54 protein-coding genes (2 of these 54 only partly in view) are annotated in these 56782 nt (G+C 74.7%); 39 read left to right on the forward strand and 15 right to left on the reverse strand.

What is annotated here, in order from left to right:
- A protein-coding gene (locus ABTW87_RS16845; RefSeq protein ID WP_350651731.1) for an AAA family ATPase crosses the window boundary here: on the reverse strand, positions 1–1398 show its 5' portion. 897 nt of this gene lie to the left of the window's left edge; only the first 1398 of its 2295 coding nucleotides appear in the window; the start codon lies at positions 1396–1398; the stop codon falls past the left edge of the window.
- 307 nt (positions 1399–1705) lie between these two features.
- Between ABTW87_RS16845 and ABTW87_RS16850 the strand changes: the two genes are divergently transcribed.
- From ABTW87_RS16850 to ABTW87_RS16865, 4 genes are all read left to right on the forward strand, one after another.
- Entirely contained in the window at positions 1706–4609 is a 2904-nt protein-coding gene (locus ABTW87_RS16850; protein ID WP_350651732.1) for a helix-turn-helix transcriptional regulator, read from the forward strand.
- A gap of 142 nt (positions 4610–4751) precedes the next feature.
- A complete protein-coding gene (locus ABTW87_RS16855) occupies positions 4752–5522 on the forward strand; it encodes a DUF5995 family protein (protein ID WP_350651733.1) in 771 nt (256 codons plus the stop codon).
- A 457-nt stretch (positions 5523–5979) separates the two neighbouring features.
- Positions 5980–8067, forward strand: coding sequence for an APC family permease (locus tag ABTW87_RS16860; RefSeq protein ID WP_350651734.1), 2088 nt, complete (start codon positions 5980–5982; stop codon positions 8065–8067).
- 170 nt (positions 8068–8237) lie between these two features.
- Positions 8238–9788 (forward strand): right-handed parallel beta-helix repeat-containing protein, encoded by a 1551-nt coding sequence (locus ABTW87_RS16865; protein WP_350651735.1) that lies wholly within the window; start codon positions 8238–8240, stop codon positions 9786–9788.
- A gap of 121 nt (positions 9789–9909) precedes the next feature.
- On the opposite strand, the gene ABTW87_RS16870 is transcribed toward ABTW87_RS16865, so the two are convergent.
- Both ABTW87_RS16870 and ABTW87_RS16875 read right to left on the reverse strand, forming a co-directional pair.
- Complete coding sequence (locus ABTW87_RS16870; protein ID WP_350651736.1) at positions 9910–10869, reverse strand: TIGR03557 family F420-dependent LLM class oxidoreductase; 960 nt, start codon at positions 10867–10869, stop codon at positions 9910–9912.
- 160 nt (positions 10870–11029) lie between these two features.
- Positions 11030–11236 (reverse strand): hypothetical protein, encoded by a 207-nt coding sequence (locus ABTW87_RS16875; RefSeq protein ID WP_350651737.1) that lies wholly within the window; start codon positions 11234–11236, stop codon positions 11030–11032.
- A 178-nt stretch (positions 11237–11414) separates the two neighbouring features.
- On the opposite strand from ABTW87_RS16875, the gene ABTW87_RS16880 reads away from it, so the two are divergent.
- Positions 11415–12242 (forward strand): hypothetical protein, encoded by an 828-nt coding sequence (locus ABTW87_RS16880; protein WP_350651738.1) that lies wholly within the window; start codon positions 11415–11417, stop codon positions 12240–12242.
- 13 nt (positions 12243–12255) lie between these two features.
- Here ABTW87_RS16880 and ABTW87_RS16885 read toward each other — a convergent pair whose 3' ends face one another.
- From ABTW87_RS16885 to ABTW87_RS16905, 5 genes are all read right to left on the reverse strand, one after another.
- Positions 12256–13461: a low temperature requirement protein A gene (locus ABTW87_RS16885; RefSeq protein ID WP_350651739.1), complete on the reverse strand. Its 1206-nt coding sequence runs from the start codon at positions 13459–13461 to the stop codon at positions 12256–12258.
- 130 nt (positions 13462–13591) lie between these two features.
- Positions 13592–14362 carry a helix-hairpin-helix domain-containing protein gene (locus tag ABTW87_RS16890; RefSeq protein ID WP_350651740.1) on the reverse strand — a complete coding sequence of 257 codons (771 nt, stop codon included), beginning with the start codon at positions 14360–14362 and terminating at the stop codon, positions 13592–13594.
- A gap of 245 nt (positions 14363–14607) precedes the next feature.
- A complete protein-coding gene (locus ABTW87_RS16895) occupies positions 14608–15957 on the reverse strand; it encodes an FAD-dependent oxidoreductase (protein WP_350651741.1) in 1350 nt (449 codons plus the stop codon).
- A gap of 14 nt (positions 15958–15971) precedes the next feature.
- Complete coding sequence (locus ABTW87_RS16900; protein WP_350651742.1) at positions 15972–16319, reverse strand: TcmI family type II polyketide cyclase; 348 nt, start codon at positions 16317–16319, stop codon at positions 15972–15974.
- Between the two features lie 110 nt (positions 16320–16429).
- The gene (locus ABTW87_RS16905) at positions 16430–17233 is read right to left on the reverse strand and encodes an AfsR/SARP family transcriptional regulator (protein WP_350651743.1); all 804 of its coding nucleotides are present in this window, start codon (positions 17231–17233) and stop codon (positions 16430–16432) included.
- Between the two features lie 406 nt (positions 17234–17639).
- On the opposite strand from ABTW87_RS16905, the gene ABTW87_RS16910 reads away from it, so the two are divergent.
- The 10 genes from ABTW87_RS16910 to ABTW87_RS16955 all read left to right on the forward strand — a co-directional run bounded on the left by ABTW87_RS16910 (position 17640) and on the right by ABTW87_RS16955 (position 27483).
- Positions 17640–17972, forward strand: coding sequence for a TcmI family type II polyketide cyclase (locus ABTW87_RS16910; RefSeq protein WP_350651744.1), 333 nt, complete (start codon positions 17640–17642; stop codon positions 17970–17972).
- On the forward strand, positions 17969–19663 hold the full coding sequence (locus ABTW87_RS16915) for an acetyl-CoA carboxylase carboxyltransferase subunit alpha (protein ID WP_350651745.1): 1695 nt from the start codon (positions 17969–17971) through the stop codon (positions 19661–19663). The genes ABTW87_RS16910 and ABTW87_RS16915 overlap by 4 nt, the downstream gene beginning before the upstream one ends.
- 80 nt (positions 19664–19743) lie before the next feature.
- On the forward strand, positions 19744–20319 hold the full coding sequence (gene accB / locus ABTW87_RS16920; protein WP_350651797.1) for an acetyl-CoA carboxylase biotin carboxyl carrier protein: 576 nt from the start codon (positions 19744–19746) through the stop codon (positions 20317–20319).
- Positions 20320–20330: 11 nt separating this feature from the next.
- Positions 20331–21707 carry an acetyl-CoA carboxylase biotin carboxylase subunit gene (locus ABTW87_RS16925; RefSeq protein ID WP_350651746.1) on the forward strand — a complete coding sequence of 459 codons (1377 nt, stop codon included), beginning with the start codon at positions 20331–20333 and terminating at the stop codon, positions 21705–21707.
- Positions 21704–22411, forward strand: a complete 708-nt coding sequence (locus tag ABTW87_RS16930; RefSeq protein WP_350651747.1) for an SRPBCC family protein — start codon at positions 21704–21706, stop codon at positions 22409–22411. Before ABTW87_RS16925 ends, ABTW87_RS16930 begins: the two co-directional genes overlap by 4 nt.
- A complete protein-coding gene (locus tag ABTW87_RS16935; protein ID WP_350651748.1) occupies positions 22404–22808 on the forward strand; it encodes a cupin domain-containing protein in 405 nt (134 codons plus the stop codon). Before ABTW87_RS16930 ends, ABTW87_RS16935 begins: the two co-directional genes overlap by 8 nt.
- On the forward strand, positions 22805–24076 hold the full coding sequence (locus tag ABTW87_RS16940) for a beta-ketoacyl-[acyl-carrier-protein] synthase family protein (protein ID WP_350651749.1): 1272 nt from the start codon (positions 22805–22807) through the stop codon (positions 24074–24076). Before ABTW87_RS16935 ends, ABTW87_RS16940 begins: the two co-directional genes overlap by 4 nt.
- Complete coding sequence (locus ABTW87_RS16945; RefSeq protein WP_350651750.1) at positions 24073–25320, forward strand: beta-ketoacyl synthase N-terminal-like domain-containing protein; 1248 nt, start codon at positions 24073–24075, stop codon at positions 25318–25320. Before ABTW87_RS16940 ends, ABTW87_RS16945 begins: the two co-directional genes overlap by 4 nt.
- A complete protein-coding gene (locus tag ABTW87_RS16950) occupies positions 25317–25649 on the forward strand; it encodes an antibiotic biosynthesis monooxygenase family protein (protein ID WP_350651751.1) in 333 nt (110 codons plus the stop codon). Before ABTW87_RS16945 ends, ABTW87_RS16950 begins: the two co-directional genes overlap by 4 nt.
- A 433-nt stretch (positions 25650–26082) precedes the next feature.
- Positions 26083–27483: a class I adenylate-forming enzyme family protein gene (locus tag ABTW87_RS16955; RefSeq protein ID WP_350651752.1), complete on the forward strand. Its 1401-nt coding sequence runs from the start codon at positions 26083–26085 to the stop codon at positions 27481–27483.
- Here ABTW87_RS16955 and ABTW87_RS16960 read toward each other — a convergent pair.
- The gene (locus ABTW87_RS16960; protein ID WP_350651753.1) at positions 27411–28130 is read right to left on the reverse strand and encodes a 4'-phosphopantetheinyl transferase family protein; all 720 of its coding nucleotides are present in this window, start codon (positions 28128–28130) and stop codon (positions 27411–27413) included. The genes ABTW87_RS16955 and ABTW87_RS16960 overlap by 73 nt on opposite strands.
- A gap of 15 nt (positions 28131–28145) precedes the next feature.
- Here ABTW87_RS16960 and ABTW87_RS16965 point away from each other — a divergent pair, with 15 nt between their 5' ends.
- The 12 genes from ABTW87_RS16965 (at position 28146) to ABTW87_RS17020 (ending at position 39301) form a co-directional block, all read left to right on the forward strand.
- Entirely contained in the window at positions 28146–28412 is a 267-nt protein-coding gene (locus ABTW87_RS16965) for an acyl carrier protein (RefSeq protein WP_350651754.1), read from the forward strand.
- Positions 28412–28657: an acyl carrier protein gene (locus ABTW87_RS16970; RefSeq protein WP_350651755.1), complete on the forward strand. Its 246-nt coding sequence runs from the start codon at positions 28412–28414 to the stop codon at positions 28655–28657. Before ABTW87_RS16965 ends, ABTW87_RS16970 begins: the two co-directional genes overlap by 1 nt.
- A complete protein-coding gene (locus ABTW87_RS16975; RefSeq protein ID WP_350651756.1) occupies positions 28650–29729 on the forward strand; it encodes a beta-ketoacyl-[acyl-carrier-protein] synthase family protein in 1080 nt (359 codons plus the stop codon). The genes ABTW87_RS16970 and ABTW87_RS16975 overlap by 8 nt, the downstream gene beginning before the upstream one ends.
- Positions 29726–30250 carry a beta-ketoacyl synthase chain length factor gene (locus ABTW87_RS16980; protein ID WP_350651757.1) on the forward strand — a complete coding sequence of 175 codons (525 nt, stop codon included), beginning with the start codon at positions 29726–29728 and terminating at the stop codon, positions 30248–30250. Before ABTW87_RS16975 ends, ABTW87_RS16980 begins: the two co-directional genes overlap by 4 nt.
- Positions 30247–31863, forward strand: a complete 1617-nt coding sequence (locus ABTW87_RS16985) for a class I adenylate-forming enzyme family protein (RefSeq protein WP_350651758.1) — start codon at positions 30247–30249, stop codon at positions 31861–31863. Before ABTW87_RS16980 ends, ABTW87_RS16985 begins: the two co-directional genes overlap by 4 nt.
- Positions 31860–33098: a beta-ketoacyl-[acyl-carrier-protein] synthase family protein gene (locus ABTW87_RS16990; RefSeq protein WP_350651759.1), complete on the forward strand. Its 1239-nt coding sequence runs from the start codon at positions 31860–31862 to the stop codon at positions 33096–33098. Before ABTW87_RS16985 ends, ABTW87_RS16990 begins: the two co-directional genes overlap by 4 nt.
- A 67-nt stretch (positions 33099–33165) precedes the next feature.
- Complete coding sequence (gene hppD, locus ABTW87_RS16995) at positions 33166–34278, forward strand: 4-hydroxyphenylpyruvate dioxygenase (RefSeq protein WP_350651760.1); 1113 nt, start codon at positions 33166–33168, stop codon at positions 34276–34278.
- A complete protein-coding gene (locus tag ABTW87_RS17000) occupies positions 34275–35204 on the forward strand; it encodes a phytanoyl-CoA dioxygenase family protein (protein ID WP_350651761.1) in 930 nt (309 codons plus the stop codon). Before hppD ends, ABTW87_RS17000 begins: the two co-directional genes overlap by 4 nt.
- A 6-nt stretch (positions 35205–35210) precedes the next feature.
- Positions 35211–36002: a DUF3050 domain-containing protein gene (locus tag ABTW87_RS17005; RefSeq protein ID WP_350651762.1), complete on the forward strand. Its 792-nt coding sequence runs from the start codon at positions 35211–35213 to the stop codon at positions 36000–36002.
- Complete coding sequence (locus ABTW87_RS17010) at positions 35999–36970, forward strand: thiamine pyrophosphate-dependent dehydrogenase E1 component subunit alpha (RefSeq protein WP_350651763.1); 972 nt, start codon at positions 35999–36001, stop codon at positions 36968–36970. The genes ABTW87_RS17005 and ABTW87_RS17010 overlap by 4 nt, the downstream gene beginning before the upstream one ends.
- Positions 36971–37936, forward strand: coding sequence for an alpha-ketoacid dehydrogenase subunit beta (locus ABTW87_RS17015; RefSeq protein ID WP_350651764.1), 966 nt, complete (start codon positions 36971–36973; stop codon positions 37934–37936). It begins immediately after the preceding gene.
- A gap of 6 nt (positions 37937–37942) precedes the next feature.
- Positions 37943–39301, forward strand: coding sequence for an ATP-grasp domain-containing protein (locus tag ABTW87_RS17020; RefSeq protein WP_350651765.1), 1359 nt, complete (start codon positions 37943–37945; stop codon positions 39299–39301).
- 82 nt (positions 39302–39383) lie between these two features.
- Here ABTW87_RS17020 and ABTW87_RS17025 read toward each other — a convergent pair whose 3' ends face one another.
- Positions 39384–40082, reverse strand: a complete 699-nt coding sequence (locus ABTW87_RS17025) for an SGNH/GDSL hydrolase family protein (protein ID WP_350651766.1) — start codon at positions 40080–40082, stop codon at positions 39384–39386.
- A gap of 94 nt (positions 40083–40176) precedes the next feature.
- On the opposite strand from ABTW87_RS17025, the gene ABTW87_RS17030 reads away from it, so the two are divergent.
- Complete coding sequence (locus ABTW87_RS17030; RefSeq protein ID WP_350651767.1) at positions 40177–40668, forward strand: SLOG cluster 4 domain-containing protein; 492 nt, start codon at positions 40177–40179, stop codon at positions 40666–40668.
- Positions 40669–40677: 9 nt separating this feature from the next.
- Positions 40678–41616: a CE1 family esterase gene (locus ABTW87_RS17035; RefSeq protein WP_350651768.1), complete on the forward strand. Its 939-nt coding sequence runs from the start codon at positions 40678–40680 to the stop codon at positions 41614–41616.
- A 47-nt stretch (positions 41617–41663) separates the two neighbouring features.
- Here the strand turns inward: ABTW87_RS17035 and ABTW87_RS17040 are convergent, their stop codons facing one another.
- Positions 41664–42305 carry an HAD family hydrolase gene (locus ABTW87_RS17040; protein ID WP_350651769.1) on the reverse strand — a complete coding sequence of 214 codons (642 nt, stop codon included), beginning with the start codon at positions 42303–42305 and terminating at the stop codon, positions 41664–41666.
- A gap of 155 nt (positions 42306–42460) precedes the next feature.
- Here ABTW87_RS17040 and ABTW87_RS17045 point away from each other — a divergent pair, with 155 nt between their 5' ends.
- Positions 42461–42994 (forward strand): hypothetical protein, encoded by a 534-nt coding sequence (locus ABTW87_RS17045; RefSeq protein WP_350651770.1) that lies wholly within the window; start codon positions 42461–42463, stop codon positions 42992–42994.
- Here the strand turns inward: ABTW87_RS17045 and ABTW87_RS17050 are convergent.
- The 3 genes from ABTW87_RS17050 to ABTW87_RS17060 all read right to left on the reverse strand — a co-directional run bounded on the left by ABTW87_RS17050 (position 42924) and on the right by ABTW87_RS17060 (position 46181).
- Positions 42924–43319 carry an MmcQ/YjbR family DNA-binding protein gene (locus ABTW87_RS17050; RefSeq protein ID WP_350651771.1) on the reverse strand — a complete coding sequence of 132 codons (396 nt, stop codon included), beginning with the start codon at positions 43317–43319 and terminating at the stop codon, positions 42924–42926. The two genes, ABTW87_RS17045 and ABTW87_RS17050, sit on opposite strands and share 71 nt — an antisense overlap.
- A gap of 91 nt (positions 43320–43410) precedes the next feature.
- Positions 43411–44625, reverse strand: a complete 1215-nt coding sequence (locus tag ABTW87_RS17055; protein WP_350651772.1) for an MFS transporter — start codon at positions 44623–44625, stop codon at positions 43411–43413.
- Complete coding sequence (locus ABTW87_RS17060) at positions 44622–46181, reverse strand: class I adenylate-forming enzyme family protein (protein ID WP_350651773.1); 1560 nt, start codon at positions 46179–46181, stop codon at positions 44622–44624. The genes ABTW87_RS17055 and ABTW87_RS17060 overlap by 4 nt, the downstream gene beginning before the upstream one ends.
- Before the next feature lie 361 nt (positions 46182–46542).
- Between ABTW87_RS17060 and ABTW87_RS17065 the strand changes: the two genes are divergently transcribed.
- From ABTW87_RS17065 to ABTW87_RS17100, 8 genes are all read left to right on the forward strand, one after another.
- Positions 46543–47838, forward strand: coding sequence for an SGNH/GDSL hydrolase family protein (locus ABTW87_RS17065; protein WP_350651774.1), 1296 nt, complete (start codon positions 46543–46545; stop codon positions 47836–47838).
- Between the two features lie 64 nt (positions 47839–47902).
- Positions 47903–49129 (forward strand): cytochrome P450, encoded by a 1227-nt coding sequence (locus ABTW87_RS17070; protein ID WP_350651775.1) that lies wholly within the window; start codon positions 47903–47905, stop codon positions 49127–49129.
- The gene (gene lipP1 / locus ABTW87_RS17075) at positions 49126–50085 is read left to right on the forward strand and encodes a LipP1 family hormone-sensitive lipase (protein ID WP_350651776.1); all 960 of its coding nucleotides are present in this window, start codon (positions 49126–49128) and stop codon (positions 50083–50085) included. The genes ABTW87_RS17070 and lipP1 overlap by 4 nt, the downstream gene beginning before the upstream one ends.
- A complete protein-coding gene (locus ABTW87_RS17080; RefSeq protein ID WP_350651777.1) occupies positions 50082–51206 on the forward strand; it encodes an alpha-hydroxy acid oxidase in 1125 nt (374 codons plus the stop codon). Before lipP1 ends, ABTW87_RS17080 begins: the two co-directional genes overlap by 4 nt.
- Positions 51155–52534, forward strand: a complete 1380-nt coding sequence (locus tag ABTW87_RS17085) for an aminotransferase-like domain-containing protein (protein WP_350651798.1) — start codon at positions 51155–51157, stop codon at positions 52532–52534. The genes ABTW87_RS17080 and ABTW87_RS17085 overlap by 52 nt, the downstream gene beginning before the upstream one ends.
- 75 nt (positions 52535–52609) lie before the next feature.
- Positions 52610–52879, forward strand: coding sequence for a hypothetical protein (locus ABTW87_RS17090; protein ID WP_350651778.1), 270 nt, complete (start codon positions 52610–52612; stop codon positions 52877–52879).
- 213 nt (positions 52880–53092) lie between these two features.
- Positions 53093–54031, forward strand: a complete 939-nt coding sequence (locus tag ABTW87_RS17095; protein ID WP_350651799.1) for a TerC family protein — start codon at positions 53093–53095, stop codon at positions 54029–54031.
- 68 nt (positions 54032–54099) lie between these two features.
- The gene (locus ABTW87_RS17100) at positions 54100–55344 is read left to right on the forward strand and encodes a D-alanyl-D-alanine carboxypeptidase family protein (RefSeq protein WP_350651779.1); all 1245 of its coding nucleotides are present in this window, start codon (positions 54100–54102) and stop codon (positions 55342–55344) included.
- A gap of 64 nt (positions 55345–55408) precedes the next feature.
- Here ABTW87_RS17100 and ABTW87_RS17105 read toward each other — a convergent pair whose 3' ends face one another.
- The gene (locus ABTW87_RS17105; protein ID WP_350651780.1) at positions 55409–56431 is read right to left on the reverse strand and encodes a LacI family DNA-binding transcriptional regulator; all 1023 of its coding nucleotides are present in this window, start codon (positions 56429–56431) and stop codon (positions 55409–55411) included.
- Between the two features lie 216 nt (positions 56432–56647).
- On the opposite strand from ABTW87_RS17105, the gene ABTW87_RS17110 reads away from it, so the two are divergent.
- Positions 56648–56782: the beginning of an ABC transporter substrate-binding protein gene (locus ABTW87_RS17110; RefSeq protein WP_350651781.1), read on the forward strand. 1167 nt of this gene lie beyond the right edge of the window; only the first 135 of its 1302 coding nucleotides appear in the window; it begins with the start codon at positions 56648–56650; its stop codon lies off the right edge, out of view.

Below are 56782 nucleotides of genomic sequence, written 5' to 3' on the forward strand. Positions count from 1 at the left end.
GACCGGGTCGGGCACCGGCAGCCGTCCGGTTCCCGGTACCCCGGTGGCGAGTGCCGCCACGTACGCGGCGGCCCGGCCGGGGCTGCCGGCCACCAGCGGAAGCAGGGTGGCGGCGAGCGGGGCGGGCCGACCGGACCGGTTCAGCAGGTGCCGCAGCAGCCGTCCGGACTCCACGGTGGACAGCTCCCGCAGCGGAACGCGGCACCGCCGGTCGCCGTCGACCGGCCGGGCGTCCACCCACTCCGGACCGTGCAGCGCCACCACTGCCAGCGGGAGGGAGCGGATCCGGGCGGCGGCGAGGAGCCGGCGCAGGAACTGGCCCAGCTCCGGGGCGCCCCGGTCGAGGTCGTCGACCGCCACCACCACCGGCTGCCGCTCGGCGAGGCCGAGCAGGCACTCCTGCCAGACCGCCGCACCCCGGCGCGCGTCGGGGCCGGCGTCCGGCCCGGCGAGCAGACCCTCAAGCGCGTACACCGCCTCGGTCCGGCGGGACGCCGGCACCAGGCCGGACAGGGCCGCGGTCAGCCGCGCCCGGACCGCCGGGGCCGTGTCCCGGTCCGCGAGGCCGGCGAAGGCGCGTACCTGGTCCGCCACCGGCTCCAGCGCCCGCACCGGATGCGGCGGGCAGGCCGCCACGCACCAGCGGACCGGTACGCCGTCGACCGCCGGCACCGCACGGACCAGCTCGTGCAGCAGCCGGCTGCGACCGCTGCCCGCCGGGCCGGTCACCGACACCCAGCGGGGCCGGCGGTCCCGGAACGCCCGCACGAGCTGGTCCCGGACGACGGCGAGTTCCCGCCGCCGCCCGATCAGCGGTCCGGCGTGCCGGGCGGGTGCGCGGCGGGCGACGCCGGTGGCGTGCCAGACGTCCAGGGGCAGCGCCTTGCCGGCGACCGCGACCGGAGGCACCGGACGCTGGTCGATCAGCCCGTCGGTCGTCCGGTGGGTGGCGGCGCAGAGGGCCACCCCGCCCGGCGGGGCGTACTCCTGCAGGCGCGCGGCGAGGGTGATGACCGCGCCGCTCGCCGCGCCGTGCGCGCCGTCACGCGTGGCACCGAGGTCCACCACCGCCTCGCCGGTCGCCACCCCGACCCGGACGCGCAGCGCCGGCCCGCCGAGCAGCGTCCGCCGGTCCAGCGAGTGCTGGATCTCCAGGCCGGCCCGCACCGCCCGGTACGCGTCGAAGCCGTCGGACCGGGTGGCGCCGAAGAGCGCCATCACCGCGTCACCGATGTACTTCTCCACCACGCCGTGCCAGCGGCCCAGCACCTCCGCCACGGTGTCGAAGTAGGCCCGCTGCATCGCCCGTACGTCTTCCGGGTCCAACCGGTCGACAAGTCGAGTGGAACCGACGATGTCGGCGAACAGCACGCTGACCGTACGTCTCTCCTCGGGCACCGGCCACCGGCCCGGCGGAGCAGCGTCGCGGCGCGTGGGACGCGCCGTGCTGCACGACGGGCCGACGACGTGCCCCGGACCAGCGGCGATGGTGTACATGGGCTCGCACCTGCCCTTTCCTCCCCCGTTTGTGGCTTCGACTCGCTCTCGCGACGACCGGAGACTGTCATCCCTGGCCGGACCGGGGATCTGCCGAACGACGTATGTCCGCCGACCGCAACCTTTCGTCGCAATGTCGACGTGATGAGTACGAGGGAGCCGAAAGGCCTGTAGAACGGTCCGGGGACCTGTGACTAGGCTGCGTGCCATGGCCAGCGATGTGGACGGTGCACCGCTCGTCGGCCGGGCCGACCTGGTCAGGGCGGTGCGGTCCGCGCTGCTCGGGACCGTCGCCCAGGGCAACACCGCGGCGGTCTTCCTGACCGGCGAGAGCGGCGTGGGCAAGAGCCGGCTGCTGCGCGAGGTCGGCGCCGGGCTGCGGGACGCGGGTGCCCTCGTGCTCACCGGCGCCTGCCTGGACATCGGCGACGCCTCCCCGCTGCATCCGCTGTTGCAGGCGCTGCGCCGTTTCGACGCGGAGCTGACCGCCGCGCACGCCCGCACGTCGTCCGCGGTCCGGGGCCTGCTCGGCATGTTCGCCGAGGAGACCGCCGGCCCCGACGGCGCGGGGGCGCTGCTGGAGCGGGTCTCCCGCGGGCTGCACCTGATCGCCGAGGGCCGGCCGCTGGTGCTCGTCCTCGACGACCTGCAGTGGGTCGACCGCAGCACCCGGCAGCTCCTGCTCTATCTGCTCGCCGGCCTGGGTGACCTGCAACTGTCGGTCCTGGCCGCCGTCCGTGCCGAGTCCCTGCAGGGCGCGCACCCGCTGCGCCGGGTCCTCACCGAGCTGCGCCGCCTGCGGACCGTGCAGGTGCTCGAACTGGCCCCGCTGGACCGCGCCGCAACCGAGCAGCTGGCGGCGGCGGTGGTCGGCCGGCCGCTGTCGCCGGACGCGGGCGACCAGGTGTGGCAGCGCAGCGGCGGCAACCCGTTCGTCGTGGAGGAGTTGGCCCGCGACCTGCGTGACGGCCGGGACGGGCTCTCCGACACGTTGCGGGAGATCTTCCTGTCCCGGGTGGACGCGCTGCCCCAGCACGCGCACACGGTGGTCCACGCGGTCGCCGCCGGCGTGGAGCCGGTGGAGCACTGGCTGCTCGCCAAGGTGGTGCGGCTTCCGGAGGACGAGCTGATCGAGGCCGTCCGGGCGGCGGTCGCGCACCGGCTGCTGGTCGGCGCGGACGAGGGCTACCGGCTGCGGCACCGGCTGGTCGCCGAGGTGTTGGAGCACGAGCTGCTGCCGGCCGAGCGGGCCGCCCTGCACCGGCGCTACGCGGAGGCGCTGACCGCCGCGCCCGCCGAGCTGCACCAGGCCCGGCTGGCGCACCACTGGCGGTTGGCGGGCGAGCCGGCCCGCGCCTTGCCGGCCGCGGTGGCCGCCGCGGAGGAGGCCGAGCGGCTGCACGGGTACGCCGAGGCGCACCGGCACTGGTCGGCCGCCCTGCAACTGGCGGAGGAGCCCGGCGTCGGGCCGGACGTCGACCGGGTCACGCTGCTCAAGCGGGCCGCCGAGGCGGCGCACCACTGCGGTGAGCACGCCCGGGCCCTGACCCTGCTGGAGGAGCTGGCCGGCTCCGAGGCGGGCCGGTCGGTGTGCGCGCTGCACATCCGCCGGGCCCGCTACCTGGCCGCCGCCGGGCGCTCCGCCCTCGCCGAGGCGGAGTACCAGCACGCGCTGGACGCCGCCGACTGCACGCCCCGGGAGCGGGCCACCGCCGCGGCCCACCTCGCCGAGCTGCTGCTGCACCTCGGCCGGTACGCCGACGCCGGCCGGCAGGCCCGGGAGGCGCTGGAGCTGTCGGCCGCCGTGGAGGGCTCGATCTCGGAGGTGGTGCTGGCCAGCGCGGCGCTTGGCTTCTCCGCGGCCTACCTGGAGGACCCGGACGCCGGCCTGGCCGTGATGCGCCGCGCGCTGGAGACCGCCGAGCGGGCCGGCCGCCCGGAGGACGTGGCCTGCGCGTACCTGCACCTGGCCGAGCTGCTCACCGGTCCGCTGAACATCCTCGAGGAGGGCGTCGTGGTCGCCCGCCGCGGCGCCGAGCGCGTCGCCGAGCTGGGGCTCGGCCGCACGTACGAGACGCGGCTGCTCGCCATCGCCATCAACGGGCTGTTCCGGGTCGGCCAGTGGGCCGAGGCGGAGAAGGTGGTGGCGGCCGCGCTGCGGCACCGGCCGTCCGGCGCGGACGCCGTCGAGCTGCTGCTGGCGCGCTGCCGGCTCTCCGTCGGCTACGGCGACATCGAGGCCGCCGACCGGGACCTCGACGCGGTGGCCACGCTCTGCGCCGGCGGTGGGGCGCGGCACGTGATCCCGCTGCTCACCCTGCGCGCCGGGCTGGCGATGTGGCAGGGCCGGCACGACGTGGCCCGCCAGACCGTGCAGCGCGGCCTCACCGAGAGCCGCTCCGACGATCTGGTCATCCTCGCCGCGCTGATCTGGCACGGCCTGCGCGCGGAGGCCGAGGCGCGGGGCAGCCGCGCCATCCCGGTCGACGAGACGGCGGTGCGGCGGCTGCGGGAGGCCGCCGACCGGGTGGCCCGCAAGACCGCCTCGGCGGCCCGTCCGGTGGGCAGTGTGGTCGATGCGTTCCTGGCGCTGTGCGCCGGTGAGGTGAGCCGGCTCGACGGCAACGACCCGGAGGTGTGGGCCAGGTCGGTGGTCGAGTGGGACCGGCGCAACCACCCGTACCCGGCGGCGTACTCCCGGCTGCGGCAGGCGGAGGCGCTGCTCGCCCGGCGCAGCCGCAGCGCGGCGGCGGCCAAGTTGCTGCGGCAGGCGTACCAGGTTGCGCAGGGGCTCGGCGCGGTGCCGCTCACCTCGGAGATCAGGACCGTGGCCGGCCGGGCGCGGGTGTCGCTGGAGGACCGGGACGCCGCCTCGGGCCCGGCGGCGGCGACCGCCACCCCGGCGGGCGGTGACGAGTTGGCGGTGCTCACGGCGCGCGAGCGGGAGGTGCTCGCGGCCGTGGCCGAGGGGCTGACCAACAAGGAGATCGGGCAGCGGCTGTTCATCAGCGAGCGGACGATCGGCGTGCACGTGTCGCACATCTTCGACAAGCTGCACGTCCGCACCCGGGTCCAGGCGAGCGCGATCTTCCTGCGGAACCGTCCGGCCTGACGGCCGCCTGGGGCGCGACGGTCCGGTACGTCCGTCGCGCACCTACGTATACGTCGTTCGACTGATCCGGCCGACGGTCGTCGGCTGGAAGGCTGTGCTGCGTCACCGGTGCGGTGACGCGTGGGGAGCAGGTGGAGGAGAGATGACCGATCCGGTTTGGGGGCCCGTGCACCGGGACATCGTCGACCTGCTCGCCGACCATCCGGCGGACGTGCCCGCGGTGGTCGACCACCTCACCAAGCTGCAGGACATGCTGGTCCGGCTGCCGCCGCTGATGGACAGCTGCCCGCTGGCCGACTTCAACAAGCTCTACCTGGTCATCACCGAGAGCGTGTTGAACGGGCTCTACGACGACTGGTTCGCCGACCCGGTCTTCCTGTCCCGGCTGGACGTCGAGTTCGCCGCCCGCTACTTCGACGCGCTGCGGCTGTGGACCGACACCAGCCCGAGCTGCCCGAAGGCCTGGTCGTGCCTGTTCGAGCGGATGCGCGGCCCGGACGCCCGGCCGCTGCCGTCGGCCGCCGCCGGTGTCAACGCGCACATCAACTACGACCTGCCGTTCGCGCTGGTGACGACGCTCGACAGCCTGGAGTCGGAACCGGTCGACGGCACGGACCAGCACCGCGACTACCTCAAGATCAACGACATCTTCGCGGACAAGATCCCCGGTCTGCGGCGCGGCTACCTCGACCGGTGGCAACTGCTCATCGACATGCTCAACGGCGACATCGACGACTGGTACCAGGGGGAACTGGTCGAGTACACCCGCGACGTCGCCTGGCGCAACGCGCAGAAGATCTGGCGGTGCCGGCACGACCCCACCGCCCACGAGTGCGAGCGGGCGCGGCTGGACGACAACGCCGCCCTGCTCGGCCGGCTGCTGCTGTCGCCCCTGGGGGCGTTCCTGCAGTAGCCGGGACGGGGGGTCCCCGCGCTCCGCGGCGGCGTGGAGCGCGGGGACGCGTCCGGTCCACCCGCGGGGGGCGGGTGGACCTGGGTCCGGCCGACCGGGGGGCGGCCGACCGTGACGGGGGTGCCCGCCGGGCCGGTCGTGGGGGAGCGGCCCAGTGGCGGGGGCACCGGGTCCGGCCGCTCGTGGGGGAGCGGCCGGGTGGGCCGGCCGGCCCGGGGGGTGTCGGCCGGCCCGCACCGGGTACGCGCGCGCCATGACCTGCCCGGCCCGGCGGCCCGCCGCCCGACCCCGCCCCCGACCCGCTGTCCGACCGCGCCCCAGCCGGCCCGGCGGCACCCGCCGCACCGGCCGGGACGGCCGCCGGTGAGCGACGGGTCGCCCGCCCTACCGTTGTCGCCCGATCAGCCGGAATGCGCCCGCCGGCCCGCCTACCGTCGAGCCGGGAGGGTGGCGGCGCATGGGTGACGGGCAGGGGCAGCGCGACCGCCGGCCGGCGAAGCGTCGCCGCGCGGCCGGTCCGCCCCCGGCGGTGCGCGCGGCCCGGGACCCGACCCGCCCGCACCCGGGCGGACGCCGGATCACCGTCCCCGACCAGGTGGCGACCCCGGCCCGCCAACCGGCGTCGGAGAGCCCGCTGCGCCGGTGGTTGTTCCGCCACCAGGTGCCGCCGGTCGGCCCGGAGAGCGCCGAGGGGCAGGCGCGCCGCCACCCCTGGTGGCAGGTGATGTGCCTGACCGGGGTGGACTACTTCTCCACCCTGTCGTACCTGCCCGGCATCGCGGTGGTCGCCGCCGGGGCGCTCTCCCCGCTGGCAACGCTGCTCATCGTGGCGTTGACCCTGTTCGGGATGCTGCCCATGTACCGGCGGGTGGCGGCGGAGAGCCCGCACGGGCAGGGCTCGGTGGCGATGCTGGAGCGGCTGCTGTCGTTCTGGCGGGGCAAGATCTTCGTCCTCGTGCTGCTCGGTTTCGTGGCCACCTCGTGGATCATCACGATCACGCTCTCCTCCGCCGACGCCACCGTGCATCTGCTGGAGAACCCGCTGCTGCCGGAGGGGGTGGGCGGCACCGCCGTGGCGGTCGGGGTGACCGTGGTCCTGCTGCTGGTCCTCGGTGGGGTCTTCCTGCTCGGGTTCCGCGAGGCGGTGGTGGTGGCGATCCCGCTGGTCGCGGTGTTTCTCGCGCTCAACGCGGTGATCGTCGCCGTCGCCCTGGTCGAGATCGCGGCGGACCCGGGCGTCCTCGCCGACTGGACCGGTGCCCTGACCCGCACCGGTACGCCCGGCGAGGTGGCGCTGACGGCGGCGCTGGCGTTCCCACTGCTGGTGCTCGGCCTCTCCGGCTTCGAGACCGGCGTCAGCATGATGCCGCTGGTGGCCGGGGCGGGGGTGGACCGGGAGGCCCGGCTCGCCGCCCGGATCCGCAACACCCGCCGGCTGCTCACCGCGGCGGCGCTGATCATGTCGGTGTACCTGGTGACCACCACCTTCGTGACCACCGTGCTCATCCCCGAGCGGGAGTTCGCGCCGGGTGGCCCGGCCAACGGGCGGGCGCTGGCGTACCTGGCCCACGAGCACGTCGGCGAGGCCTTCGGCACGGTGTACGACATCAGCAGCGTGCTGATCCTCTGGTTCGCCGGCGCGTCGGCGATGGCCGGCCTGATCAACATCGTGCCCCGCTACCTGCCCGCGTACGGGATGGCGCCGGAGTGGGGCCGCGCGGTCCGGCCGGTGGTGATCGTCTACACGCTGGTCAGCGTGGCGATCACGATCGTCTTCCGGGCCGACGTGAACGCCCAGGCCGGGGCGTACGCCACCGGGATCCTGGCGATGATGGTCTCCGCCGCGGTCGCGGTCGCCATCTCCGCCGCGCGCCGCCACCGCCGTGGCCTCGCCGCCGGCTTCGCCGTGCTGACGCTGGTCCTGCTGTACGCGCTCGTCGAGAACGTCATCGCCAAGCCGGACGGGATCACCATCTCCGCCCTGTTCATCCTCGCCATCGTCGCGGTGTCGCTGATCTCCCGGGTGACCCGGACGACCGAACTGCGTACCGAGCGGATCGAGTTCGACCGGCCGGCGCGGCGGTTCGTGGCCGAGTCGATCGCGCACGACGGCCGGCTGCACCTGATCGCGCACCGGCCCTCGCGGGGTGCGGTCAAGGAGTACACGGTCAAGGAGCGGGCGCAGCGTGCGATGAACCCGGTGCCGGGTGAGGGCGACGTGCTCTTCCTGGAGATCGAGGTGGTCGACCCGTCGACGTTCAGCGACGTGCTGCGCGTTCGCGGGGTGGAGGTGGGCGGCTTCCGGGTGCTGCGGGCCAGCAGCCCGGCTGCGCCGAACGCCATCGCCGCGATCCTGCTGGCGCTGCGGGACGCGACCGGCGTGCGCCCGCACGCCCACTTCGAGTGGTCCGAGGGCAACCCGATCGCGCACCTGTTGCGGTATCTGATCCTCGGGCGGGGCGACACCCCGCCGGTGGTCCGGGAGATCCTCCGGACGAGCGAACCGGACCCGACCCGCCGCCCCGGCATCCACGTGGGCGGCTGAGCCCTCGAGCGCCGCGCAACATGAAGGCGAATGGGTGATTCATTCACTTACGACCTGCGTGCCCGTTTCGTGCCCGTAGCGTGATGTCCGGTGCCGACCGCGAGGTCGATGCCCCGCCGCCCGGTTTTGGTCCCGGCGGGTCACGCACGAGGGAGAGGCAGGAAAGCTGAATGTTCACCTATCACGACAGCCGGCGACCGTCGCGGGCCGGCCGGCGGTCCCGGCGACTGCTGGCCGGCGGACTGGTGGCCGGCGGCCTGGTCGCCGGGGCGGCGGGGCTGGTCGGTGTGGCCGGTCCGGCCGCGGCGCGGGATCTCCCGCACGGCGGCGAGAGCACCTCCGCCGTCCGGGACGACCGCGCCCACCACGAGGCCGGCCAGGACGGGCCGGAGCGGCGGTACGAACCGGACCGCACCGAGGCCGGCCGGGACGGTCCGGACGGCCCGGAGCGCCGGGACGAGGGGAACCGGCAGGGCCGGGCGGCCCGGCAGGTGACCGTGCCGTGCGACACCGGCAAGCTGATCGTCGCGCTGGTCCGGGCCAACGCCGAGGGCGGCGGTACGCTGCGGCTCGCGCGCAAGTGCACGTACCACCTCACCGACGCCTTCCAGCAGCCGGACGACTACGACGGCGGCATCCGCGACGCGCGCGAGGCGGCCGACTCCGCCGAGAACCCGGGCGACGCCGAGGCGCCGCCCCGCAACCCCGCTGACGACAAGGCCGGACTGCCCGTCATCTACCACCCGGTCACCATCGAGGGCGAGGGCGCGACGATCGAGCGGGTCCGGGACGCCGAGGCGTTCCGGTTCTTCACCGTCCGCGACGGCGGCGAGTTGACGTTGCGCGACGTCGTCCTGGTGGGCGGCCGCTCGGCCGCCGAGGGCGGCGCCGTCCACGTCGTGCACGGCGCGTCGGCGGTGATCGAACGGGTCACCGTGGTGGGCAGCACCTCCTACTCGGCCGAGGGGGGCGGCGGCGGCCTCTTCAACGACGGCAACATGGTCGTCCGGGAGAGCACGTTCATCGACAACCACGCGGCCGGCCGCGCGGGCAAGGGCGGGGGCCTGCTCAACGGCGGTGTGCTGACCCTGCACTCCTCGACCTTCAAGGGCAACACCGCCGCGGCGTACGGTGGCGGGTTGGGCAACTACCGCGGGGCGGCCGAGGTGCACACGAGCACCTTCGCGCACAACCGCGCGGTGCAGGGCGGTGGCCTGGCCAGCTTCTCGGCCCGTACCCGCGTCTCCGACACGACGGTCGTCGGCAACACCGCGCACACCGGCGGCGGCATCGCGAACTCGGACGCCCTGATCTTCCTGCGGGGCATGGAGATCCGGGACAACACCGCGGCCGGCAACGGCGGCGGCCTCTCCACGTTCCAGGGCCTGGTGCCGCTTGACGACAGCGTGGTGGCCGGCAACACCGCGCACGGCAACGGCGGCGGGATCCACGCCGAGAAGTCGAACCTGCTGGTCCGGGACACCGCCGTGCGGGGCAACCACGCGGTGGAGTCGGCGTCCAAGGGCGGCGGCATCGCGGCGGTGCTGGGCCGGGTGGCCCTCTTCCGCAGCACCGTCGTCGGCAACCGGGCGACGCAGCCGGCGGGTGGCCTCCACGTCGACCGGGCCCAGGCCAAACTGGACGCGAGGAGCGTGGTCACGGAGAACGAGCCGACCAACTGCGTGGGTACCCGGGTGCCGGTGGCCCACTGCTTCCGGTAGCGCGACACGCCGCCGCGCCGGGGACCGGTCGCACCGTTCCCCGGCGTGGCGCCGCACCGGCCGGCGCCGCGGCCCGGGTCAGCCGTCCGGGCCCGGGTCAGGCCGGCGCCCGCGGCCCGGTTCAGGCCAGGGCCCGCAGCCGTCCGGCCAGGTCGCCCGCGAAGAAGTCCAGGAAGCCGTCCGGGTCGGGGCCGGCGTTCTGCAGGACGATGTGGTCGTACCCGGCCTCGACGTAGCGGCGGACGGCCGCCACGTGGACCTCCGGGTCGGGCCCGACGGAGAAGAGCTCCCGCACGTGGTGCTCCTCCACGTGCGCGCTGGCCGCGTCGAAGTTCACCGGGTTGGGCAGCTCGCTCATCACCTTCCAGCCGGTCACCATCCACCGGCTGGTCTCCAGCACCGCCTGTACCGCGGTCGCGTCGTCGGGCGCCCACGCCATCGGCACCTCGGCGTAGCGCGGGCCGCCGCCGCCCGCCGACCGGTAGTGCTCCACGATGGAACTCTTCGGCTCGGTGACGAACAGCCCGTCGCCGAGTTCGGCGGCCAGCGCGGCCGACTCGGGCCCGCTGGCCGCAACGGCGACCGGCGGCGGCGTGTCCGGCAGGTCGAACAGGCGGGCGTCCTCCAGCCGCAGGTGCCGGCCCTCGTACGACTGCCAGCCACCCTGGAACAGCAGCCGGATGATCTCCAGCGCCTCACGCAGGCGCTCGTGCCGTTCGCGTACCCCGGGGAAGCCCTGGCCGACGACGTGTTCGTTGAGCCGTTCACCGGCGCCGACGCCGAGGGTGAACCGTCCCTCCGAGACCAGCGCCAGGGTGGCGGCGGCCTGGGCGACGATCGCCGGGTGGTAGCGGACGGTCGGGCAGGTGACACCGGTGGCCAGACCGAGCGTGCTGGTCCGCGCGGCGATCGCGCCGAGCACACTCCAGACGAAGGAGGAGTGGCCCTGCGTCTCCAGCCACGGGTGGAAGTGGTCGCTCATCTCGACGAAGTCGAAGCCGGCCTGCTCGGCCCGGACCGCCTGGTGGATCATGTCCAGCGGTCCGTAACCCTCGGCCGCCAGCTTGTAACCGATCTGCATGCCGCGCCCTTCCCGCGCCGCGCCGAAGCAAACCCACCCAGTCTCCTAGGACGCCCGAGAGGGTGTGTCCGCCCCAAGGACGATCATGAGGTTGGCGGCGGTGGAGGGGATCCACGTCGCCGCCAACCTCACGATCACGCGGTCGGGCCGGACGGACGTCCTACTGGGACGGCTGGGGAAGCTCGCAGTCGATCTTCGGGTTGGCGCCGATGTAGTTCAGCGGACCCGCCACGATGGTCACCAGGATGGTGCCGGCCTCGGCGCAGTTGGTGTCGTCGCCCGAGTAGTAGCCGCGCTGGCCGGCGGCGATCGCGCCGATCAGCAGCCAGATGACGACGAGGACTCCGAATATCGACGTGCCACGCATGTGCGCCTCCGGGGGTGAAGGTTGTGGTGGTTTTCGAGGTGCAGCCCTTGTACCCACTCGCGTTCCGCGGCTAACGGGGCCGCCGGACGACCGGCCGCTATCGGATCGACGACCGAGAGGGCCCACCGGCACGCGGACGGGCGTACAACGTGCTACACGGCACCTCGCTGGAGGATTCATGGACGTCCCGACACCTCACCTGCACCTGGACCGCCCTGAGGACGTCGCCGCCGCGGCCCGGGCCGTGGCCGGTGGCGCGGTCGTCGCAACCGGCTTCGGGAACTTCTACGCCGTCGTGACCCGGCCCGACGTCGCCGGCTTCCGCCGTGCCAACGCCGCCAAGGGGCGCCCGTCGGACCAGGTCGGCAGCATCACCGCGCCGGCCGAGCGCATCCCGGCCCTGTTCGACTGGTCGCGGTTGCCGCACCGGCTGCCGGTGGGCCGGGTGCGGCAGTTGATGGACGCGCTCTGGGCCACCGGCCCGTTCGGCTTCCGAGGGCCGGCCGCCGACCGCCTGCCGGCGCACCTGACCCGGTACGACCGGGGAGTCCGCACGGTGCAGGTGATCGCGCCGGGCGTCCGCTGCCCGTCGAACGCCTTCCTGCGGCACGCGGCGGCCGAGGCCGGCACCGACCACCTCCACATCACCTCGGCGAACCGGACCCGGCACCGCCCCGGGACCGGGGACGAGCCCGCGCACTGGAAGGCCAGCGGGATCCTCACCGACTTCGCACACCTGCCCGACCTGGTGCTGCTCGCCCACCCGGACGAGGCGGCGGCGCGGGCCGCCTACCCCCGGCACCTGCCGGGCTCGGTGACGCTCCTGTCGTTCCACGCGCCGGAGGGCGACCCGGAGGAGCCGCCCGTGCTCATCGTGGACCGGCACGGCTCACTGCACGTCGACGACGTGCGGCGAGCCGCCGCGCCGCTGGGGCTCCAGGTCCGGCTCGGCGCGACAGCGAGCCGGCGCCTGCCGATCCGGGGGTACGCCGCGGCGCTGGTGTGAGCGGTTGGACCGGTCAGTGCGGTGGCGCCGGCGCCTCGGGCGGACGACCGTGACTGCGGCGGGCGTCGGCGACCGCGACCCCGGCGAGGACAAGCATGGCCGCGGTCGACGCGAACAGCGTCGGCAGGAACAGCACGGCCGGCGCCACGGTCACCAGGGCGAGCAGCCCGCCGGGGCGGGACCACGACACCCGGCTGAACACCTCGTACTCGAAGATCGACCGGCCCACCAGGAACAGCGCCGGGCCGCCGAGGATGATGGCCGCCCACCCGGGCGGCGTGCGCCCGTCGGGTTCGTGCAGGACCAGGTCGAAGCCGGCGGCCGTGGTCACCACCCCCGCGACCATGAGCAGATGGGTGTACGGCGCGGTGTACAGGAACCGGCTCGGTTCCCGCGAGGTGGCGATCGCCAGCGGCAGCAGCTCGCCGGACTTGTGCACGTAGATCCGCCACAGCAGCAGGGTGGTGACGAACGCGACGGTGAAGGCGGCGAGGTTCGCCACCTCGTGGCGCTCCAGGCTGAACATTGTGCCGATGGTCAGGATCGCGTCGCCGAGGGCGATGATGAAGAACTGCTGGTAGCGCTCGGCGAGGTGTTCGGCGGTGACGTTGCGCTGCCGGTCCGGCACCGCGCCGAGCCCGGGCACCGGGTACGCCAGCCGGAAGCCGAGGTAGTCGATGGCGAGCGCCAGGGCCCAGAGGAGCAGCCGCGCGTCGTCGGAGACGAAGGCGCCCACGATCCACGGCACCGCCGAGACCGCGAACCAGATGAAGATGCGCGCCGCCCGCCGCTGGGTCTGACGGTCGTGCCGGACCGCCGGCATGAGGAACAGACCCCGGCCGAGGTGGATGGCGACGTACGTGCCGGCGAAGACGATGCCCCGCGCGCCGAACGCCTCCGGGATGGCGGTGGTCATCAGCAGCGCACCGAACATGACCGCCGCGATCAGCAGCTTGATCTCCGGGCGTTCCGGGTCGTACATGTCGGTGACCAGGGTGGTGATGGCCCAGGTCCACCAGACGGCGGCGAGGATGACGAGGGACTGGCCGGCGGTGAGCCAGCCGACCTCGTCGATGAGTTTGCGGGAGATGAGCGCCAGCGCGACCACGTAGACGAGGTCGAAGAAGAGCTCGAGCAGCGTCACCCGGCGGGGTGACTCCGGGTCCCGGGTGGGTGGCCCGCCCCGGCGCGGGACCGGCCCCGGCGCGGCGGACTGCACGGACGAGCTCCTGCGGTAGCCGGACAGGTGCGGCCGGCCGGCCGCACCAACCGACGGTAGCGAGGCGGGTGCGGGCTTACGCCCGGTATGGGGGAATTGCGCGGGCCCCGGTGGGGCCCGCGCGTCACCGTCAGGCGTCCTCGCCGCTACCGGCGGCGGTCGCGGCCTCCGGCGCGCCGGCCAGGACCTTCGCCTGCTGGGGCCAGGTCGCCAGGCTCGGCGCGGCCCGCAGGCCGGCGGCCCGGATCGTCTCCCGCAGCGCCGGCTCGTCCAACTCGGCGAGCTGGCGGTAGGTGCGGATGCCGGCCGCGTGCAGCGCCGCCTCCATCTTCGGACCGACCCCCGGGATGCGGCGGAAGTCGTCGGTCGCCGTGGCGTCGGCCTTCGGCCGAACCGGCGGAGTGGCCACCGGGCCGCGGGCGGCCGGCACGGCCACCGGCTCGGGTTCCGCGGCGGCCGGCTCCGGCGCGACCGGCGCCGGTTCGGTGGCGACGGGCTCAGCGGCGGGCTCGGCGATCGCGCCGGTCGCGACGGGCTCAGCGACGGGCTCGGCGGCGGCCGGCTCGGCGTGCTCGGGTGCCGGCACCGGGTCGCCGGTCAGCGCCATGTCGGCGTGGTCCACCGGGTCCGCGGTCGCGACGGCGGTCGCGGTGTCGTCGGCCCGGCCCTGCGCAGTGGCGGCATCGGCGACGGCGGCGGGCGCCGGGTCCACGGTCGCCTCCGGGCGCTCGTCGTCGGTGGTGGCGGCGGGAGCGGGCTCGTGCACCACCGCGGTCGCCGGTTCAGCGTCCACGGTGGTCGCCGCGGGAGCGGCGGTCCGCCGGCGCCGGACCGCCCATCCGGCGGCGGCGCCAACGAGCAGCAGAGCCACGACAATCAACAGCCAGTCCGACCACGACACGGCAGACCTCCCTATCGGTTCGCGAGACAGTCGAGAAAAACTCGCCGCAGCTTGCCACATGGCCGGTGCGGTACGACAGCACGGCCCGAGGACCGGTCCCGCAGGTGGGACGGGTTGCACCCGGGGTGCCGGTGGCGCGACGGACCGTCGCCGGATCCGGCCGTCGACGCAGCATTGACCCGCTTGCGGTCGACCGCACACGGCTGGACCCCCGGCGATCGACGCCGGGGGTCCACAACGGGTGATCAGTCCTCCTCGCCCCGGTAGGTGTAGAAGTCGTCGACGAACCGGCGGGCGAGCCGTGGCACCCGACTGGTGACGCCGAAGTAGCCGCGGGCGCCCAGCAGCGCGAGCCGGCCGACGACCGGCTTGTACATCCGGTCGTCGCCGCTGGTGCCGCTGCGGTTCAGGGAGTCGGCGACGCGGGCGAACCCGTACGGCACCATGACCGCCTCGTAGTCGGCGACCGCCTGCACGAGCGTCTTCTCCCCGGCGGCGGCGAGGCGCAGTTGCCGGCACAGCAGGGCGGCGTCGCGCAGGGCGGTGTTCGCGCCCACCCCACGACCGGGCGTCATCGTGTGCACGGCGTCGCCGAGCAGGGTGACCGTGCTGCTCTTCCACGGCGGGACCGGTTCGCTGGTGGCCACCTTGATCGGCAGCGCGCTGGCCGGGTCGGCGCGCGCCAGCAGCTCCCGCAGGTGCGGGTGCCAGTTGCGGGTCAGGTCCAGCGCGACGCGGATCAGGTCCTCGCCGCGGCGCCGCATGACGTCCGGCGGGAACCGTCGGGCGGTGCTCCAGACGACCAGGTTCACGTTGTCGCGGGTGCTGTCGTGAGCCCGGCCGGGCCAGTGTTCCAGCAGCGCCGCGTCGGCCGGGTCGAGGCCGGGCTTGAGCACGCCGTCGCGGTCCCACGGGAACTCCATGACGTGCAGCACGCCCATCACCCCACCGGTGCCGAAGATGAGCGAGATCCCCGTCGCGATCCGCTCCGGCAGCAGAGCCCGCACCTCGTCGGTGAGCGGGATCCGGGTGGCGATGTTTATGGTGCCCGCGTCCCGGGTGACCGCGTGCGGCAGGTACTGCCGGCGTACCGCGGAGTGCGTGCCGTCGGCGGCCACCAGCAGGTCACCGGTGGCACTGTCGCCGTCGGCGAAGTACGCGGTGACGGTGCCGTCGTCGCGCTGCTCGTACCGGGTGAGGGTCTTGTCGAAACGGACCACGTCCTCCAGCCCGGTGAGCAGGACCTGGCGCAGTGTCATCCGGGCCACCGACCGTTCGGTGTTCACCGGGTCGGTGTCCGGCCGCAGCGGGAACGACGCGGTCCGGCGCAGCCGTTGGGTGACCACGTTGAACCAGCGGGGGGACCGGGCGCAGGTGGCCAGGTAGGTGCGGAACAGTTCCGGGGGCAGGCACTCGCGCAGGGCCCGGCTGCCGGTCGGCCCGATGCCGACCCGGTAGCCGAGCAGACCGTCGCCGCGGGTGCGGTACCGCTCGTGGACGGTCACGCCGATCCCGGCCCGGCGCAGTCCCTGCGCCAGGCAGAGCCCGCCGGTGCCGGCCCCGATGACCAGGACGTGCGGTCGACTGGCGGACACGCCGACGTCCCGGGTCAGCCGGCCGGATGGGGCGCGGCGGCGTCCGCCGCGTCCCAGCGGTAGAAGCAGCCGGCAATGGCGTCGCGCGGCGAGCGCCAGGTCGGCAGGTACGGGGAGGTGTGCGCCGAGAGCCGCTCGTTGACCTGCCGGTACAGCGGGTGGTTGCGGGCACCGGCGAGGGCGTCGGGGTCCACGTCGGCGGTCTCCATCAGGTGCACGCACAGGTCGTGCAGGCAGTACAGCGACCGGTGCGTCACCCCGGTGAGGCTGGGCAGCTCGGTGGCGTCGGACTCGGCGAAGATCTGCGCCACCCGCCCTTCCGCGCCCGGGATGATCCTGCTGACGATCAGTAGACGGCTCATGGGACTCCTTTCGCCGTGGACGCCCCGGACGGCCGGGGCCGTGCGCGCTCCACGGTGCCCGGGCGACTGTCACCTGCCCGTCACGTCCGCAGCCGGGCCGGTGACGCGGCTCAGCGGGCCCGTTGCGCGGCGCGCGGCGCCGCCGGCCGGCGGGTCGTGTTGTCGCGGCTGGCCTGCCGGATCGGGCCGAGCGTGTCGTCCAGCAGGGCGGTCATCGCGGCCGACGGTTCCAGCCGTAGCTCCCGGCGCAGCAGGTCGCGGTAGACGTAGAAGGCGTGGACGGCCTCGAAGGCGTTGCCCTCGGCGAGGTGGATGCGGACCACCAGGCGGTGCGGTGTCTCGCGCAGCGGCTCGGCGGCCATCGCCTCCAGGGCCGCTTCGAGGGCTTCCCCGTGCCGCCCCGCCGCCAGGTAGTGGTCGGCCAGCTCCTCTAGCATGTGCAGCCGTAGCTGACGCAGCCGTTCCCGCTCGGCCAGCACCCAGTCGTCGTACCAGCCGGGAAGCAGGTCGTGGCGGCCGGCGGCGAGCGCCGCGGCGGTGCACGGGTCGTCGCCGTCGCGGACCCGCGCGGCGGTGCCGACCAGGGCGTCGACGTCGACCCGGACCACCGGGCCCAGTCGTACGGTGTCGCCGCTGGTGTGCAGCGGGCAGCACGGGTCCTGTCGCAGCCGCCACAGTGCGGTGCGCAGCGAGGACAGGGCGCGGTCCTCCGGGGCGTCGGGCCACAGCAGGCCGGCGAGGTGGCTGCGGGTGGCTCCGGGACGCAGGGCGACAAGCGCCAGGACGCGTTGCAGCCCACGGGGTACGACCACCGGGACGCCGCCGTGCACGAGCCGGAACCCGCCCAGCAGGTGCAGCCGGATCGGGACGTCCGGACGGTCGCCGGTGGTCGGCACGGGTGGATCAGCGGCCACGGCGGCACCCCCTGCGGAAACGCTCGTCGGGAAGTCCTCGGCTGTGTCCCCGGCGCGGCTGCCCTGGACCCCGATGTCGGGGCGCTGTGCCGCGGCACGGCATCGCGCGTCACGGCCGCCGGGCTGACCGTGACGAAGATTATCAATCGTAGTCACTCAGGGTCAACGCTCTGGTCGGCATGTCGACGGCCGCGAAACGGCTTCTGAACTGGGGATAGTCCTCTTGGAGTCGGACTGCTCCACAGCAGATACACAGACAGCGTCAACGCACCGTCACCAAATCGCCGGGTCCGGGGCCGTCCGGTGACGCGGCGGTGACGGCCTCGTCGCCATCGTGTCGGGAGTCGTCCGGCTCGGCCGGCGTGCGGCGCCACCGGCGCCCGGCGCCGTGGGGGGAGGCCCATCCATGGACCGTTCGTTGATCGTCGCGAAGGTCGACCCGACCGCGGAGGCCCGGGTCGCGGAGATCTTCGCCGAGTCCGATGCGACCGAGCTGCCGCACCTCGCCGGGGTCCGGCACCGGTCGCTGTACCGGCTGCACGACCTGTACGTGCACCTGCTGGAGACGGACCTGCCCGGGGAGGGGGCGGTCGCGGAGGCCCGGCGTCATCCCGAGTTCGCCCGGGTGAGCGCCCGGCTGCGCCCGTACGTCTCGCCGTACCTGCCGACCTGGCGGGAGCCACGCGACGCGATGGCCCGCTGCTTCTACCGGTTCGACGCACCGGGAGCCCGGCCGTGACCGCGACGGCGCCCCGCGACGAGCAGCTCTGGTCGCGCTGCGGCGGCTGCGCCAGCCTGCTGTACCGCAAGCGGCTGCGGCGAAACCTGGACGTCTGCCCGGAGTGCGGCGCCCACGCCCGGCTCGACGCGCCGGCGCGGTTGGCCCAGCTGGTCGACCCCGGATCGTTCACCGCCCTGCCGGACGGCGCCCCCGAGGTGGACCCGATCGGGTTCGTCGACGTGCTGCCGTACCCGCACCGGCTCACCGCGGCGCGGACCGGCACCGGGCTGGCCGAGGCCGTCGTCTGCGGCACCGCCGCCGTCGGCAACCGGCCCTGCGTGCTCGCGGTGATGGACTTCCGGTTCCTCGGCGGGAGCCTGGGCTGCGCCGTCGGCGAGCTGATCACCCGGGCCGCCGAACGCGCACTCGCCGACCGGGTGCCGCTGGTGGTGGTGACCGCCTCCGGCGGGGCGCGGATGCAGGAGGGTGTCCTGTCGTTGATGCAGATGGCGACGGTCAGCCAGGCCGTCGCCGCGCTGCGCGAGGCCGGCGTGCCGAGCGTCAGCGTCCTCACCGACCCCACCTACGGCGGGGTCGCCGCGTCCTTCGCGACGAACACCGACGTGGTGCTCGCCGAGAGCGGCGCCCGGATGGGCTTCGCCGGCCCCCGGGTGATCCGCCAGGTCACCGGCCGGGACCTGCCGGACGGGTTCCAGACCGCCGAGTTCCTGCTGCGGCACGGCCAGGTCGACATGGTGGTGCCGCGGCACGCCCTGCGCGGCCGCCTCGCGGCGCTGCTGGCGGCCGCGGCGGGCGGGCGGCGTCCGGCGCCCGGCGTACCCCGTCCGGTCCGCCCGCCGGCCGGCGCGCCACCCACGCCCACCGGTGGCGAGCGGGACGCCTGGGAGACGGTACGGCTGGCGCGGCACCCGGGTCGGCCGACCACCCTGGACTACCTGGAGTCGGCGTTCGACGGCTTCGTCGAGTTGCACGGCGACCGGCTCGGCGCCGACTGCCCGGCGGTCGTCGGCGGACTGGCCGAGCTGGCCGGCCGACCGGTGATGGTGATCGGCCACCAGAAGGGGCACACCACCGCCGAACTGATGGCCCGCAACTTCGGCATGGCCAGTCCGGCCGGGCACCGCAAGGCGCTGCGGCTGATGCGGTTGGCGGCCCGGTGGGGCCTGCCGGTGGTCACGCTCGTCGACACCCCCGGCGCGGACCCGGGGGTGGGTGCCGAGCAGCAGGGCCAGGCGGCGGCGATCGCGGAGAACATCCTCACCCTGACGACGCTGCCCACCCCGGTCGTGGCGGTCGTCACCGGTGAGGGCGGCAGCGGCGGCGCCCTGGCCCTCGCGGTGGCCGACCGGGTGCTGATGCTGGAGCACGCGGTCTACTCGGTGATCAGCCCCGAGGGGTGCGCCGCGATCCTCTGGCCGGACCGGTCGGCGGCGCCGCAGGCGGCCCGCGCGCTGCGGCTGACAAGCGCGGACCTGTGCCGCTTCGGCGTCGTGGACGCCGTGGTGCCCGAGCCGGTGCCGGCCGCCCACCACGATCCGGCGGCGACCGTGCGGGCGGTGCGCGAGGCGGTGCTGGCGCACCTGCTGCCGCTGCTCGACGTGCCCACGGCGGCGCTGGTGCGGAGCCGTCGGCACCGCTTCCGCCGCTTCGGCGCGGCCCGGCTCGGCGTACGGGCGGGTGCCCGGTGAGCGCCGGGCCGGCTCCCGCCGGTGTGCCGCAGGTGAACCCGGCGGCGGTGCCGGCGGTGCACCCGGCGGCGGTGCCGGCAATGAACTCGACGGCGGTGCCGGCGGTGAGCCCGGCCGGGGTGCCGGCGGTGAACGGCGGCCCGGGCGGTGGACCCGCCGGTGCCGGCCGGCCCGCGGGCACCGGGGTCGAGGCCGGCGGCACCGCGGCGCTCGCCGAGCTGCGCCGGCAGGCGCGTGAACTCCTCGCCGAGATCGACGGCCCCGTGCGGCGGGTCCGGCTCAGCAGCGGCGAGGCGGTGCTGGAGCTGGAGTGGCACCCGACGGCCGCCCGGCCGGCGCCGGCCGGCCCGCCGGACCCGCCGTCGCCGGCGCAGCCGCCGCCGCAGGGCGCGGCGCGTGCCGCCGCCGCGCCGGAGCGGCACGCGGTGCGCTCACCGATCGTCGGCACCTTCTACCGGGCGCCGGAGCCCGGCGCGGCGCCGTTCGTCGCCGTCGGCGACCGGGTCCATCCCGGCCAGGTCGTCGGGATCGTCGAGGCGATGAAGCTGATGAACGAGGTGACCACGGATCGGGCCGGACGGGTGGCCGAGATCCACGTCGACGACGGGCAGCCGGTCGAGTACGACCAGACGTTGCTCGCCCTGGATCCGGCCTGAGGAGGCGGGCGATGTTCGGCACCGTGCTCATCGCCAACCGCGGCGAGATCGCCCTGCGGGTCCTGCGGGCGTGCCGCGAGCTGGGCATCCGCACCGCCGTCGTCTACTCCACCGCGGACCTCGACTCGACCGCCGTGCGCCTCGCCGACCAAGCCGTGCTGATCGGACCGGCGGCCAGCCGCCGCAGCTATCTCAACGCCGCCGCCATCGTCGAGGCCGCCCGCCTGGTCGGCGCGCAGGCCGTGCACCCCGGCTACGGGTTCCTCTCCGAGGACGCCGACTTCGCCGAGATCTGCGCCGACAACGGCCTGACCTTCATCGGCCCGCCGCCGCGGGTGATGTCCGCGCTGGCCGACAAGTCGTCGGCACGGGCGCTGATGAGCCGTGCCGGGCTGCCGCTGCCGCCGGGCAGCGTCGCGCCGGTGCCGACCGCCGCCGACGCGGCCCGGGTCGCGGCCGAGGTCGGCTACCCGGTCATCGTCAAGGCGGCCGCCGGCGGGGGCGGCCGGGGGATGACCGTCGTGCACACACCGGCGGAACTGCCCCGGGCGTACGCGCGGACGCGCGCCGCCGCGCAGGTCGCCTTCGGCGACGACCGGGTGTACGTCGAGCGGTACCTCACCGGCGCCCGGCATGTGGAGGTGCAGGTGCTCTGCGACGCCCACGGCAACGGCGTGCACCTGGGCACCCGGGACTGCTCGGTGCAGCGCCGGCACCAGAAGCTCGTCGAGGAGGCGCCGGCCCCGGCGCTGTCGGCGGGCACGCTGGAGGCGATCGCCGACTGCGCCCTGCGCGGCGCGCTCGACGTCGGGTTCACCGGCGCCGGGACCGTGGAGTTCCTCGTCGACGCCGAGGAGCGGTTCCACTTCCTGGAGATCAACTGCCGGATCCAGGTCGAGCATCCGGTCACCGAGATGATCACCGGTGTCGACCTCGTCCACGAACAGCTGCACGTGGCCGCGGGTGTGCCGCTGCGCTGGCGGCAGGACGACATCCGCCCGCACGGCGTGGCCATCGAGTGCCGGGTCAACGTCGAGGACCCGGACCGCGGCTTCGCGCCGACCCCCGGCCGGCTGGAGCGGTTCGTGCCGCCGGGCGGGCCGTTCACGCGGGTCGACACCCACGGTCACCCCGGCTACGTCGTGAGCTCCCACTACGACTCGTTGCTGGCCAAGGTGGCCGTCTGGGCGCCGGAGCGGGAGCTGGCCCTCAACCGGCTGGAGCGCGCCCTCGGCGAGTTCGACATCGCCGGACCCGGCGTGCGTACCACCATCCCGTTCATCCGCCGGGTGCTCGACGACCCCGGCTTCCGCAAGGGCCGCTACTGCACCGGTCTGGTCGACCAGCTGCTCGCCGTTTCGTCCCCGGAGTTGAGGAGGAATCCATGACCGTCACCCACGGCCGCCCGCTGGCCGCCGAGATCACCGACATCCTGGTGGCGCACTGCGGGCTCGACGCCGAGGCCGCGGCCCGGGCGCCGGCCGCCTCGCTGGAGGAGCTGGGGATGGACTCCCTGGCCCTGCTGGAGCTGTCCGCGGTCGTCTCCGACCGCTGGCAGGTGCGCATCCCCGAGCAGGCCGGCCAGCTCAGCATCGCCGCCGTGGCCGACCTGGTCGGCCGGCGGGCCGACCAGCCCGGGCACACCGAGAACAGCGTCCTCATCGCCGCGCCGCTGCAGCTGGTCTGGGACGTCACAAACGACGTCGCCGGCTGGCCGCGACTGTTCACCGAGTACGCGGTGGCGGAGATCCTGCACCGCGAGGGCGACACGGTGCGGTTCCGGCTGACCATGCACCCGGACGAGAACGGCATCGCCTGGAGCTGGGTCAGCGAACGCACCGCCGACCCGGTCACCCGCGAGGTGCGGGCGCACCGGGTCGAGCCCGGCCCGTTCGAGTACATGCGCATCCACTGGCGCTACGCCGAGGAGACCGGCGGCACCCGGATGACCTGGGTGCAGGACTTCGCCATGAAGCCCACCGCGCCGGTGGACGACGCGCAGATGACCGAACGGATCAACGCCAACAGCGCCGTGCAGCTCGCGGTCATCAAGGAGAAGATCGAGCGGCTGGCGGAGGGGCGCGATGAGTGAGCGGATCCAGGGGCTGGTCGCCGCCGCCGACGTGGCCGCCGACACCCGCCGCGGCGGCGAGCTGCGGGTGCTGCTCGGTCCCCGCACCGTCGGCAGCACCTCCGGGTTCATGGGCGTGGCCCGGCTGCGGCCGGGGGAGCGCATCGCCGAGCACTACCACCCGTACAGCGAGGAGTTCCTGTACGTCGCGTGCGGCGCGATCACCGTCGACCTGGACGACGAGCCGGTCCCGCTGGCGGCCGGCGAGGCGCTGTTCGTCCCGGTCAACGTGCGGCACCGGCTGCGCAACACCGGCGACGGCGACGCCGAGGTGGTGTTCCACCTGGGTCCCCTCGCCCCCCGCCCCGAACTCGGCCACGTCGACACCGAGCTGGTCGCCCAGCGGGGCGGGTCGTGAACGGGCGCCGCTCGGTGGTGACCGGCGTCGGGGTGGTCGCCCCCGGCGGCGCCAGCCGGGACCGGTTCTGGAAGGCGATCACCGAGGGGCGCACCGCGACCCGGCGGATCACGTTCTTCGACCCGTCGCCGTTCCGCTCGCAGATCGCCGCCGAGTGCGACTTCGACCCGGTCGCGGCCGGCCTCACCGCCGCGGAGCGCCGCCGCGCCGACCGGTACGTGCAGTTCGCGCTCGCCTGCGCCGCCGAGGCCGTCGCCGATGCCGGGCTCGACCTCACCGACGCGCAGCGCGACCGCGCCGGCGTCGTGCTCGGCACGGCGGTCGGCGGCACGATGGCCCTGGAACAGGAGTACGTGACCGTCAGCGACGGTGGCCGGCGCTGGCTGGTCGACGCCACCCGGGGCGGACCGTACCTGTACCAGGCGCTGGTGCCCAGCAGCCTCGCCGCCGACGTGGCCTGCCGGTACGGGCTGCACGGTCCGGCCCAGGTGGTCTCCACCGGCTGCACGTCCGGCATCGACGCCATCGGGTACGCCCACCAGCTCATCGCCGACGGCGAGGCCGACGTGGTGCTCGCCGGCGCCGCCGACTCGCCGATCTCCCCGGTCACCGTGGCCTCGTTCGACGCCATCCAGGCGACCAGCCCGGACAACGACGACCCGGCGCACGCCTCCCGCCCGTTCGACGCCGACCGGCACGGCTTCGTCCTCGCCGAGGGGGCCGCCGTGCTGGTGCTGGAGGAGGCTGAGCACGCCCGGCGGCGTGGCGCGCACGTCTACTGCGAGGTCGCCGGGTACGCCAGCCGCAGCAACGGCTACCACATGACCGGCCTGCGCCCCGACGGACTGGAGATGGGCCTCGCCATCACCGCCGCCCTGAACCAGGGTGCGATCCGCGCCGACCAGGTCTCCTACATCAGCGCCCACGGGTCGGGCACCCGGCAGAACGACCGGCACGAGACCGCGGCGTTCAAGCGGGCGCTCGGTGCGGCCGCGTACCGGGTGCCGATCAGCTCGATCAAGTCGATGGTCGGGCACTCCCTCGGCGCGATCGGTTCGATCGAGATGGCCGCCTGTGCCCTCGCGATCGAGTTCGGCGTGGTGCCGCCGACCGCGAACTGGGCCACCCGGGACCCGGAGTGCGACCTGGACTACGTGCCGAACGAGGCGCGGGAGCTACCGGTGGACGTGGCCCTGTCGGTGGGCAGCGGCTTCGGCGGTTTCCAGTCCGCCATGGTGTTCCGCCGGCTGCCGGCGGTGACACCGTGACCGGGCGGGCGGTGGTGACCGGCATCGGGGTAATCGCGCCGAGCGGCGTAGGCGTGGACGCGCACTGGCGCACCGTGCTCGCCGGCACCCGCCGGACCGGGCCGATCACCCTGTTCGACCCGGCCGGCTACCCGACCCGGTACGGGGGCGAGGTGCCCGGGTTCGACGCCGCCGCGTACGCCGACAACCGGCGGCTCGTGCAGACCGACCGGTGGACCCATCTCGGGTTCGCCGCCACCCGGCTCGCGCTGGCCGACGCCGGACTGCCCGAGCGGGCCCCGGACCCGTACGGCTACGCGGTCACCCTGGCCAGTTCGTCCGGCGGGAACCTGTTCGGGCAGCGCGAACTGCAGCGGCTGTGGGGCGGGCCGACCCGCACCGTGGGGGCGTACCAGTCGATCGCCTGGTTCTACGCCGCCAGCGTCGGCCAGCTCTCCATCCAGCACCAGTTCAAGGGGCCGTGCGGGGTGCTGGCCGCCGAGACCGCGGGCGGGCTGGACAGCCTGGCGCACGCCGCCCGGGCGGTCCGCCGGGGCACCCCGGTGGTGATCGCCGGGGCGACCGAGTGCCCGCTGAGCCCGTACGCTCTCGCCTGCCAGCTGGCCTCCGGGCTGCTCAGCGACGTGGCCGACCCGGAGCGGGCGTACCGGCCGTTCGACGCCGCCGCCGGCGGGTACCTGCCGGCCGAGGGCGGCGCGGTGTTCGTGGTGGAGGAGCTGGGGCACGCCCTGTCGCGGGGTGCCCGCGTCTACGGCGAGGTCGCCGGCTGGGGTGCCACCCATGACGCGGTCCACACCGGACCGGACGGTGCCGGCGACCCGGCGCAGTACGCCCGCGCGATGCGGCTGGCCCTGGACCGGGCCGGCGTCGGCGCCGACGCGGTCGACGTGGTACTGCCCGACGCGCTCGGCGTCCTCCGCTACGACCGCAGCGAGGCGGCCGCCCTGCGCGCCGTCTTCGGCGACCGGCCGCCCCCGGTGACCACGCACAAGTCGCTGACCGGGCGGGCCCACCAGGGCGGATCGGCGCTGGACGTGGCGACCGCGCTGCTCGCGTTCGCGCACGACACGTTGCCCGCGTCCGCCGGACCGGACGACGTGGCGCCCGGGTGCGAGCTGGACTTCCTGCGGGAGCACCGGCGGCCGGTCAACGGGCTGGCGCTGGTCTGCGCCCGCGGCTTCGACGGTTTCAACAGCGCGCTGGTCCTGCGTGGCGCCGCGCCGGCGGTGGGGGGTGTGCGGTGACGCGGCAGCGGGCACGGGTGGTGTTCCTGGTCCGGGTTCCGCGGGAGCGGACCTCGGCCTTCCTGGCCGCGTACGAGGCGGTGCGGCACCTCGTCGCCGGTGGCGTGCCGGGGCACCTGGTCGACCAGGTGTGCCGCTCGGCGGCCGACCCGGAGCAGTGGCTGATCACCAGCGAGTGGGCGAGCCTGGCCGACTTCGAGGCGTGGGAGCGCAGCCCGGAGCACCGCGACCTGGTCCGGCCGATGCGCGAGTGCTTCACCGAGGCCCGCTCGCTGCGGTTCCACATCCACGCGCAGACCCCGGTGCCGCCGCCGTCCCGGCCGGCGTAGCTGGACGGCGCCGCATCCGGTCACCCGCCCGAGGACCGATCGGCCCCGCCGCCCGCCGGCCGATGTCTCCCCGACGAGCGATATGACTGAGCGGCATATTCATGCCTGACAGGAATACCGCTCGACCGGGACCTACCCTCCGTTGTGCGACACGCCGGGGCGCGAGAAGCCCATCGGGCAACACCATCGGCCGTTCAGACGGCAGGGGTCGCCGGTACGTACGAGGCGTCATCCGTTGGTTACGCTTCGCGGACGTACGCGCCCGATCCTGCCCCGCGAAGCGGCTGTCGGCAATCCGGCCGGCCGCCTTTTCTGATCTAGCCATTTGCATCTAGCAATGGATCTGAGGGCTGTCGTAGGGTCGGCCGCAGCACCCCGACGATCGCTTCTTATGGGCTGAGATGCCCAATTTTGTGCTGGGCGGTGAACGGCATTGAGCGCGAACCCCTCGACCAACGATCCTAAGGCGACAGACCCCGACTGGGTCGACGATGTTCTGTTCGCCGGCCGGCCGACCGATGTTTGTCTCCGTCTTCCCGAGCCGGTCGACCGTGGCACGCTGCACCGGCTGGTGGCCGAGGCGCAGACCCGGCTCGCCGCGGCCGGCCTGCGCCCCGGCGGCGCGGCCGCACTGCGCCTGCCGCCCTCGCTGGCGTACGTGGTGAACCTGCTCGCCACCTGGCGCAGCGGTGCCCAGGCGATCCTGCTCGACCATCGCCTCACCGACCACGAGGTCGGCGTCGCCCTGGAGCGGCTCACCCCGCAGGTGGTGGTGGCGCCCGTGCGCGCCGGCGGCGGGGCGCTGCGGATCTTCGTCGACGTCACCGAGGGCGTGACCCCGTACGCCGACCGGCCGGCGGTCAGCAGCCACGCGGTGATCCAGCTCAGCTCCGGCTCCACCGGCCCGTCGAAGGTGATCGGCCGCACGGCCGCCGACCTGGTCGCCGAGGTGCACCGCTACACCCGCATCGACGGCGTGGCGCTGCCCGGCGAGCGGATCGTCCTGCTCCCGTCCATGGTGCACGTGCTCGGACTCGTCGGCGGGCTGCTCTACGGGCTGCACGCCGGCGTCGAGCTGGTCCCACCGGAGCGGCTGAGCGGCGACGCGGTGCTCGCCGCGATCGCCGCCGCCGACACGCCGGCCACGGTGCTGGGCGTGCCGTTCCACATCGGCCTCGTGGCCTCCACCCGCCCGGAGCGCCCGTTGCCCCAGTTCAAGCGGATGACCACCGGCGGGGAGCTGGTGCCGGCGGCCGTCGCCCGCGCCTTCACCGACCGGTTCGGCGTCCCGCTGGGCAACATGTACGGGATGACCGAGGTCGGCGTCATCGGCACCGACCTGTACGGGCGGCACCGGCCGTCGATCGCGCCCGCCCCCGGTATCGAGGTCCGCGAGGTCGCCGGCGAACTGTGGGTGAGCTGCCCCGCCTCCCCGTACGTGGGGCTGAGCGACCCGACCCGCTGGTCCGACGGCTGGCTGCACACCCGCGACGCCGGCACCGTCGACCCGGACACCGGCCTGGTCACCGTGCGCGGCCGGCTCGACTCGCAGGTCTCCGTCGGCGGCATGAAGGTCGACCTGACCGAGGTCGAGAGCGCCGTCGCCGAGCTGCCCGGGGTCGCCGCCGCAGTGGTGGTCTGGGACGACGGCATCACCGCGTACGTGCAGCCGGACGGACCGCTGTCGGAGGAGGTGCTGGACAAGCTGCTCGCCGAGCGGCTGGCCGGCTACAAGCGACCGCGTACCCTGCGCCTGCTGGATCAGCTGCCCCGGACCACCACCGGAAAGCTGGTCCGCTCGGTCGACGCGCTGCGGACGGCGGGAACGCCGTGACCGGCCCGCTGCGCCTCGTCGACCACGACCACCTCGACCTCGCCGCCGACCACCGCCACCGCCAGGACCAGCTCGTCGCCGAGCGCGGGGTGACCGACCCGTACCCCGGCGACGCCGGGCACCCGGCGCAGGAGCTTCCCCGTGCCGTCGGGTGCCGGCATGCGCCGCCGTGGACCGCCCCCGCGCAGGCCGACGCCGAGCGCTTTGCCGACGGCCTCCTTCGCCGTCCACAACCGCAGGAAGTCCCGTGCCAGCCCGGCGCCGGGCCGGCCGGCGAGCCAGGCCACCTCGGCCGGGTCGTACCAGCGGCGGGCCAGGTCCAGCGCCGGCACCGGCCGGAGCCGCTCCACGTCCACGCCGACCGGGCCGCCGGCCCGCACGGCGACCACCACCAACCCGCCGGTACGGCTCACGCTGACCGGCACCTCGACCGGCCCGGCGGACCGGTCCGGGTCGCCCGCCGGGCCGACCCGGGCCAGCGGGACCCCGCCGGGCCGGTGCCCCGGCACGACATCGCCCTCAGGGCGGCGCAGCAGGGCGGCGGCAGCCCGCCGCACCAGCCGCCCGGCCGGAACCGGCCGACCGCCGGCACCCCGGCCGACCCACACGTACACGGTGTCCCGACCGGGCACCGGTGACTTGCTCACGCAGAGAGGTTAACCATGAGAGCCGAGGTCCGCGCCTTCGTCATCGAGCAGCTCGCCGACATGAACTACGACGTGGAGGAGATCGACGACGACACCACCCTCGGCCCCTCCGGGGTCGACCTGGAATCCCTCGCCCTCGCCGACCTGGCGGTGCGGGTGGAGGACCGGTACGGGCTCAAGTTCGCCGACGACGAGTCGGAGAAGCTGGCCCTGATGACCGTGGGCGAGTTCACCACGATGGTCGCCGACCGGGTCGCCGGGGCGACGAGCGACCACTCCTGATGGCCGGCCAGCCCGACCTGGAGCGCGCCGACCTGATGACGATGCTCGCCGAACTGAGTGGCCGGCCGGCCGGCGAGGTGCCCGAGCGGATCGGCTCGATGGAACTGGCCTGGCTCGTGCACCTGGTCGAGCAGCGCTACGACCGGCGGCTCGACCTCACCGACGACCAGCTCGCCGGAATCCGTACCGTCGACGACGCCCTGGCGGTCTTCCGGACCTCCCTGACCGTCGCCGCCGATGGTTGAGCGGCCCGGCGTCCAACTCACCGGTGTCCACGCGACGAGTGCCCTCGGCCGGGGCGCCGAGGCACAGCTGGCCGGGGTCCTCGCGGGCGTACCCGCGTTCGGTCCGGTCCGCCGGTTCGACACCGGCACCCGCCGGGTCGACGCCGCGGCCACCCTGCCGCAGGTCGGCGGCCTCGCCGACGAGCTGGCCGAGGCGGTGGAGGCGGCCTGCCGTGCGGCCGGGCTCGACGCGGCCCGGCGGGCCCGGTCGGCCCTGCTGCTCGCGGTGCACGGCGGCAGCCACGTCCCGCGGCTGGCGGGCGACCTGGCCGCCGGCGCCGGGTTCCCGGACGTCCGCACGTACACCACCGCCTGTGTCTCGGCGACCAGCGCGGTCGCCGACGCGGCGGCGCTGATCCGGCGGGGCGACGTCGAGCGGGCCGTGGTCGCCGCGGGCTACCTGGTCGAGCCGGACCAGTACGCCCTCTTCGACGCGGGCCGGGCCCTCGCCACCGACGCGGCGGTACGCCCGTTCAGCGCCGGCCGCACCGGCCTGCTGCTCGGCGACGGGATCGCGGCGGTGGTGCTGGAGCGGGCCGACGTGGCCCGGCGCCCGGTGGCGGACCTGCTCGGCTGGGGCCGCGCCGGCGACGCCTTCCACCCGTGCCAGCCGGATCCGGCCGGGCGCGGGCTGTCCCGCGCGGTCACCGCCGCGCTGCGCCGGGCCGGGCTGGCGCCGGAGGCGGTGGGGTACGTCAACGCCAACGCCACCGGCACCAGCCACAGTGACGCCGCGGAGGCGGCGGCGCTGCGGACGGCGCTCGGTCCGGCGGCGGCGCGCGTCCCGGTCAGCTCCACCAAGGCCCTGCACGGGCACGCGCTGGAGGCGTCCGGCCTGCTGGAACTGGTGGTGACGGTGCTGGCGCTGCGGCACGGCAAGCTGCCGGTCAACGCCGGCTGGCTCGGCCCGGACCCGGACTGCCCGCTGGACGTGATCCGGGACGCGCCGCGCCCGGCCGCCACCGGGCACGCGCTCAGCCTCAACGCCGCGTTCGGCGGCGCCAACACGGCCCTGCTGGTGGGTGCCCCGTGAGCGCCGGCACGCCACGGCCCACCCCGGTGGTGCGCGCCGAGGCCGCCTGGCCGGAGCCGGGCGACGGCCCGCCGACGCCGCTGCCCGGGTTCGTCCACTCGGCGTTCAACCCGCTGGTCGCGGCCGTCGCGGACCGCTGCCTGACCCGGGCGTACGGGCGGGCGCCGGCACCGGACGGGGAGCGCGTCGCGGTCGTGCTGGTCAGCCCGACCGGCGACGAGGCGAGCGCGGCGCGGGTGCGTGCCACGGTCGCCGAGGGCGGCCGACCCGGCCCGCTGTTCTTCTTCCAGTCGGTGCCGAACAGCGTGGCCGGGCACGTCGCCGCCCGCTGGGGGCTGGGCGGGCCGGTGGTCTGCCTCGCGCCGGCCGGCGACCCGCGCGCCGCCGGGCTCGCCGAGGCCGACCTGCTGCTGCACGACGGTGACGCCGACGCGGCGTTGCTGGTCCTGATCGAGAGAGCACCGGACGACGGCGGTGCGGATTCGGCCGTCGCGGTGCTACTGGGGGGAGGAGACGCGTGAAAGGTAGAGGACTGCGCGGGGTGCTCGCCGCCGACGACCTGATCGGCGCGGGCAACGTGCTGGCCCGGGTGGTGGCGCACGGCGCCGACCCGGACGGACCCGGCCTGACCTTCGACACCGGTGTGGACGGACACCCGGCGGAGACGCCACTGACGCTGGGGCAGCTCGACGAGCGGGTGGCCGCCCGCGCCGCCTGGCTGCACGCACGGGGCATCGGCCCCCGCGACCCGGTGGCGGTCTGGGCCACGGCCGCCGCCGACATGGTGCTGAGCTACCTCGCGCTGACCCGGCTCGGCGCCATCCCGGCCCTGATGAACGGCAAGCTGCGCCCGGAGATCGCCGCCGAGTACATCAGGCGGCTGCGCGGCGTCGGCGTGCTCGCCGACGACGCGCACGTCGCGCTGCTTGCCGAGCACGACCTCGGCGTTCCGGTGCTCGGCACGCCCGCCGAGGCCGGCACGGGTGACCCGGCCGCCGCGCCCGCCCACTACCGGCACCATGCTGATGATCCGGTCGTCATCACCCACACCTCCGGAACCACCGGGGTGCCGAAGGCCGTGCTGCACTCGCACGCCAGCCTCTTCGCCGCGACCCGGCACCTGCTGAGCATGCCGCAGGCGCAGGGCACCACCCGGATCCTCAACGCGCTGCCCGCCCCGCACACCGCCACCGTGCTCATGGTCAACCAGGCCCTCGGCAACCGGGCGGAGATGTTCCTCCTGTCCGACCAGGGCGGGGAGCGGGTGCTCGACGCGATCCAGCGCTGGCGTCCCGACGGTGTCTTCGGCTTCTCCGTCACCTGGGCGGAGCTGGCCCGGTTCGACCTGTCCGGGTACGACCTGGACTCGGTGCGGCTGTGGTTCAACACCGGCGACTCGTCCCACGAGCCGCACATCCGGCGTCTGGTGGCGGTCGGTTCGCGGGACGTGATGACCCGCGACGGCGTCACCCGGGTGCCCGGGTCGGTGTTCATCGACGGGCTCGGCTCCTCCGAGATGGGCCACTCGATGTTCCACATCACCCACACCCGCGACACCGACCGCTACGGCCGGTGCATCGGCCGCCCGTACCGGTTCACCAGGGTCGCGGTGCTCGACGCCGACGGCGACCCGGTGCCCACCGGCGAGGTGGGCTGGCTGGGCATCGACTCGCCCTCGCTGTTCCGCGGCTACTGGAACGACTCGACGACCACGTACCGGTTCCGGCAGCGCGGCTGGTACCTCACCGGCGACCTGGTGTACGCCGACGCCGACGGCCGCTACTACCACCTGGACCGGGCGGTCGACTCGGTCGACGCCGGCGACGGCCGGCGGTTCTACACCGCGCTGTCGGAGGAGCGGATCCTCGCCGCCTGCCCCGACGTCACCGACTGCACGGTGGTCATCGTCAAGGAGGGCGACGCGGTCGTCACCGACGTGCTGCTGGAACTGGCGGCCGGCGCCGACGAGGCCGAGGACCGCACGGAGCGGGTCCGGGCCGCCCTCGGCGCCGACGTCGGCGCGACCCTGCGCCGGGTGGTTCCGGTGCGCGCCGACGACATCCCGGTGACCGTCACCGGCAAGGTCCGCAAGGTCGCGTTGCGGGAGCGCTACCTGAGCGAGGCGGCCCCATGACCGCCGTCATCACCGGGATGGGCCTGTTCACCCCGGCGGGACGCGGCGTCGCGGCGACCTTCGACGCCCTGTGCACCGGCCGGTCGGGCCTGGTGCGCCCGCCCGACGGGCACCCCGCAGCCGGTTGCCTGGAGGTCGCCGGGGTGCTGCCGGAGGTGGACCCGCGCACCGTGTCGTCCGGGCCGGAGACCAAGGTCCTCGACCGGATCGTGGTGCTGGCCCTGCTCACCGCCGCCGACGCGCTCGCCGACGCGGGCATCGAGGTCGGCCGGGACGTGGCACCGGAGCGGACGGCCGTCATCGTCGGCGGGGTCGGCGGGATGGCGACGCTGGAGGCGCAGGTGCTGGCCCGCGCCGAGCGGGGCCGGGCCGCGGTCAACCCGTACCTGCTGACCGGGATCCTGCCGAACATGCCGTCGGCGCGGATCGCCATCCGGTACGGCATCCGCGGCTACAGCTCGTCGGTGGGCACCGCGTGCGCCTCCGGCGCGCAGGCGGTCGCCGACGGGGTGCGGCTGATCCGGGCCGGCGAGGCCGACGTGGTGCTCTGCGGGGCCAGCGAGGCGCCGCTGTTCCCGACCTTCGCCGACACCTTCGGCAACGCCCGGGCGCTGGCCCGGGGCTGGTCCGACCCGGCGGCGGCGAGCCGGCCGTTCGACACCCGCCGCAACGGGTTCGTGCTCGCCGAGGGGGCGGCGCTGCTGGTGCTGGAGAGCGCCGAGCACGCGGCGGCGCGCGGCGTGACCGGGTACGCGGAGGTCGCCGGGTACGGCGTGACCACCGACGCGTACCACCCGACGGCGCCGCGGCCGGACGGCGCCGGCGCGGCCGAGTGCATGCGGCGGGCGCTGGCCGGTGGCGGGGTGCCGGCGGCGCGGATCGGCTACGTCAACGCCCACGGCACCGGCACCAAGCTCGGTGACGTCGCCGAGACCACCGCGCTCACCGAGGTCTTCGGCGAGCACGGGGTGCCGGTCAGCTCCACCAAGGCGCTCACCGGCCACCTGCTCGGCGCGTCCGGCGTCCTGGAGGCGGCGGCCACCGCGCTCGCGCTCGGGCGGGGCCTGCTGCCGCCCACCTGGAACCTCGACGACCCCGACCCGGCCTGCCCGGCCGACCACATCCGCAAGGAGCCCAGGGCGACCGAGGCGGAGTACGCGCTCACCAACTCCTTCGGCTTCGGCGGACAGAACGTGAGCCTGCTGCTCGCGCGCTCCGCCCGGCCGAGGAGCTGACCGAACCCGATCCGCGGGCGCACGCCCGCAGACAGTCACGGGGGGAACTGTGCGGAAGGGCTGGAACATGGACATCCGTGGGATCGACCACATCGAACTCTACGTGGGGGACGCCCGGCAGGCCGCCTTCTACTTCGGCCGGGCGGTGGGCTTCCACCTGTGCGGCCAGGGCGGCCCGGAGACCGGGCTGGACGGGCAGCGGTCGCTGCTGCTGCGGCACGGCGACATCCGGCTGGTGCTCACCTCCGGGCTGACCGCCGAGCACCCGGCGTCCCGCTACGTGCAACGGCACGGCGACGGCATCGCCGTGGTCGCGCTGGAGGTCGGCGACGCCGCCGGGGCGTACGCCGAGCTGGTGGCCCGGGGGGCGACCGGCGTGACGCCGCCGACCACCGTCACCGGCGCGGACGCCGAGGTCGTCGTCGCCGAGGTCGACGGCTTCGCCGACGTGCGGCACCGGCTCGTGCAGCGCCGGGGCGACCGGCAGGAGTTCCTGCCGGGCCGCATCGAGACGCTGCCGCCGGAGGACGACACCGGCGGGAAGCTGCTCGCCGAGATCGACCACCTGGCGGTGTGCGTGCCGGCCGGGCAGCTCGCCGAGACGGTCCGGCAGTACCGGGAGGTGTTCGGCTTCGCCGACATCTTCCACGAGTACGTGGAGGTGGCCGGCCAGGCGATGAACTCCACGGTGGTGCAGAGCCCGTCCGGGCGGGTGACGTTGGTGCTGCTGGAGCCGGACACCAGCCGGCGGGCCGGGCAGATCGACGCGTTCCTCGACCAGCACTCGGGTGGCGGTGTGCAGCACCTCGGGCTGCGCACCGACGACATCGTCGGCGCGGTGGAGGCGCTGCGCCGCCGCGGGGTGCGGTTCGCCGGCACCCCGGCCGCCTACTACGACGCCCTCGAGGCGCGGGTCGGCCCGGTGGACGGCTCGGTGGAGCGGCTTCGCGAACTGGGCGTGCTTGTCGACCGGGACCACGGCGGTCAGCTGCTGCAGATCTTCACCGAGTCCATGCACGTGCGCCGAACGCTCTTCCTCGAGCTGATCGAGCGGCGCGGGGCGCGGACCTTCGGCAGCGGAAACATCAAGGCCCTCTACGAAGCCAAGGAACGGGAACTGGCCGCGGCGGGGGCGACCCCCGCCGTCGCGGCCGCCACAGCCCAGGGAGTGACGGCATGACGACCACCGAGTTCGACCCGACGCTGACCGCCGAGGAGGAGGCCCTGCTCCCGTCCGACGAGGACGTGGCGTTCTACGCCGAGCACGGCTGGTACCTGTCGAAGAAGCTGCTCACCGACGAGGAGGTGGACGCCCTCGATGCGGCCGCCGACCGGTACTACGCCGGTGAGCGGCACCGCCGCCTGCCGGTGCGACCGCCGAAGCTCGCCTACTGGGAGCCGTCGAAGGGGCCGGTGCAGCGGCACAACGACTACGTCCACCACGAGCACGACGGGCTCGGCGCGATCCTGCGCAAGCCGCTGATCGGGGCGGTCGCCGCCCGGCTGGCCCGGGCCGCCGAGATCCGCGTCTTCCAGTCGACGCTGATCTACAAGCCGCCGATCGACGGCGAGCCGTCGAACATCGTGCCCTGGCACTTCGACAAGCACTACTGGGCGTCCTCCTCGTCGGAGAACATGCTCACCGCGTTCATCCCGTTCCACGACTGCGGCGTGGAGATGGGCACCATCACCATGGTCGACGGCTCGCACCGGTGGCGCGAGATCGGCGCCGACGACACGGTGGTGCGGCACTTCGCCGAGCGCGACCGGGACCAGCTGGAGGACATGCTGGCGGAGAACGCGGCACACAACGGCGCCGAGATCCGCAAGATCCCGATGGTGATCCCCAAGGGACACATGAGCTTCCACCACTGCCGCATCTATCACGGCAGCGGCGCGAACGTCAGCGGTCGCCCCCGGCAGGCGATCTCGCTGCACCTGCAGGACGGCGACAACGCCTGGCGGGCGTACCCGCTCTCCGACGGCACCCTCGCCGCGTACAACCACGACGTGCTGGTCCGCCGCACCCACGACGGGCGGCCGGACTACGCGGATCCCGAGTACTGCCCGGTCATCTGGCGCCACCGCGCCCAGCAGGGAGGCTGAGAGAGAATGTCACGGTACGACTGGGGAAAGACGCACCCGGGGATCGAGCGGCTGGAGAAGGCGGTGACCGCCCGCCGGGACGTGGTGGTCCAGCATCCGCTCTACGCCAACCTCGACACCCACGAGGCGCTTGTCACCTTCATGGAGCACCACGTCTTCGCGGTCTGGGACTTCATGTCCCTGCTGAAGTCGCTGCAGCGGCAGCTCACCTGCGTCACCGTGCCGTGGATCCCCACCGGCCCGACCGGCAGCCGCCGGCTCATCAACGACATCGTCATGGTCGAGGAGAGCGACGAGCTGGGTGACGGCTACATCAGCCACTTCGAGCTGTACGTGCAGGGCATGCGGGAGGCCGGCGCGGACACCGCTGCCGTCGACGCGCTGGTCGACCGGCTGCGCGCCGGTCGCCCGGTCGCCGAGGCGCTCGTCGAGGCGGGCGTGCCCGGCCCCTCGGCGGCGTTCGCCGGCACCACCTGGCGGATCATCGAGACCACCCCGGTGCACTGCCAGGCCGCCGCGTTCGCGTTCGGCCGGGAGGACCTGATCCCGGAGATGTTCACCCAGGTCGTCGCCGTCAACGAGCGCAGCCAGCGGCTGAACAAGTTCGTCGACTACCTGGAGCGGCACATCGAGGTCGACGGCGAGCAGCACACCCCGATGGCGATGCAGATGCTCGCCGACCTGTGCGGCGACGACGACACCAGGTGGCAGGAGTGCGCCGACACCGTCAACACCGCCCTGGCCGCCCGGGCGAAGCTGTGGGACGACATTCTCGCCGCCATCAAGGGGCGCGGGTGACCGACGCCGACCCGGTCCGGCTCTACCGGACCGTACGGCTGATCCGCCGGTTCGAGGAGCGGGCGATCGAGCTCGTCCGCTCCGGCCACGTCGTCGGGGGCATCCACCCCTACCTGGGCCAGGAGGGCATAGCCGCCGGGGTGTGCGCGGCGCTGCGCCCCGGCGACGTGGTTGCCGGTACCCACCGCGGGCACGGGCACGTGCTCGCCAAGGGCGCCGACCCGGCCCGGATGATGGCCGAGCTGTGCGGCCGGGTCACCGGACTCAACCGGGGGCGGGGCGGCTCGATGCACGCCGCCGACTTCTCCGTCGGCGTGCTCGGCGCCAACGCCATCGTCGGTGCCGGCGGGGCGATCGTGACCGGCGCCGTGTGGGCCCGCCGTCGCCGCGGTGCGGACCTGGTCGGGGTCAGCTTCCTCGGCGACGGCGCGGTGAACGAGGGGATGCTGCTGGAGGCGTTCAACCTGGCCGCGCTGTGGCGCGTACCGGTGCTGTTCGTCTGCGAGAACAACGGCTACGCCACCACCATGCCGGTGGCCGGCGCGGTCGCCGGCAGCATCCCCGGCCGGGCCGAGGCGTTCGGCATCCGGGCGTCCGAGGTGGACGGCCAGGACCCGGCGGCGGTCCGGGCCGCCACCGCCGCCGCCGTGGACCGCATGCGTGCCGGCGGCGGACCCGAGTTCCTCGAGGCCCGGACCTACCGCTTCGACGCCCACCACACCTTCGAGCACGCGGTACGCCTCGACTACCGCCCGCCGGAGGAGGTCGCCGAGGGCCGGTCCCGGGACCCGGTGGAGATCGCCGGGGCCCGGCTGCCGGCCGCCGTGCGGGCCGAGGTGGACGCCGACGTGGAGGCCGTGCTCGACGCCGCGGTGGCCTTCGCGCTGGCCGCCCCGGAGCCGGACCCGGCCGGCGCGCTGGAGCACCTGTACGCCAGCGGGCTCACCGCCCGCGCCGGAGGTGGGTAGATGCCGAGGCTGTCGTACCGCAAGGCGCTCAACCGGGCGCTCGCCGACGAGTTGGCCCGCGACGAGGAGGTGTTCCTGCTCGGCGAGGACATCCGGGTCGCCGCGTCGGCCGTCACCGCCGGCCTGCTCAAGCGCTTCGGTCCGGAGCGGGTCCGCGACACCCCGCTGTCGGAGCAGGCGTTCACCAGCTTCGCCACCGGCGCCGCGCTCGCCGGGGCGCGCCCGGTGGTCGAGTTCCAGATCCCGTCGCTGCTGTTCCTGGTCTTCGAGCAGATCGTCAACCACGCGCACAAGTTCCCGTTGATGACCGGCGGGCAGTGCGCCGTGCCGGTCACCTACCTGGTGCCCGGCTCCGGCTCCCGTACCGGGTGGGCGGGGCAGCACTCCGACCACCCGTACAGCCTCTTCGCGCACGTCGGCGTGACCACTGTGGTGCCGGCCACCCCGGCCGACGCGTACGGGCTGCTGGTGTCGGCGATCCGCTGCGACGACCCGGTGGTGGTGTTCGCCCCGGCCGGGGCGATGGAGGTGCGCGCCGACGTGGACGACCTGGCGCCGGTGCCGCTCGGCCGTGGCCGGGTGCAGCGGGCCGGCGACGACGTGACGGTCGTGGCCGTCGGGCACCTGGTGCACGACGCGCTCGCCGTCGCCGACGAACTCGCCGACCAGGTGTCGGTGGAGGTGTTCGACCCGCGCACCCTGTACCCGTTCGACTGGGACGGGCTGCTCGCGTCGGTGTCCCGCACCGGCCGGCTCGTGGTCGTCGACGACTCCAACCGCTCCTGCGGCATCGGCGGGGAGGTCGTCGCCAGCGTGGTGGAGCGGGTGCGGCTGCACGCGCCGCCGCGCCGGGTCACCCGCCCGGACGGCGCGGTGCTGCCGTTCGCGCCGGCCCTCGACCGGGCCGTGCAGCCGGGCCGCGAGCAGCTGCGGTCCGCGATCCAACACGTCATGAAGGACGGGTGAGCAGACATGACCGACGTCGACCACCGCTGGCCGTCCGCCGCGCAGGCGTGGCTGGACCTGCCCGCCGACCTGCGCGCGGACCTGGTCGCCGCCGGCGCGGAGAGCTGGCGGGAGATCTTCGACGGCCGGGCCACGTACAACAAGCAGTGGCGGCTGGCCCGGCCGCCGGTGATGGACGAGACCAGTCTCGGCGTGCTCAACGCCGTCTGCGACCGGCTCGCCCAGCTCGTCTTCGAGGCGTGCCGGCGGCGGGCCGGAACCGCGGGGGAGTTGCGCCGGCTGCTCGGTGTGCCCGAGGGGGAGACCCGGCTGCTCGACGAGGACGAGCCGTTGACCGACGCGCTGCTCGCCGCGTTCCGCCCGGACGTCCTGCTCAGCGACGGTGTGCCGTACGTGGTGGAGTACAACATCGACAGCAGCCTCGGCGGGGCGTTCGACGCGGACACCACCGTCCGGCGGTTCGTCGACGTCTACCGGCGGCGCGGCCTCACCGGGCGGGCCCGGCTGGAGGCGGCCCCGTCCGCCGTGGACCTGCGCTTCGCGGCGATCCGCTCCGGTCTGGGCCTGCCGGACGGGGCGCGGGTGGCGATGCTCATCGACTTCGACGCCGAGTACCCCGGTCTGGACGACCCGGAGCGCTTCTTCCGGCTGCTGCAGCCGGTGGTCGACCGGGCCGCCGCGTTCGGACTGGACCTGGTCATCGCGCCGGTGTCGCAGCTGACCCGGGACGCCGCCGGCCGGCTGGTCGCCCGCGGAGCGCCGGTCGACGGCGTGTTCCGGCTGTTCGTGCCCAACCGGGTGACGCCGAGCGCCGGGGTCGACGAGCTGGAGGCGGCGGTGCGGGCCGGGGCGGTGCCGATTTGGGTGTCGGCGGCCGCCTGGCTGATCGCCAACAAGCAGGCGTTCGCCTGGCTCTGGGCGGATGCCGACGCGCTGCCGCCGGCCGACCGGGACCTCGTCCACCGGTACGTGCCGCGTACCTGGCTGCTCAGTCCGGACCTGGTCGACCGGGCGGTGGCCGAGCGGGAGGACCTGGTGGTCAAGCCCGCCGACGGGTCGGCCGGGGTGGACGTGCTGATCGGCCGGGAGACGGATCCGGAGACCTGGCGCGACGGGGTGGGCCGGTTCGCGGCGCGGGGCGGCTTCATCCTCCAGCGGTACGTCCGGGCCGACGACGTCCCGCTGGACTTCGTGCACATCGAGACCGGCGAGACGGTGTCGGCGGAGGTGCCGTACAGCATCGCCCCGTACCTGTTCGGCCGCCGGCCGGCGGGTGCCTGCATCCGTACCGGCTTCCCGGGCTGCGACGGGGTCCTCAACCTGGCCCGCGGCGTCCTGCTCTCCGGCCTCCTGGTGGTCGACTGACCGGAGCCGCCCGCGCCCCGGCGCCCGTTGATCATGAAGTTGTCGCGTTCCGCACCGGCGTGTCGCCGCTACAACTTCATGATCAACCCAGGCGGGCGTCGTTGCGGGTGCGGAGGTGGGTGGCCAGGCGGCGGACCGTCTCCGCCGCGGCGATCGCGTCGCTGCGGGCGCTGCCGTGGCGGCCGTCGCTGCTGTAGATCGACGGGTCGGCGGTCAGCGGATGGTCGGTCAGGTGCACGTGGATCGTGCCGAGACGGCCGGCCAGGGCGCGGGTGTGTGCGGCCAGGCGGCGCATCCGCGCACCGAGGTTCGCGCGGTGCTGCTCGGGCACGGCCGGGCTGTGCGAGACGTCGAACATGCCCACGGTGATGACGTCCGCCCCGGCCCCCTGCAACGCCTCGATCATCGCGGTCAGCTCGGCGTCCACCGCGTCAGGGTCGTACGCGGGCCGGAACGCGTCGTTGCCCCCGCACACCACAAGCGCCAGATCCGGCCGGAACTCCAGCGCCGGCCCGAGCTGGGCGGCGCGTACCTCGTGCGCGCGCAGCCCCCGCAGGCCCAGGTTGAGGTACGCGAGATCCGGCGCGGCGGCCCGCAGCTCCGCGGTGATCCGGTCGGCCCACTGCACGTCGGGGTAGCCGTCGACCGGCTCGCACAACCCCTCGGCGACGCTGTCGCCGAGCACCGCGAACCGCCGCCACGGGTGCCCGCGCAGCAGCGCCGCACTCTCCCCGGCACGCAGGCAGTACGGATCCGTCGCCTCGGTGATCGTCGATCCCATGCCGGGACGCTAGCTCAAGGAAGGGCCCCTTGTTAACGCCTGCGGTAGAGGAAGGGTCCCTTCTTAACACCGGCCGCCCGGCATGATGGTGCGCGTGGTGCAGGTGGCGGTGTGCGGGCCGGCGGCGGCGAGCGACGTGCAGGTGGCGTACGCCCGTCGGGTGGGCGAGCTGCTCGCCGGGCGCGGCGCCACGGTCCTCTGCGGAGGTGGCGGCGGGGTGATGTCCGCGGTCGCCGCCGGCGCCCGTTCCCGCGGCGGCCTGGTGATCGGCGTACGCCCCGACGACGGCTCCGTCGACGGGCCCGCCGCCGACGTGACCGCCACCGTGGTCACCAACATGGGCCAGGCGCGCAACGCGATCCTGGTGTGGAGCGCCGACGCCGTCATCGCCATCGGCGGCTCGTGGGGGACCCTCAGCGAGGTGGCGCTGGCGATGCGCCGTGGGGGCGTACCGGTGGTCGTGCTCGGCGGCTGGCGGGTCCTCGACGACGCCGGCGCCCCGGTCGCCGGCCTACGCCACGTGTCCACACCGGAGGAGGCGGTCGACGCGATCGGGGGATGGGCCGGGGCGCCTGCGCGCGGATAGTCTGCGGCGATGCGGGACTCGACGCGGCTGCTCCTGGCGGTGCTCTGCGTCCTTTCGCTGGCCGCCTGCACCGGCCCGCCGGCCGGGACCGCGACGCCCACGACACCCGTCGGGCCCGCGAGCGCCGCCACGCCGACCGGTCCCGCGATCGGCGGTGACCGGCCGGTCCGGATGGCCGTGCCCACGGGCTACCGGCCCGGCCGGCCGGCGCCGCTGCTGGTCCTGCTGCACGGGTACGGCGGCAGCCCGGACCAGGACGAGCGTTACCTCGCCCTCGGCCCGGTCGCGGAGGCCGACGGGATGCTGTACGCACGGCCGGAGGGGTTGCGCGACAGTCGCGGCCGGCACTTCTGGAACGCCGCGCCCGCGTGCTGCGACCGGGACGGCGTCGGCGTGGACGACTCCGCCTACCTGCGCGGTGTCATCGAGGAGATCACGCGCCACTACACCGTCGACCCGGCGCGCATCTTCGTGGTCGGCTTCTCCAACGGCGGCTTCATGGCGCACCGCATGGCGTGCGAGCACGCCGACCTGGTGACCGCCGTCGTCAGCTTCGCCGGCGCCGGGCCGCTGGTGGCCGCCGACTGCACGCCGGCCCGGCCGGTGGCGGTGTTGCAGATCCACGGTGACGCCGATGCCTCGGTCCGGTACGAGGGGGGTGACATGGGCGCCAGGTACCCGGGGGCGGTGCGGACGGTGGAGGACTGGGCCCGGCGCAACGGCTGCGCGGTGCCCGGACGGCCCGGCCCGTCCCGCGATCTGATCGCCGGCGCCGGGTCCCCGGACCCGGCGGAGACCCGGACCGTGGCCCATGCTCAGGGCTGCCGCCCGGGCGGGCACGCGGAACTGTGGACCATTGCCGGCGGCGAACACCTTCCGGCCCTCGACGCCGGATTCGCGCGGCAGGTGGTGGACTTCCTTCGCGCCCACCCACGACCGCCCGGCTGACAAGGTGGCGTCCGATTCCGCGCCATGGCGGTCCGGCGTCGTGGCGGTCAGCCCAGGAGGGGCAGCAGGTCCCCGGGACGGGCCGCGGTCAGGTCGGCGGGGGACGCCGGGTCGTACTGGTGACCCCAGGCCGCCGCGACGGCGAGGGCGCCCGCCGAACGCGCGGCGCGCAGGTCGAGCGGTGAATCACCGATGTACGCGGTCCGTTCCGGTGGCACTCCGAGTCGCCGGCAGGCCAGCAGAACCCCCTCGGGGTGCGGCTTGGACCGCTCGACCTGGTCACCGCCGATGACGACGGTGAAGTGCCGCGCCAGGCCGGTGCGCTCGAGCAGGATCCGGGCAGAGGTGTGGCTCGCGCCGGTGAACAGGCCAACCGGCACCCGCCGGGCCGCCTCCGCCACCAGGGCCGCCACCCCCTCGTACGCGGTGACCCGGTCGGCCACCGCGGCGAGTTCGTCGTGGTACCGCGCCAGGTCCTCGGCGGTCGCGGGACGGCCGAGCAGCGCGGTGAGCAGGTCGGCGGGCGCACCGAGCGAGTACCCGGCGATGATCTCCTCGTCGGTGTGCTCCCGGCCGCCCCGGGCGATGACCGCCGCCCGGTACGCCGAGGGAACCGCGGCGTGCGACTCGATCAGCGTCCCGTCCATGTCGAAGACCAGCCCCGCCACCGGAATCCTCGGATTCGTCATGCCGGCGACGCTATCGCTCCGCCACGTGTCCGTTTCCCGACCGGTTCGCCCCGCCACGTCGCGTCGACCGGGCCGGGCTGGCACCGGCCGTCGACAATCGGGGACCCGAGCACCGGGTCTGCCGGACCGGTGCGCGTACGCACGAGGCGGTCGTCGTGTTGAACGCGTTTCTCCAGGCGCTGGTGACCAAGATGATCGAGGCCGTCGTCACGCCGCTGGTGAGCTGGCTCGCGCCGCGGGCGTTGCGGTCGGTGCCGCACCGCGCCACGCCGGACTGCCCCCGGTGCGGAGGCTACGGTGTCGCGCGGTGGGCACCCCGGCGGGCGCGGGTCGCCTTTCAGCTGAGCATCCTGGCCTTCGTGTCGGGCTTCACCCTCGCCTTGCTCGGCGTGCTCTTCGCCCTGGTGGCGATGATCGTGGCCGGGACGGTGGGCGGGTGGAGCGACGTGGCGGAAGCGCTGGCCCTGCTGGCCGCCTCGCTGGTGCCCGGCGCGGTGATGGTCGTGGGCGCCGTCGGGCTCGCCCACTACCACAGCCATCCGCCGAGGTGGTGCGCCCGCTGCGGCGCCCGCTGGCCCGAGCGGTCCCGGGACGAGTACCTGGCGGCGACCGGTGCGGTCAGGAGGGACGTTCCGAGCGGTACGCGGCCGCCAGGCGCTTCGGCGCGCGGGCGTACCACGCCTCGGTGATCAGCTCGGTCAGCTCCTCGACGTCGATGCGGTCCAGCCGGACCAGGACCGCCGGGTATCCGTCGAAGTGCGGGGTGGTGAAGTAGACGGCGGGATCGTCGGCGAGCAGCGCCTCCTTGGCGCCCAGGTCGGGCACCTGCGCGCCGAGGACCGGCCCGTCCGGTGCGGCGGCGCCGAGCGCGTCCCGGTCGCCACGGCGCAGGGGGCGCTCCCACACGAAACCCTTGCCGCGCACCTTCCAGGCGGGCAGCCCGTCGTACGAGGGCGCCTCGGTCGTCTCCGGCAGGTCCAGCGCGATCCGGCGTACGTCGTCCCAGGTGGCCATGGGCTGACCATACGGGTGCCGGGCGCGCCCGGGGTTCCCCTGTTAACAAGGGACCCTTCCTCTACACCAGACGTTAAGAGGGGGCCCTTCCTTACACCTCGGCGGGGGTGGGGCGGGGGGGCGGGCGAAGGGCGGCGGCCAGCGGGAGGGCCGTGACGACGAGGGTGAACAGTGCCGCCGCCACAAGCGCCGGACCGAGCCCCAGCGCCGTCACCGACCAGCCGCCGAGCAGCGCGCCCAGCGGCAGCCCGGCGAAGGCCAGCGAGCCGGCCAGCCCGATCACCCGGGTCTGCAGGTCGGCCGGTGGCCGCTCGTACAGCGCGACCCCGAGCAGGGGGTTGACCACCGCGATGCCGATGCCGGACACGAAGGTCACGGCGAGCACGACCGGCAGGTCCTCGCTGAACGCCAGGACCAGCAGCCGGGGCGGGCCGCTGACCGCCGCGCCGACGGCGAACGTCAGGTCCCGCCGCAGCCGGGGACCGAGCATCGTGAACAGCAGGTTGCCCAGCAGCGCGCCGGCCGAGAAGGCCCCGAGCACGAGACCCAGCCCGGCCGGGCTGCCCAGCACGTCGGCGACCCAGAGCGGGATGTAGACGGCGATGCTGGCGTTGACCACCATGTTGAGTGCCGAGATGACAAGCAGCATGGACAGCAGCGTGCGGTCCCGGCCGAGGTAGCGGAACCCGCCGCCGAGCGCGCTCAGGTAGCCCTGCCGGGCGGCGGCCGGCGCGCCGGCCGGTGCCGGCGGGCGGACCAGGGTCGCCACGATGACCGCGCAGACCGCGAAGCTCGCCGCGTCGATGAGGATCGCCCAGGTCACGCCGAACCACCAGATGAGCAGGCCGCCGACGCCCGCGCCGAGGAGGGTGACCACCCGGCCCAGCCCGTCGTAGACCGACGTCAGCCGGATCAGCTTCACCCCGGCCGCCTCGGCGACCGGGCGGAACATCACGTGCTTGATCCGGTCGCCGACGCCGCGCAGCGTGCCGACGACGGCCACCAGCGCGAGCAGCGCGCCGAAACCGATGAACGGGGTGAGCGCCACCGCCACCATCAGCCCGGCGCTGCCGATGTCGGCGAGGATCGAGGTGCGGCGCAGCCCGATCCGGTCGGCCAGCGGCGGCCCGAGCGCGCTGGACAGCAGGTACGGCAGGGTCTCGGCGGCGGCCACCAGGCCCATCTTGGTGGGGCTCCCGGTCGTCTCCAGCACCAGCCACGGGATGGCGACGACGGAGATCCGGCTGCCCAGGTTGGACAGCAGGTCGGCGCCGACGAGGGCGACGAGTTCGCGGCGTGCGGTCACGCCCGGCTGCCGATCGACGCCTCCGGGTGCTCCACGTCCGAGGGGTGGTCGGCCGCGTACCGGGCCCGCAGCGCGCGCTTGTCCACCTTGTTCGACCGGTTCAGCGGCAGCGCGTCGACGAACTCAACGCCGCCGGGCGCCCACGTCCCGCTGAGCGTGGTGGTCACCAGGTCGATCAGCTCCGCGCCGGTCACGGTCGCGCCGGGGGCCGGTACGACGTACGCGTACGGCAGTTCGCCATCCACCTCGTCCGGTACGCCGATCACCGCGGCGGCGCGGACTGCCGGGTGCCCGGCCAGCACGTCCTCGATCGGCCGGGAGTGGATCGGCCAGCTGCGCCGGCGGGTGAGGATGCGGTCCTGGAGGCGGTCGACCAGGTACAGGTAGCCGTCCTCGTCGAGGTGCCCGATGTCGCGGGTCCGCACCCACCCGTCGACGAGCGTCTCCGCGGTCAGCTCCGGCTGCCCGTGGTAGCCGGCGAAGCGCAGCGCCGTGTGCACCCACACCTCGCCGTCCACCCCGGGCGGCAGCACCGTGCCGTCCTCGGCGCGGATCTCGATGCGCACGTCGCCGTACGGCGTGCCGCAGGAGCGCAGCCGGTCCGGATGGTCCGGGTCCTCGGTGAGCCCCGGCTGGGCGGCGACCACGACCGCCTCGCTGAGCCCGTACACGATGCGCAGCACCGGGCCGAACCGCGCGATCGCCTGGCGCAGCCGGGCGGGCGCGGCGGGCCCGGCGCCCACGTTGAACATGAACATCGAGGCGAAGTCGGCGCCCGGCAGGTCGGGGTGGTCGAGCACCTCGTACAGCATCGGCGGGGTGAGGAATGTGGAGTTGATCCGCTCGGCCGGCACGGTGCGCAGGAACTCCCCGGCGTCCCAGCCGTCGCGCGGGAACAGCACGCCGCCGGTGAACAGGTTGAACAGCGTGGTGATCTGGCCGCTGGCCAGCCACATCGGGGAGTACGACAGGTGCCGCAGCAGCGGGAACCCGGCGGCCCGGAAGTCCGCGGCGAGGGCGAGGACCTGGGTGTAGAAGCTCTCCCGGTGGTGTACCAGCTTCGGCGTGCCGGTGGTCCCGGAGGTCTGCAGGACCGACTCCGGCACCGGCACGCCGGCGGGCAGGTCGGCGGCGCCGCCCGCCGGGACGAGTTCGGCGCCCAGGCGCAGCACCGGCACGCCGGGCAGCCCGGCGGCCAGCTCCGCGCCGAGGCTCGCCGGGTCCCGCGCGTCGTACACCAGGGCGTCCGGGCGGGCGAGCCGCGCGAACTCGTCGATCTCCCGGCGTGAGGTGACCGGGGCGACCCACATCGTCCGGCAGCCCAGCAGGTGCAGGGCGAGCTGCACCAGCGGCGCCTCGACCGGGTTGCCGAGCGCCACCAGCACCGCCGCGCCCGGGCGTACGCCGTGCCGCGTCGCCGCCGCCGCCAGCCCGCGCACCTCGGCGTGCACGTCGGCGTACGTGAGGCGGCGACCGCCGCCCACCAGCGCCGCACGGTCTCCGTACCCGGCGAACAGCTCCAGCGCGCGGTGTACGTATCCCGGTCGGTCGGTCATCCGGACGGCCCCCCATCTCTCGATCGAGCGGCGCCCGGGCGGGACCCGGGCAACGAGCGGCACCCCGGGCGGGACCCGGGCAACGAGCGGTGCCCCGGTGGGACCCGGGCAACGAGCGGCGCCCGGGCAGGGCCCGGGCAGCGTGCGCGGGCTGCGGCGACCGCGCCGCCACCTGTGACCCTAGGGTGACCGGGCGAGGACGGACAGGAGCCGAAGGTGCCTCCGGCCGGCCCGGCGGGACATTTGATCACGTCGATCAGGTCGATTGACGCCCGTCAGCGGCGGCGGCTAGGTTCCGGTCCATCGCCCAGGCAGGTGCCGTCGACGGACGGGGCTCTGGGCTGCCAACGATGGAGGTTCAATGTCGACCCCGAAGAGATGGCATGTCGTCGCGGCCACGGCAACGCTGTTGGTGGCGGGCACCCCCGCCATGGTGGCGAGCGCCGGCCCGTCGGAGACGGAGCGCGGCCGGACGACCTGGGCGGCCTCCTGGGCCGCCGCGGTCACCCGCGGCAACTCGACCGGTCTGACCAACACCGGGCTGAACAACCAGAGCGTCCGCATGGTCGTGCACACCACCGTGGGTGGGCCGGTCCTGCGGGTCCGGCTCAGCAACATGTACGGCGAGCAGGCCGTCCAGGTGGGCCGCGCGACAATCGCCCGCCCGAACACCGCCACCCCCGACGACCTGTCCGACATCGACCCGACGACCCTGCGCGAGCTGACCTTCGGCGGCGCCACCTCGGCCACCATGAACCGTGGCGCCGAGCTGCTCAGCGACCCGATCGCCTTCCCGATCGGCGACCAGCAGGACCTGGTGCTCACCGTCCACTTCCCGACGCTGACCGGGCCGGTGACCTTCCACGGCCAGTCCCGGCAGACCAACTTCATCGGCGCCACCGACCTCACCTCGGCCGCCGACGGCGCCGGCTTCACCATCCGGCCGAACTGCTGCTGGTTCTTCCTGTCCGGCATCGACGTGCAGCGCCGGCACAGCCCCGGCTCGGTGGTGGTCTTCGGTGACTCCATCGCCGACGGCAACGGCAGCACCGTCAACGCCAACAAGCGCTGGCCGGACCTGCTCGCGGACCGGCTCATCGACGCCCGGCCCGATGTCCGCACCCCGGGCGTGCTCAACGCCAGCCTGGCCGGCAACCGGCTCAACCACGAGGGCCCGGAGCCCGGCGCGGGCGGTTTCCCCGGCTACCACGAGCTGGGCCCGAACGCGCTCGCCCGGCTGGACGAGGACGTCTTCGCCCAGACCGACGCCCGGACCGTGATCACCCACCTGGGGATCAACGACATCTGGATGTCGGACGACTCCGCCGACGCGATCATCGCCTCGCTGCGGCAGATCAACCGGCAGGTCAAGGCCCGCGGCCTGCGGAGCCTGGTGGCCACGCTGACCCCGTACGAGGGGCACGGCAACCCGGGCGTGTGGACGCCGGAGAAGGAGGCGACCCGGCAGGCGGTGAACGCGTACCTGCGCAGCAGCACCGAGTTCGACGGGCTGCTGGACTTCGACAAGGTGCTGCGCGACCCGGCGCAGCCCAGCCGGCTGCTGCCGGCGTACGACTCGGGTGACCACATCCACCCGAACGACGCCGGCAACCAGGCGATGGCGGACGCCGTGCCGTTGCGCCTGCTCGGTCTGTGACACCGGTGCGGGCGGCGGGTGATCCCCGCCGCCCGCACCACGGATTTCCTGGGGAGAGTCATCCATGGTGGACATCGAGCGGTTGTTGACCCGGCTCTACAGCGAGGAGGGCCGGCGGGACCCGTACCCCGTCTACGCCCAGCTGCACGCGCTGGGCCCGATCACCGCCCTGCCGGACCGCCCGGAGCACCGGGCGGTCACCGCCGTTGCGGTCGGCTACGATTTGGTCGACGCGGTCCTGCGCGACCCGGAGTGGTACAAGCAGCCGCCGCCGGGCTGGGAGGAGCAGGAGATCCTGCGGACCTTCCAGACCTCGATGATGTTCGTCAACCCGCCCGACCACGGCCGGATGCGGCACGTGTTCGCCGGCACGTTCACCCCGCGCCGGCTCGGCGCGCTGGAACCGGTGATCGTCCGGGTCGCCGACGAGCTGCTGGACCGGATGGCCGACGCCGGGAGCGGTGCGATCGACTTCGTCGCCGACTTCGCGTACCCGCTGCCGGCGCGGGTGATGGCCGAGTTCGTCGGCATCCCGGAGGCGGATCTGCCCTGGTACCGGGAGCGGGTGGACCGCATCGACGAGTTCCTGGACGTGGCCGGCAAGACCCCGCAGCGGCTGGCCGCCGCCAACGCCGCCGGCGCGGAGCTGCGGGCCTTCTACGCCGACCTGCTCGCGCACCGCCGCCGGACGCCGGGGGAGGACCTGATCAGCGGGCTGGTCGAGGCGGTCGACGCGGGCGGGGTGGACCTGACCGAGGACGAGCTGATCAGCAACCTGATCGTGCTGTTCAACGCGAGCTTCGTCACCACCGTCTACATGTTCAGCAACGGGCTGCCGGTGCTGCTGGCCCACCCCGAGGTCGCCGCCGCGCTGCCCGACGATCCGGCGCTGACCGCGGGGGCGGTCGACGAGATCCTGCGGTTGCAGGCGCCGGTGCACTTCCTGGCCCGGGCCGCGCCCCGCGACGCGGTCCTCGGCGGGGTGCCGGTCGCGCAGGACCAGAACGTGCTGCTGATCATCGCCGCCGCCAACCGCGATCCGGCCCGTTTCCCCGACCCGGACCGGTTCGATCCTCGCCGCGCCGGCCCGCCCTCGCTGGCGTTCGGCATCGGCCCGCACTACTGCCTCGGCGCGGCGGTGTCCCGCCTGGAGGGCCGGCTGGCGCTGCCCCGGCTGCTGTCCCGCTTCCCCCGGCTGCGCATCGACGAGCAACCCGTCCACAGCGGCAGCCTGTTCCTGCGGGGCATCGACAAGCTGCTGGTCAGCACCGGGGGAGGGGAGGACCGGTGAGCCTGCACCCCCAGGCTGAGGCGTACCGGGCCGGTCGCGCGGCGGCCGGCACGCCGCCGCTGTACACCCAGACCCTCGCCGAGGCCCGCGCCGCCGACCTCGCCGCGATCCGCGCCGGCTCCGGCGCGGTCGAGCCGGTGCACGAGGTACGCGACACGCACGTCCCCGGTCCCGCCGGCGACCTGCCGGTCCGGGTCCACCGCCCGGCCGGTGCCGGGCCGCTGCCGACGCTGCTGTACTTCTTCGGCGGCGGCTGGACGCTGGGCAGCGTCGACACCGCCGACGGCATCTGCCGGCGGCTGGCCAACGCCGTGCCCTGCCAGGTGGTCACCGTCGGCTACCGGCTCGCCCCCGAGCACCCGTTCCCGGCCGCGGTGCACGACTGCCACGCGGCGCTGCGCCACGTCGCCGCCCGGCCGGAGACGTTCGGTGCCGACCCGGCGCGCCTCGCGGTGGGCGGGGACAGCGCGGGCGGAAACCTGGCGGCCGCGGTCACCCTGCTGGCCCGTTCCGGCGGTCCGCCGCTGGTCGCGCAGTTGCTGGTGTACCCGAACACCGACCAGACCGCCGAGCCGGCCGGCGACGACGATCCGCTGCTGTTCAACCGGCGTTCGGTGACCTGGTACCGCGAGCACTACCTGGCCGACCCGGCCGACGCCCGGAACCCGCTCGCCTCGCCCCTGCTCGCCGAGGACCTGACCGGCCTGCCGCCGGCCCTGGTCGTCACCGCCGAGCACGACCCGCTGCGCGACGAGGGCGAGCGGTACGCCCACCGCCTCCGGGCCGCCGGCGTGCCGACCACGCTGACCCGGTACGCGGGCATGGTGCACGGCTTCTTCGCCATGCCCGGCTCCTTCGACGACGGCCGGCGCGCCCAGGAGCAGGCCGCCGCCTTCCTCCGCGAACGCTTCGCGGCGCCGGCCGCCGCCCCGGCCGGTGCGGTGACCGGGCGATGACTGAGCCGATGCCGAAGCCCGACCTGCCGCTCGGTGACCCGCCCGCGCCCGCCGGGCTGGCCGACTTCGCCGGGCTGGCCCGCGCGGCGCTGGCACCGGAGATCTGGGACTTCGTCGAGGGCGGCAGCGGCGCGGAGACCACGCTCGCGGCGAACCGCCGCGCCCTGGACCGGGTCGGTGTGCTGCCGCGGGTGCTGCGTGGGGTCAACACCCCGCGCACCGAGGCCCGGCTGCTCGGCGCCACCCACGCGCTGCCGGTGGCGGTCGCGCCGATGGCGTACCAGCGGCTGCTGCACCCCGACGGCGAGATCGCCCTGGCCGGCGCGGCCGGGGCGGCGGGCATCCCCTACGTGGCCAGCACGCTGGGCAGCACGCCGATCGAGGAGGTCGCGGCGACCGGGGCGACGGTGTGGTTCCAGCTCTACTGGCTGCGCGACCGGGGACTGGTCGTGGACCTGCTGGACCGGGCGCGGGCGGTCGGCTGCGCCGCGCTGGTGCTCACCGTGGACGTGCCGATCCTCGGCCGGCGGCTGCGGGACGTGCGCAACGCGTTCGCCATCCCGCCGCACGTCGTGGCGGCGAATCTGCCCGCCGGCCGGGACGATCTCGCGCACCAGGCCACCCCGAACGTGTCCGCGGTGGCCGCGCACACCGGGGCGGTCTTCGCCCCGGCGGTGACCTGGGCGGACCTGGAGTGGCTGCGGGAACGGACCCCCGTCCCGCTGGTGGTCAAGGGCGTCCTGGATTCCCGCGACGCGGCCCGCGCGGCCGACGCCGGCGTGGACGCGGTGGTGGTCTCCAACCACGGCGGGCGGCAGCTCGACGGCGCGCCGGCCACCGCGGCGGTCCTGCCCGAGGTGGTCGAGGCGGTGGCCGGCAGGTGCGAGGTGCTCCTCGACAGCGGCGTCCGGGGTGGCGTGGACGTGCTGCGCGCCCTCGCCCTCGGCGCGCACGGCGTGCTGGTGGGCCGCCCGCTGCTGTGGGCGCTCGCCGCCGGCGGCCGGGCCGGGGCGGAGACCGCGCTGTCGCTGCTGGCCGGCGAGCTCCGCGACGCGCTCGCGCTGGCCGGCTGCGCCGACCCGGCCGAGGCGCGGGACCTGCGCACGATGACGGTGGGGTGACGGTGGGCGCGAGCGTGGACCTGCGGTTGGCCGACCTGCATCCGGCCCTCGACGACCCGGCGCTGAACTCGATGAACTTCCTCAACGAGGTCGCGCAGGACTACCCGGACGCGGTGTCGCTGGCCGCCGGCCGGCCGTACGAGGAGTTCCTCGACGTCGCCGCGCTGCCCCGGTACCTGGACGCGTTCGGCCGGCACCTCGCCGACGACCTGGGGCAGGGTCCGGAGCAGGTGCGGCGCACCCTGCTCCAGTACGGGCGGACCAAGGGGATCGTGCACCACCTGGTCGCCCGCAACCTGGCCGTCGACGAGGGGGTGACGGTCGACCCGGAGGCGATCGTGGTCACGGTCGGCTGCCAGGAGGCGATGTTCCTGGTGCTGCGGGCGCTGCGGGCCGGACCGCGGGACGTGCTGCTCGCCGTCGCGCCGACGTACGTGGGCCTGACCGGCGCGGCCCGGCTGCTGGACCTGCCGGTGCGCCCGGTGACCGCCGGACCGTCCGGGGTGGACCCGGCCGACCTGCGGGCCGAGGTGCGCCGGGCCCGGGCCGAGGGGCTGCGGCCGCGCGCCTGCTACCTGATGCCCGACTTCGCCAACCCGTCCGGCACCAGCATCCCGCTCGCCGGCCGGCGGGCCCTGCTGGAGCTGGCCGCCGAGGAGGATCTGCTGCTGATCGAGGACAACCCGTACGGCCTGTTTCCGGCCGGGGACACCCGGCGGCTGCCGACCCTCAAGGCGCTGGACACCGCCCGCCGGGTCGTCTATCTGGGGTCGTTCGCCAAGACGGTGCTGCCCGGCGCCCGGGTCGGCTACGTCGTGGCCGACCAGCGGGTCGCCGGGCGCGACGGCGACGTGGGCCTGCTCGCCGACCAGCTCGCCAGGATCAAGAGCATGGTCACCGTGAACACGTCGGCGATCGCCCAGGCGGTGGTCGGGGGCGCGCTGCTGGAGCACGGGTGCAGCCTGGTGGACGCCACGGCGCGCGAGCGGGCCGCGTACGACCGGAACCTGCGCCATCTCGTCGACGGCCTGCGCCGGCGGTTCCCGGCGGGGGCGCCGGTGCGGTGGACCGTGCCGACCGGCGGGTTCTTCGTGGTGCTCACCGTGCCGTTCCCGGTCGACGACGCGCTGCTGCACCGCTCCGCGCGCGAGTACGGGGTGCTGTGGACGCCGATGGCCCACTTCTACGACGGCGGGAAGCCGGTGCGGGCGCTGCGGCTCTCGGTGAGCGCGGTCACCCCGGCCCAGATCGACGCGGGGCTGGACCGGCTGACCGCGCTGATCACCGACGAGCTGTCCCGCCGTGGCGCCACCGCGCCGGTCGGTTGACACATCGCGTTCACCGCGTCGCAATCCGCGTCGGCCTGCGTACCGCCGTCCTTGATGGACACACATAATGGACGCATGGTCGCCTGGGAGTACGCCCTGCTGGTCCGCCGCTACCAAGGGCAGGGCCGCAATTTCCATGTCAGTTTCGTCTGGTACGGCCCCGACGGGTCACGCCGCGACGTCACCGCGTACGGCGACACGGCGATCGCGCACCTCAACCGGGTCGGTCGCGACGGGTGGGAGCTGGTGTCCGCCGCCGAGGACGTGAACAACGTGCAGGGCAGCACCGAGGTGCACCGCTACCACCTCAAGCGCCCCATCGCCGAGGCCCAGCGCGCGCACTAGACAAGCGAACCAGGTTTCGTGAATAATAGAGCGTAGTTCGATGGGGAGTACCCGACACCGACGCGCCGTCGCCAGTACGGCGCCGCTGCGCCCGCGCCCTGCCGCGGACGGAGCGGCCCCGGCGGCGCGGGCCGCCAACGCCGCGGTCCGGGGAGACCGTCGACCGGCACGCCGGCGACCCGCGCCGGCCGGTCGAGGGGAGTCGGGATGTCCCTGTCCGTTCCGTGGTGGGCCTGGCTGGCGCTGACCGTCGGCATCGCACTGATGCTCGCGGTCGACCTGTTCCTGCACCGCGACAACCACGTCATCGGGTTCCGCGAGGCAGCCACCTGGTCGGCCGTCTGGGTCGCGGCCGGGCTCGCCTTCGGCGTCCTGCTCTGGGTCTGGCAGGGCGACGAGGCGGCCGGCGCCTACTACGCGGGGTACCTGATCGAGAAGGCGCTCTCGGTTGACAACGTCTTCGTCTTCGCGCTCGTCTTCACCTACTTCGCGGTGCCCGCCGCGTACCAGCACAAGGTCCTGTTCTGGGGCGTCGTCGGCGCGCTCGCGTTCCGGCTGGTGTTCATCTTCGTCGGCGCCGAACTGCTGCAGACCTTCTTCTGGACCGCGTACGTCTTCGGTGCCTTCCTCGTCTGGACCGGCTGGAAGATGGCCTTCCGGCACGACGAGGAGGTCCACCCGGAGCGCAACCTCGTGGTGCGGCTGGTCCGTCGGGTGGTACCCACCGACCCCCGCTACCACGGGGACCGGTTCTTCGTCCGGCTCGACGGGCGGCGGGTCGCCACCCTGCTCTTCGTCGTGCTGATCGCGGTCGAGGCGACCGACCTGGTCTTCGCGATCGACTCGGTCGCCGCCGTGCTGGCGATCACGACCAGCACGTTCATCGTCTGGACCGCCAACGCCTTCGCGGTGCTGGGCCTGCGCAGCCTCTACTTCTGCCTGGCCGGGCTGCTGCGCCGCTTCACCAAGCTGCACTACGGTCTGGCGGTCCTGCTCGCCTTCGCCGGCGTGAAGCTGATCCTCTCCGAGACGCCGGTCGGCAAGCTGCCCGTCCCGGTGACCCTGGGCGTCATCGTGGTCACCCTGGCCGTCTCGATCGGGTGGAGCCTCGTCGCGACCCGCGAGGAGCGGCTTGCGGACGTCGAGGGGTGAACCTCTCCCGGTCGGCGACCGTGTCAACTAGGGTCAAGGTCGATCTTGTCGATGAGGGTTCGGAGAGCATGAGTTTTCGGCTGCTGGCGGTCGCCGTGTGCACCGTCCTCCTGCCGGTCGCGGTCCCGACGGCGGCCACCGCCGCGCCGGGGCGTACCACCGCCGTCGCCCGCGAGGTGCCGTGTCCGCGCGTCGCGGTGCCCAAACCGGCGCCGTCCCGGCCCCCGCGGCCGTCCCCGCCGCCGCCGCGGCCCGAGGACCGTGCCGTGGGTGGCGAGGCACTTGCCACCGTCGGCCTGGTGGTCCCCGACGGCGCGCCCCGGCCGCCCGGGGTCACCGCGACCTCGTGGCTCGTCGCGGACCTGGACACCGGCCAGGTGCTCGGCGCGTGCGGCCCGCACGAGTACGCCACCCCGGCCAGCGTGCAGAAGCTGCTGCTGGCGGCGGCCCTGCTGCCGCGCCTCGACCCCGCGCAGGTGGTCACGGTGACCCGCGAGGACCTGGACATCGAGCCCGGCTCGTCGGCCGTCGGGCTGGTCGTGGGCGGGCAGTACCGCGTCGAGACGGTGTGGCTGGGGCTCCTGCTGCAGTCCGGCAACGAGGCGGCGAACGTCCTCGCCCGCCTCGGTGGCGGCGCCGAGGGTCAGGCCGGCGGCGTGCGGGCGATGAACGAGACCGCCCGCCGCCTGGGTGCCCGGCAGACGCGCGCGGTGACACCGTCCGGCCTGGACGGTCCGGGCCAGTTCACAAGCGCCTACGACCTCGCCCTGATCGCCCGGGCGTGTTTCGCCGACCCGACCTTCCGGCGGTACGCGCTGACCGAGACGCACCAGATCCCCGCCCAGCGCCGGCCCCGGACCAAGGGCTTCCAGATCCAGAACGAGAACCAGCTCATCCACCGCTACCCGGGGGCGCTGGGCGGCAAGACCGGCTTCACCAACCTGGCCCGGCACACGTACGTCGGGGCGGCGGAGCGCGGCGGCCGGCGGCTGGTGGTGACCCTGCTGGGTGCGGAGGCCCGGCCGCTGCGCGGCTGGCAGCAGGGCGCCGAGCTGCTCGACTGGGGTTTCTCCCTGCCCCGGGACACCGGCGTCGGCCGGCTCGTCGAGCCGGGCGAGCTGGAGCCGTCCCCCTCCGCCGCGCCGGTCCCGAGGGCCGCCGACGCCCGTCCGGCAGCCGATCCGCTCCCCGAGGGGCTGACCGGGCCGGGGCCGCTGCTGGTCGCGGCGGTGGCCGGGGTGGGTGGCCTGCTGGCGCTTGTGGTGCGCCGGGCCCGCGCGCCCCGCCGGCGGCGCGGTCGGCGTCGCGCCTGACCGCCGGCGGTGCCGGAAGTTCCGGTGCTCTCCCGGAACGCGCTCCCGCCGGACCGGCCCGGGCTCAGGACCGGGGCGGCGGGGCGGTGCTGTCCCGGACGACCAGCTCGGTGGCCAGCTCGACCCGGGGGGAGTCGATGCCCTCGCCCTGCGCCAGCCGCAGCGCCGTCCGCGCCGCCAGCCGGCCCATCTCGACCAGGGGCTGGCGGACGGTGGTCAGCGGCGGCGACGCCCACCGCGCCTCGGGCAGGTCGTCGAAACCCACCACGCTGATGTCGTCGGGCACCCGCAGCCCCTTGCGACGGATCGCCTCGTAGACGCCGAAGGCCATCTGGTCGCTGGCGGCGAAGATCGCCGTGGGCGGGTCGTCGAGGTCCAGCAGCGCGGTGCCGCCGGCGAAGCCGGAGGCGTGGTAGAAGTCGCCGGGCTGCACGAGTCGGTCGTCCACCGTGACGCCGGCGGCCTCCAGGGCGGCGCGGTGACCGTCGAGGCGGGCCCGGCTGCACAGCATGTTTGTCGGGCCGGCCACGAAACCGATCCGCCGGTGCCCGAGGGAGAGCAGGTGCTCGGTCGCGGCGATGCCGCCGGCCCAGTTGGTCGCGCCGACCGTGGGCACGTCGGTGGCCGGCACGCCGGCCGGGTCGACCACCACCACCGGCACGTTGAGCCGGCGCAGTTGCGCGTGCAGCGGCGGGCTCAGGTGCGAGGTCACGAAGATGACGCCGTCGGTCGCCCGCGCGCGCAGGTTCTGCAGCCACTGCCGGGCGGAGGCCGGTTGCCGGTGGATCGCGGAGACCACCGTGCCGACCCCGGCGCCGTGGCCGACGTCCTCCACACCACGGATGATCTCCACCGCCCAGGGGCTGTCCAGGTCGTTGAAGACCAGGTCGAGCAGGCCGGCCCGGTGCACCGCGCGGTTGCCGGGGCGCCGGTAGCCGTGCTGGCGCAGCAGCTCCTCGACGCGTTCCCGGGTGTCGGGTGCGACGTCCGAGCGCCCGTTGAGCACGCGGGAGACGGTCGGCACGGAGACGCCGGCCTCCCGCGCGATCGCGGTGATGGTCACCCTGCGTCCCTCGTCCGTGTCCACCCGAGCCTCCTTCACCGGCCGGGCACGAGCCGACCGGGCATCGACGCAGATCCGGAACGGCTCGCCCGCCCCCGGGGATCATCTTGCCCCACCCAGGGGGGTTGACGACATGGCGGGGCGGTTCTAGCGTGCGAGCAGGTTACGGAAACGTTCCGGAAGTTTATCGAACGCCTTTCGCGCCGCCCACCCCCTGAAACCACACAATGAAATGCCTCGATGATGCGAATACGCTCGCGCCTTGCCCGCGCCGTCGCGGTCGGCGCCGCCCTCGCCCTGATTCCGCCCCTGGCGGCCTGCGGCGGTGACGACGCGGGCGGTACGCCCGACCAGATCCGCATTCTGGTCTACGGC

Origin of the sequence: Micromonospora sp. NPDC126480 (assembly GCF_040302465.1) — a bacterium.
Taxonomy (GTDB): domain Bacteria; phylum Actinomycetota; class Actinomycetes; order Mycobacteriales; family Micromonosporaceae; genus Micromonospora.

Coding starts and splice junctions, on each gene's coding strand:
- ABTW87_RS16850 (WP_350651732.1), top strand. CDS start 1,706: ATGGCCAGCGATGTGGACGGTGCACCGCTCGTCGGCCGGGCCGACCTG.
- ABTW87_RS16855 (WP_350651733.1), top strand. CDS start 4,752: ATGACCGATCCGGTTTGGGGGCCCGTGCACCGGGACATCGTCGACCTG.
- ABTW87_RS16860 (WP_350651734.1), top strand. CDS start 5,980: ATGGGTGACGGGCAGGGGCAGCGCGACCGCCGGCCGGCGAAGCGTCGC.
- ABTW87_RS16865 (WP_350651735.1), top strand. CDS start 8,238: ATGTTCACCTATCACGACAGCCGGCGACCGTCGCGGGCCGGCCGGCGG.
- ABTW87_RS16870 (WP_350651736.1), bottom strand. CDS start 10,869: ATGCAGATCGGTTACAAGCTGGCGGCCGAGGGTTACGGACCGCTGGAC.
- ABTW87_RS16875 (WP_350651737.1), bottom strand. CDS start 11,236: ATGCGTGGCACGTCGATATTCGGAGTCCTCGTCGTCATCTGGCTGCTG.
- ABTW87_RS16880 (WP_350651738.1), top strand. CDS start 11,415: ATGGACGTCCCGACACCTCACCTGCACCTGGACCGCCCTGAGGACGTC.
- ABTW87_RS16900 (WP_350651742.1), bottom strand. CDS start 16,319: ATGAGCCGTCTACTGATCGTCAGCAGGATCATCCCGGGCGCGGAAGGG.
- ABTW87_RS16910 (WP_350651744.1), top strand. CDS start 17,640: ATGGACCGTTCGTTGATCGTCGCGAAGGTCGACCCGACCGCGGAGGCC.
- accB (WP_350651797.1), top strand. CDS start 19,744: ATGAACTCGACGGCGGTGCCGGCGGTGAGCCCGGCCGGGGTGCCGGCG.
- ABTW87_RS16925 (WP_350651746.1), top strand. CDS start 20,331: ATGTTCGGCACCGTGCTCATCGCCAACCGCGGCGAGATCGCCCTGCGG.
- ABTW87_RS16930 (WP_350651747.1), top strand. CDS start 21,704: ATGACCGTCACCCACGGCCGCCCGCTGGCCGCCGAGATCACCGACATC.
- ABTW87_RS16935 (WP_350651748.1), top strand. CDS start 22,404: ATGAGTGAGCGGATCCAGGGGCTGGTCGCCGCCGCCGACGTGGCCGCC.
- ABTW87_RS16965 (WP_350651754.1), top strand. CDS start 28,146: ATGAGAGCCGAGGTCCGCGCCTTCGTCATCGAGCAGCTCGCCGACATG.
- ABTW87_RS16970 (WP_350651755.1), top strand. CDS start 28,412: ATGGCCGGCCAGCCCGACCTGGAGCGCGCCGACCTGATGACGATGCTC.
- ABTW87_RS16975 (WP_350651756.1), top strand. CDS start 28,650: ATGGTTGAGCGGCCCGGCGTCCAACTCACCGGTGTCCACGCGACGAGT.
- ABTW87_RS16990 (WP_350651759.1), top strand. CDS start 31,860: ATGACCGCCGTCATCACCGGGATGGGCCTGTTCACCCCGGCGGGACGC.
- hppD (WP_350651760.1), top strand. CDS start 33,166: ATGGACATCCGTGGGATCGACCACATCGAACTCTACGTGGGGGACGCC.
- ABTW87_RS17000 (WP_350651761.1), top strand. CDS start 34,275: ATGACGACCACCGAGTTCGACCCGACGCTGACCGCCGAGGAGGAGGCC.
- ABTW87_RS17005 (WP_350651762.1), top strand. CDS start 35,211: ATGTCACGGTACGACTGGGGAAAGACGCACCCGGGGATCGAGCGGCTG.
- ABTW87_RS17015 (WP_350651764.1), top strand. CDS start 36,971: ATGCCGAGGCTGTCGTACCGCAAGGCGCTCAACCGGGCGCTCGCCGAC.
- ABTW87_RS17020 (WP_350651765.1), top strand. CDS start 37,943: ATGACCGACGTCGACCACCGCTGGCCGTCCGCCGCGCAGGCGTGGCTG.
- ABTW87_RS17025 (WP_350651766.1), bottom strand. CDS start 40,082: ATGGGATCGACGATCACCGAGGCGACGGATCCGTACTGCCTGCGTGCC.
- ABTW87_RS17035 (WP_350651768.1), top strand. CDS start 40,678: ATGCGGGACTCGACGCGGCTGCTCCTGGCGGTGCTCTGCGTCCTTTCG.
- ABTW87_RS17040 (WP_350651769.1), bottom strand. CDS start 42,305: ATGACGAATCCGAGGATTCCGGTGGCGGGGCTGGTCTTCGACATGGAC.
- ABTW87_RS17050 (WP_350651771.1), bottom strand. CDS start 43,319: ATGGCCACCTGGGACGACGTACGCCGGATCGCGCTGGACCTGCCGGAG.
- ABTW87_RS17060 (WP_350651773.1), bottom strand. CDS start 46,181: ATGACCGACCGACCGGGATACGTACACCGCGCGCTGGAGCTGTTCGCC.
- ABTW87_RS17065 (WP_350651774.1), top strand. CDS start 46,543: ATGTCGACCCCGAAGAGATGGCATGTCGTCGCGGCCACGGCAACGCTG.
- ABTW87_RS17070 (WP_350651775.1), top strand. CDS start 47,903: ATGGTGGACATCGAGCGGTTGTTGACCCGGCTCTACAGCGAGGAGGGC.
- ABTW87_RS17080 (WP_350651777.1), top strand. CDS start 50,082: ATGACTGAGCCGATGCCGAAGCCCGACCTGCCGCTCGGTGACCCGCCC.
- ABTW87_RS17090 (WP_350651778.1), top strand. CDS start 52,610: ATGGTCGCCTGGGAGTACGCCCTGCTGGTCCGCCGCTACCAAGGGCAG.
- ABTW87_RS17100 (WP_350651779.1), top strand. CDS start 54,100: ATGAGTTTTCGGCTGCTGGCGGTCGCCGTGTGCACCGTCCTCCTGCCG.